Below are 57671 nucleotides of genomic sequence, written 5' to 3'. Positions count from 1 at the left end.
AGCTGCCAGCGATAGCTGCCGACCAGGTCAACGCCGCGCGTACGCGTGTCGACGGCATTGGTGAAATAGCGGCCGCCGTTGACACCGGGAAATCCACGCGCAGCAAGAAACTTGGCCACGGCGGTGCCGGTCATGTCCTCCGAGAGGGTGATGCGATCATCGACGTCGATCTGATAGGCATCGATCGTCAGACTCAGATCCTCGACCGGCCGCAGTACCGTGCCAACGCTGTAGTTGAGTGATTTTTCCGGCCGCAATGGCTCGGCCCCCAGCGCCTTGGCAACGGGGTCGGCAGTCGCGAACGTGCGCACTGAGAACGGCACGCCTCCGATGAAATTGGTTGCCGTGGATTGAAAGTGCTGCTGCTGCAGGGAAGGCGCGCGAAAGCCGCTGGACACCGTGGCGCGAAATGCCACCGCGTCGTTGACGGCATAGCGCGCGGACAGCTTGCCGGAGGTCGTCGAACCGAAGTCGCTGTAGTCCTCGTAGCGCGCTGCCACACCCGCGGAGAGCTTGTCGCTAAGGTCCGCCTCGAAATCCGCGTACAAGGAAGTGTTGTTGCGATTGTACGAACCGGAGTCTTCGGGGCGATAGCCGGCAGAGAGTTGTGTGCCCACGTAGTAGTTGCCGTCGGGCGCAATCACGCCGCCGTTGACGTAGGATGCGCGTTCACCCGGCGATTGGTTGAATTTTTCATCGCGGTATTCCGCGCCAATTGCCATTGTCAGGGGGTATGGCAGCCAGCTGACCTCCACGGCCCGGCTCAAATCGGCATTGAGCACGTTCTGCGTTTTCTCCAATGCGCCTCCGTAAAAGGAGGTGGGTGAGGCGGTGCCGAGGCTGCGGTTGAGATTGTTGCGGAAGTTCTCGGTCAGGTGGTTGTAGCCGTAGTTGTAGCTGAGATCCCATTTCCATCCGCTCGCCAGCGTGCCGTGCAGACCGGCGACGAGAGCGTGGTCCTGGGAGAGAAATTTTGCTTGCGGCAGATAACCGTTGGGGTAGATCTCGGGGACGTTGCGCGGGTCCGTCGCGCTGCGAAAGAACCCGTTGGTCAGGACGTCGCGATTGCTCGCCGTGCCGAAGGCATAGGCGTCGATCGCTTCGCTGAATCGGTAGTTGCCGTTGAGCGAAACCGCGCCGAGCTTGACCTGGGGCTCTCCCGAGCGCTGCACGACCTGGCCCGACGGCGGGCTGGTCAGCGTGCGTGTGCCGGTAAACGGCCGCGCCCGGTTCGTCGTGTCATTGTCGCTGAGCTGGCCGGCAACATGCACGGACCCTGCCTCGCCAAGTTTGAAGCCGGCGTCGCCATCGATCTGCTCTTGTTCACCATCGCCAGCGCTGTACTTGCCGTAGCGCGCCTCCACGGAACCGCCGTGATCGCTGCCTTTGAGCACGATGTTGATGACGCCGGCGATCGCATCGGAGCCGTATTGCGCGGATGCACCGTCGCGCAAGACCTCCACGCGCTCGATCGCAGCGATTGGAATCGCGTTGAGGTCCGCGGGCGCCGATCCACGTCCCTGTACCCCGCTGATGTTGATCTGTGCCGAGGTGTGGCGGCGCTTGCCGTTGACCAGAACCAGCGTCTGGTCCGGCGACAGTCCACGCAGTTGCATCGGCCGCACGGCATCGGTGCCTTCGGTGCCGAGCGCGGAACGCGGGTAGTTCAGCGACGGCAAGGCACGTGTCAACGCCGTAGCAAGGTCACTCGTGCCGGTGCTTTGCAGTATTTCCGGCGTGATGACGTCGATCGGCGATATCGATTCGGCGACGGTGCGATCGCTCACGCGCGTGCCGGTGACGATGACGCTGTCGAGTGCGGCGGTCGGCTTGTCCGCCGTCTGGGCTGGCGGATTGGCGGCGTCGGGTGGATTTTGTGCCTGCGCCAGTGCGGATGCAGCCAGCGCCGCGAACGAGGTGAACATGCGGGACTTACGAGCCATTGCCTCTCCCCGAAACGTGATTCGTCGATCAACGGTGCACCGGCGCCTGTGAGGCCGGATTGCAGGGCAGTCTGGCGAAACTCGGCTATTATTCCCAATGCTGAAATGAATCGAATCTATGCACTGCTGATATGAACATTCGCCAGATCGAAGCATTCCGCTACATCATGATGACCGGCACGACAGCGCGTGCCGCCGAGACGATGCACACCTCGCAACCCGCGGTTAGCCGGCTGCTTGCGCAGCTCGAATCGAACCTGCGCATGCGTTTGTTCGAGCGTGAAAAGTCGCGGCTGCGTCCCACACCGGAGGCGAAGCGGCTGTTGGTCGAAGTCGACCGCGCTTTCGCCGGCATGGCGCAGATCCGGGAACGCGCCGAATGGATACGCTCGGGTGCCGGCGGCAGCCTGTTTGTCGCCTGTCTTCCGGCACTCGGCTTCGGCGCGATGCCGCAAATCGTTGCGCGCTTCCGCAAGGAGTTCCCGGACATGGCGGTGCGCCTCGAAGTGCACAGTTCCTCGGAAGTGCGCGATCGCGTCGCCAGCGGGCGTTGCGATCTCGGCTTCGCCGCAGACGAGATCGACACAACGGGCGTGATCGTGCATCCAACCGCCGAGCGCCCGGCCCAGCTTGCGCTGCCCGCGAACCATCCGCTGTGCCGCTACAAAAGCGTGCGCATCGAATTGTTGTGCCGCTACCCCTTCATCGCGCTCTCGCAGACCGACAGCGTGCGCCGGCAATTGGATGCGCTGCTTCGCGCGAAGGAACTGGAATTGCAGATTGCGGTGGAAACCGCCTACTCGCTGACCGTAGCCAATCTGGTCAAGTGCGGTGCCGGCATCGGCCTGGTCAATCCACTCGCGTTGACCGAACAGGACGCCAAGGGACTCGAGCTGCGCCGGATCGATCACAGCATCGTGTTCAAAACCTTGGCGCTGAGCAGTGCGGCCTCGCCGTTGTCGACTCCGGCATTGCGTTTGCTCGAGTTCGTGCGCGAAGCAGTCGGCCGCATCTGAGTGGGTCCGCTACGGTATATCAAGAGTGAATAGGGTCGATTCATCCCGGCATTGGATCATCTACCATACATCGCCCAGACTCCGCTCGCCCCTTGCTTACGGAACAAGCCCTCGCTCATGCCCACACCTCATTTCGAATCACTGACCGTGCCGGTGCATCGCGCTTCGACCCTCGTGTTCGATGACACCGCCTCGTTTTTGGCGCGCAAGACGCAGCTGTTCGACGGCTATTCCTACGGCCTGTACGGCACGCCGACCACACGCGCGCTCGAAGAACGCGTGGCCGCAATTGAAGGTGGCAACCGCAGTGTCGCGGTGCCTTCGGGCCTGGCCGCGATCACACACCCTCTCTTGGCATTGCTCAAGTCCGGAGACCACGTGCTCGCGGCGGATTGCCTATACGGGCCGACGCGCGAGTTCCTGGTCGGAGCGCTCGCGCGGCTCGGTATCGAGACGAGCTTTCTTCCTGCCGCGGCCGAGAGCTTGCAAGGTCATTTGCGAACGAACACGCGCATGGTACTGCTCGAGTCGCCAGGCTATTACACGATGGAGATTCAGGATATTGCACCCATCTCGGCACAAGCCAAGAAGGCGGGTTGCCTGGTCTTGCTCGACAATGCTTGGGGATTCGGCGCGAGCGGCATGTTCGAACAGGGTGTCGACATCGTCGCCACGCCGTTGTCGAAATACGCAAGCGGCCATTCCGACGTGTGCATGGGCGCGATCACCCTGCGCGACGAGGCGTTGTTCCGCCAGATCAAGTCGTTCACAGCCGGCATCGGCGCGGGGGTTTCATCGGACGATGCCTATTTGATCCTGCGCGGTCTCGAGACGCTGCCGCTGCGCCTTGCGGAACACGCGCAGCGCGGGCTGACCGTGTCGCGATGGATGCTGGAGCAAGCGCAGGTTGAACGCGTGCACAACCCGGCCTTGCCGACGGATTCGCAGCATGCGCGCTTCCTGCGCTATTTCCGTTCGGGAAACGGCCTGTTCTCCGTGATCTTCAAGCGCGCGGATTTGGCCGCGTTGAGTGCAATGATCGACGGCTACCGGTACTTTCGCATCGGTGCGAGCTACGGCGGCACGCACAGCCTGGTCGCGATCGCCGACCTAAGCGCGACGCGCTCCCACATCGGGATTGCCGAGGGCAGCTACATCGTGCGCTATCACATCGGCCTCGAACCGCTCGATGCGCTTTTCGACGACTTGCGTGTGGGTTTCGAACGGCTCGATGCGGCCTTGGGTTGAGTCGCGCAGAGACATGATCTCTCACCGCGCGCCCGATTCGTTGTCCACTTGGCGCGCCGCCATTCTCATTGCCGTCATTGCGCTGCTGGTCAGCTGTGGCAAGCCACCGCCGAAGGAGATCAGTACGCTCGACAAGATCCGCACCACCGGCGTGATCACGCTCGGCATCCGCGAGACGTCGGTGCCTTTCAGCTATCTCGACGATGCGCAACAGCAAGCCGGCTATGCTTGGGAAATCGCCAATCGCGTTGCCACTGCTGTGAAGCGCGATCTCAAACTCGATACGCTCGCGATTCACACCTTCGTGGTCACGCCGCAGACGCGGATTCCGCTGGTCGCCAACCAGACCGTCGATCTCGAATGCTCGTCGACCACGCATGATCGCGAGCGCGAGCGCCAAGTCGGATTCTCGTCGTCGTTCTATCTGACCGGGCCGCGCATGCTCGTGCGCCGCGACTCGCCGGTGCGCGACTGGTCCGATCTGCGCGGCAAACGTGCGGTGGTCAGCAGCGGCACGACGGCGGAATTGGCACTGCGCAAGTTGGATCGTGAGCGTGGTCTCGATATCGAGATCATGCTGGCCAAGGATATCGGCGAAAATTTCATGACGGTGGAGACTGGACGTGCCGCAGCGTCGGTGCAGGACGATGTCATCCTGTACAGCAACATCGCACGAGCGCGCGACCCGTCGGCGTGGCAAGTCGTCGGCGCGCCGCTCATGCGCGAGGCCTATGCCTGCATGTTGCGCAAGGGCGATGTGCCGTTCAAACGGCTCGTCGATGCGACGATCGCGGAGATGGCACGCAGCGGCGAGTTGATGCAGTTGTACACGAAATATTTCGCTTCGTCGCTTGCGGTAAAAGGCGGTGTCCGTATTGACCAGCCCCTGTCGGACGACATGCGCGAACTGCTGCGTCAACCGAACGACCGCATCGATTGAATCCATGAACTACGATTGGAGCTGGCGATTCCTGTTCGGTCCCTCGCTGACCGGCGAAGGCTCGTACGTAGTCATGCTGATGCACGGCTTCGGCTGGACGATTCTGATCTCGCTGACGGCGTGGTTGATCGCGCTCGCGTTTGGCATCGCACTTGGTGTCGCGCGCACGCTGCCCCGCGGCGTGTTGCGCCGATTCGCGACGCTGTACGTGCACCTATTTCGCAACACGCCGCTGCTCGTGCAATTGTTTCTGTGGTACTTCGTGCTGCCCGAGTGGCTGCCGAAGGCGTGGGGCGATACGTTGAAGAGCATGAATCTCGTGCTCAATCAGGTGTTGACCGTGCTCCTGTGTCTGAGCCTCTACACCGCGGCGAAGGTCGCCGAGCATGTGCGCGCCGGTATCGCCTCGCTGCCGGCAGGTCAATATCGCGCGGCGCAGGCGCTCGGTTTCGGCGTGATCGCAAGCTATCGCCATGTCGTGCTGCCGCAGGCGTTTCGCATCGCCTTGCCGCCATTGACCTCGGAGTTGATGAACGTGTTCAAGAACTCCGCGGTCGCGATGACGATCGGGCTGATGGAGCTGACCGGAACCAGTCGGCAGGTCAGCGAGTTCAGCGGCCATCCGTTCGAGGCGTTCGCCTTTGCAACGCTCGGCTACATGCTGATCGCGCTCGTCGCCGCGCGCGTAATGCGCGTGATCGAAGCGCGCTCGCGCATTTCAGGCGCGACGCAAACATGAGCTACGCATTCGACTGGTCTTCGATTCCGCGCGCGTGGCCGTTCCTCGCCGATGGCATGGCGGTGACCGCCGTGCTGCTCGCCGTCGGCATGACACTCGGCATCGCGTTCGGTACCGTACTCGCCGTCGTGCGCATCTACGCGCCGCGACCGATCGCGTTGCTCGCGGCAGGCTATGTGAATTTCTTCCGCTCGGTGCCGCTGATCCTGACGATCTTCTGGGTGTTCTTCCTGGTGCCGCCGTTGCTGCGAACCGTCACCGCGAATCCGTATCTGAGCGCCAGCCCGATTTGGTCCGCGCTGGCTGCGTTCGTGCTTGCCGAGGCCGCGTACTACTGCGAGATCGTGCGGGCCGGCATAGGCAGCGTCGGCCCCGGGCAGATGCGTGCGACGCAGGCGCTGGGTTTGAGCCGCATCCAGGCGTTGCGCTACGTGATCGTGCCGCAGGCGCTGCGCAATATGGCGCCGTCGTTGGCGAACCAGACCGTCTCGCTGCTCAAAGACACGCCGCTGGTCTACGTCGTCAGTTTGACCGATTTTCTCGGCGCTGCTGCCGCGATCGGCAATCGCGACGGACGCATCGTGGAGCTGTATGTCTTCGCCGCAGTCGTCTATTTGGCGCTCTGTTCGCTCGGCACTTGGCTCGCCGATCTTCTCCAGGCCCGAAGTCGGCGGCGGATGGCGGCGCAATAATTTTTCGTTATCCAGGAAACGCGATGATCGTTCTCGACAATGTGCGCAAGTGGTACGGTACAACGCCTGTGCTCAACGGCTGCTCGGCACGTATCGCCGCGGGCGAGACGACAGTGATCTGCGGCCCCTCGGGATCGGGCAAATCGACCTTGCTCCGCTGCATCAATGCGCTCGAGTCGATTCAGCAGGGCAGCATCAGCGTCGACGGCGTGGAGGTGACCGCGCCGAAGACCGACCTTTGCGCGCTGCGCGCGCGCGTCGGCATGGTGTTCCAGAGCTTCGAGCTGTTTCCGCACTTGTCCGTGATCGAGAACCTGGCCCTCGCCCAGATCAAGGTGCTTCGCCGCGCGCGCACGGCTGCGCGCGACCGCGCATTGGCCTTGCTCGACCGTGTAGGCCTCGCCGCGCATGCCGAAAAGTATCCCCTGCAGTTGTCGGGCGGGCAGCAGCAGCGCGTCGCTATCGCACGCGCGCTGGCGATGGATCCGCGCTACATGCTGTTCGACGAACCGACCTCGGCACTCGATCCGGAAATGGTCGGTGAGGTGCTCGCGGTGATGCGCCAACTCGCGATGGACGGCATGACGATGGTCATTGTCACCCACGAAATGGAGTTCGCAAGACAGGTTGCGCATCGCATGATCTTCATGGATCAGGGCCAAATCACGGCCGACTGCGGCAAGCAGGCGTTCTTCGATCCCGCGCAACAGTCCGAACGCATCCGCGCGTTCCTGGGCGGTATGGCGCAGCGGCGAATCACTCCGTAGCAATTGCCTCGTTGAGTCTGCGCGGAGTCGGGCGTATGCTTGGATCATGACCGTCACGCTCAGCGCATTGCGTCATCGCCTGCAGAGACGCCGCTCGTTTGCGGTGCTGTGGCTGCTGATCAGCATGTGGGCGGTTGTGCCGCTGTCGCTGCCGGCGAAGCTCGTGACCGCGCAGGCTGCCGCGGGAGCCCAGGCACCAGCAGCGAAAGCGCCGGTGGCGAAGGCCATCGTCACGAAGAAGGCGATCAAGCACGGTCACGACGAAGCGGCCGCGGACTGTGGCGACGACGGCGAATCCTGTTGCAAGGCCGGTGGCGTCTGCAGTTGCGCTGCTGCATGCAGCGCGGTCTTCATGCTTTCTTCGATGCGCAGTTGGACGGTGCTTTCGCCGGCCGTTCACTACTTGGCTGCGGCAACGGTGACGGTGCCCGCGCGCAATCACGGTCCGCCTTTGCGACCGCCGACCGTCTAGTTCCTACTCCCCGCTGTTTCGCCTTCGGCACCGATCGTTGCATCGAGTGCGTGGTTGCGGTCGTTCGCCGCAGTCCAGCCTCGATCGCGGAATTCGTGGAATTTTTAGCGAGCGTGTGAACGCTCGGATGCGGCAGCCTTGCATTGGCTGTTCGACGTCGTCGCCTCACACGCCGCATGGGTAATACGCGCTCGACTCCGAGCGGGTGCGATCGAACCCGAACCGATCCAGCGGGAACTCGTCTGCCGATTGCGGCTGCGTGCTTGTCGTCGCAAAACATGATGCCACGACGAGCGTGTGGCGTATCAGCACAGACGAGCTATTCGATCCATTTCGGCTCGCGCTGACTCTGACGCGCGAGATGCCGGGGAAGCACGGGCGACACAGGAAGTTTGCATCGCACCGTGTTCGCATCTTCCATTTGCTGGGGTCTTTCATGAAAAAAGCATTTGCTCGAAATCACGTCGCCGCGGCGACGTGCGTCCTGTCCGCGTCGATGGAACGGCGCGTCGAATCACAGACCGCGTTCGAACCGGATCGGCTCGCCTCGCGATACGGCATGCAACGTCTTGCGATCTCGATCGCAATGGCCCTTGGCGGCGCGCTGCCCGTTGCCGCGTATGCGCAGTCATCTGAAACCGACGCGGCGAAGCAGAACGCCGCAACGATGGAGACGGTGACCGTCACCGGCAGCCATATCAAGAGCGCGCAGATCTCCGGCGTCGGGCCGATCACGGTCATCGATGCGCAGACGATTCAAAATTCCGGCGCGACATCGGTCGACGTGCTGCTGCAGCGTCTGCCCGCATCGGCCGGCGGTGCTGGCAACCAGACCAACTCGTACTGGACCAGCAACGGTTACGGCACGACCCAGGTCAACCTGCGCGGCCTCGGCATCGACCGCACGCTGGTGCTGCTCAACGGCCGCCGCGTCGTCAACGGCGGCACCGGCGCGAACAGTTCGGTCGATCTCAACATGATTCCGGTCGCGCTGATCGAGCGCATTGAAGTGCTCAAGGACGGCGCCTCGGCGATCTACGGCGCCGATGCGGTCGCCGGCGTGGTCAACATCATCACGAAAAAGAGTCTCGACGGCGGTCAGGCCAGCGTGCGCTACGGCGAAACGTCCAAGGGCGACGGTGCGGATTATGCGGCCGATCTGGTTTGGGGCACCCGCAGCGAGCGCGGCTCGTTGATCGCGGCGCTCGACTACGCCGAGAGCCGGGCGGTCAACATGGCAAGCCGCGCGCCGTGCGGTCTCGGTGAGGTCAACGGCAAGCTGGCGTGCGTCGGAAGTTCCTCCACGATAGGCGGGCGGGCGCGTCTCGCCGATGGCACGATGGTCAACTTCAACCAGGATCCGAACGGCGATCCGCGCGCCTATTTTCCGTACTCGTCCAAATTCAACTACAACTCCAACCCCTCGCTCAATGCGGTCAGCCCGATCAAACGCGTGAGCTTCAGCAGCTTCGGCCATCTCAACATCAACGACGGCGTGAGCCTGTTCACCGAGCTGATGTTCACAAACCGGCGCTCGAACCAACTCGCCACACCCGGCACGCTCGGCATCTATCGCCCGATTGTGATTCCCGCATCGAATCCGATCAACCCGACCGGGCAGAACCTCACCTTGTTGCGCCGTCGCCTTGCCGAAACCGGGCCGCGCCAGTTCTATCAGGAGACGAACACGTTCCGCATCGTCACGGGCCTCGAAGGCAAGCTCGGCACGGGCTGGGACTGGAACGTTGCGCTCAACTGGGGCCGCAATACCGGCGTCGAAGGCTCGACCAACGTCGCCAACCTCGATCGCGTCGACCAAACCTTGAACCCGAGCGTGTGCGGCAACGCTCCGGGCGCGGCGATTCCGTGCGGCAACTACTTGGGCTACGGGAACGTCAGCAAGCAGGTGCTCGACTACATCATGTTCAAGACGCGCGACACCGGCGGCAACGACCAGCGCAGCTTGACCGGCAACCTGACGGGCCAGTTGTTCGACCTGCCCGCCGGTGCGGTCGGCTTCGCGACCGGCGTCGAGATACGCAAGGAAAAAGGCTGGCGCGATCCGGACCAGCTCACCCAAATCGGTGCGGCCAACACCAATATCGCGCAGAGCATCGCGGGCGGATACACGGCGAAGGAAGGCTATGCTGAACTCGCCGTGCCGCTGCTTGCGGAGAAGCCGCTCGTCGACATGCTCACGCTCAGTCTTGCCGGCCGCTATTCAAACTTCGATCTGTTCGGCACCGACTCGACCTACAAGCTCGGCCTTGACTGGCAGCTCATGCCGAGCCTGAAGCTGCGCGCAACGCGCTCGACCGCGTTTCGCGTGCCGAGCGTGCCCGAGCTGTTCGGCGGCGTGGCCGAAGGCAACCTGACCACGACCGATCCCTGCAGCAACTGGAGCACGCTGCCGTCCACTTCGGTGATCTATCAGAACTGCAAGGCTTCGGGCGTGCCAATCGGCTACAAGCAGCTCGGCAACACGATCCTGACCACCGTCGGCGGCAACATCAACTTGCAGCCCGAGGATGCGAAGACGTTGACGGTCGGCGCGGTATGGACGCCGCAGTTCGTGCCCGGCCTCACGATGACGCTCGACTACTACGACATCAAGATCAACAACGCGATCCAGAGCATCGCCGGCTCGACCAAGCTTGCGCTGTGCTACAACACACCGGGCCTGAAGCACCCGTTCTGCAGCGCCGCCAATTTCACCCGCGATCCGCTCGGTGGCGAGATCAATTTTCTCTCTTCGCAGCCCATGAACACGGCCAACGAGAATCTACGCGGCGTCGATTGGGGTGCCCTGTACGAGTTCGAGTTCAACGACTTCAAAGGTTCGCTCGACTGGGACGTCACCTATCTCAATCGCTACGACGTGACGCCGTACCAGGGCGCGGCGAAGATCGAATACGCCGGCAAAATCACCGGCGGCCGCGGCAGCTACACGCATTGGCGTTCGTTCGGCGCGTTGAATCTGGCACGCGGAGCGTGGTCGGGCTCGTACAGCCTGCAATACATCGGCAGGGCCGACGACATCAACGCGGCGCCCGGCGACCTGGGCGATCACGCGCCGGCTGTCACCTACCACAACGTCCAGGCCAAGTACGCGTTCGCCCAATCGTTCGACGTCGCTTTCGGCATCGACAATCTGTTCGACAAAAAGGCGCCGTTCATCCAGAGCTACACGGATGCGAATACCGACACGATGACTTACGACCTGCTCGGGCGGCGTTGGTACGCGAAACTCAACTATCGCTGGTGACGACGCACTCCCATCGGCGCCGCGCTATTTCGCGGCGTTGATGGTGAGGGCGCATTGCAAACATTTTCCCAAGGCAGGTTCCCATGAAACCCGCATTCTGGGCACGGCGTGCCCACAAATGGATCGGTTTGATCATCGGCGTCCAGGCGCTGCTCTGGATGGTCAGCGGCGTCTACATGACTTCGGTGTCGCTGGACGTCATCCACGGCGATCATCTGGCAGATATTGACGTCGAGCCGTTGCAGTCGCCATCGCGCTGGCTGGATTCGGCAGCACTCGCCGCACGCTATCCCGATCTGATGGCTTACAAGATCAAGCAGTTCATGGGCAAGGACGCATTCGAGATCCATCACGGCGGCAAAGTGCTGCTGATCGACGCGGTCAGCGGCGCTCAAATCACCCCGCTGGACGAGAGCCGCGTGCGTGCGCTCGCCGCGTCGATGTACCAGGGCGATGCGGCCGTACGCGCTGTCGAGTGGATCACCCAGGCGCCGTCCGAAGTCGCGACACGGCCGGTGCCGATGTGGGCGGTGAGTTTCGCCGACCGCGGCGACACGACGCTGTACTTCTCGCCCGACACCGGCGAGCTGCTCGCGCGCCGCCACGACCTGTGGCGCTGGTTCGATTTCCTGTGGATGTTCCACATCATGGATTATGAGTCGCGTACCGACGTCAACAACAATCTGCTGCGCACGGCCGCGGCGAGCGGATTCGCGTTCGCGGCGAGCGGTCTGTGGCTGCTGTTCTATTCGTTTCGCCGGAGGGCCGCTGCATGACGCCGTGGCTGCGCAAGATTCACAAATGGGTGGGCCTCATTGTCGGCGTGCAACTGTTGCTGTGGACGACGAGCGGTTTCGTGATGAGTCTGCTCGACCACGACGCGGTGGAAGGCAAAGCGTATCGCGCGTCCGCACCCGCCGCGCGTGCCTGGCCGCCGGATGCGCTTGCGCCTGCGCAAGTCGTTGCGGCAGCGGCGACGAAGGTGCAGACCCTGACCACCGGGTGGCTGCTCGACCGGCCCGTTTATCACCTGTCCGACAGCGAAAGCGCGCGCACGGTCGACGCGATGAATGGCGCCGCGATTGAGATCGACGCCACGCTGGCCAGTGCATTGGCCGCGGCCTCGTACGCTGGGCCGGGAAAGCCGGCAACGTCGCAGAGGTTGGACAAGACGCTCGAAGTGCGCAATCACGACGGGCCATTGTGGCGCGTGGATTTTTCCGACGCGAACGACACGACGGTCTATCTCTCCGCGCAGACGGGGCGCGTGCTCGAACATCGCAATAAGACCTGGCGCCTGTTCGACGTGTTCTGGATGCTGCACATCATGGACTACGCCGGGCGCAAGAACTTCAACAATCCGCTGGTCGTCACGATGGCCGTCGGCGGGCTCTGGCTCGCGTTGACCGGGATATGGCTGCTGGTGGCTAGCTTTCATTGGCACGAGTTCGTTCCGCAGCGCTTCCGGCGTCGGCGCGAACTTGCGGTCTACGCACCCGACGGCACGCGGCTGAGCACGCTGGCATCGGCGGTGGGCGACAGCGTGTATGTAGCGATGGCCCGGCAGGGCCTGCATCTGCCTTCCAATTGCGGCGGCGGCCAGAGCTGCGGGCTGTGCGAAGTCCGCGTGCGCGGGGTTGCGCCGCCGCCCACCGCCGCCGATCGCGCGCACCTGACTGGCGCCAAGCTGAAACAGGGCTATCGACTTGCCTGCAATTTGCACCCGTCCGCGGATATGCGCATCGAAGTCGATGCGGGTGCCGGACTGTGGACGCGGCATACGGCGATCGTCGAGCATGTCGACGCGGTCACGCCGTTCCTGCGTGAGATCCGCTTGCGCATGGCGCAGGCCCCAGGGCCCGAGTTTCGCCCCGGCGCCTATGTGCAGATCCACGTGCCGGAATATGCGCTGCAGCGAGCGGACGTCCTTCATCCCGAGCATCATCGCGAGGACTGGGCCGCGCTCGATCTGCCTGCTGCGCTGACGAACAAGAAGCCGGTGCGGCGTTCCTATTCGCTTGCCATGCCGGTGGAGCGGGTGGGCGGATGCTTGATCTTGCTCGCCCGCTTCTCGCCGAATCGCGCGCACGGCAAGCAGTTGCCGGCGGGCAAGGGCTCGACCTGGCTGTACTCGCTCAAGCCGGGCGATCAAGTTCATTTCAGTGGCCCGTTCGGCGACTTCGCGCTCAAGCCTGGCGGTCGTGAAAAAGTGTTCATCGGCGCCGGCGCTGGCATGGCGCCGCTGCGCGCGATGCTGCATGCCTGTCTCGATACGGGCGCGAAGGAGCGCATCCACTTCTGGTATGGCGCGCGCAGCCTGCGCGACACGCCGTATATCGAGGAGATGGAGGCGCTTGCCGCGACGCATCGCAATTTCAGTTGGCATCTCGTCGTTTCGGGCGAAACAAATGCCGCGTTCGCGAGCGCGCAAGGACAAGTGCATGAGGTGGTGCAGGAAATGTTGTTGAGCCGCCATCCCTATTTGCAAGCTTGCGATTTCTATCTGTGCGGACCGCCGGCGATGCTGACTGCGACGCGCGCGCTACTGCGCGAGCTAGGTGTCGCCGAGGAGCAAGTTGCCTTCGACGATTTCAAGATTTGAACGGGTCGGAAGACTGCGCCCCGATTGTGAAGTCTCCACTCCGGATGTGGGAGGGTGCATCACAGTCATAGCCCCGCACAGCTGTCATGGCATTTCTGCCCCGCAAAACAAACGCGCCGGGAAACCGGCGCGTTCGGAACGGATCGAAGAATCACTCGGCGTCGGGTGGCGCCAGAGTGACATGATTGATCCACAGACCGCCCTTGCCGTCGGGTGCGACCCATGTCTCTTCGAATGCACCCTGATGCACCAAGTGGCCCAAGGGCACTTCACCGGCCATCGAATGCTCTTCGGCAGCGGTTACGGCGCTCGTGGTGCTGTAGCTGTTATAGCTGTCGAGGTGCTGGTAGATGATCGCCAGCTCATCATAGTCGTGCTGGTTTGGCGAGGTGCTCGTCGGGCTACTCGAATAGTCCATGCAGGTGTTCTGGGACGAGCCGTCCTCGCTCGTGTGACCCAAACCAAAGGTATGGCCAACCTCTTGACACATCACATGCTTGGCCTCGTTCGCGTCGCCTGCGTAAACGGAGGCATAGCTGTCATTCATCTTGGCCGTGCCTTGCGAGATGTGACCGTTCGCGTCGAGATTGATCGAAGCGAGACCCAGCCAGCCATTCTTCCCATAAGCCGCGTTGCAGACGCGGATTTTACCGGGAACGGCGGAGCACTTGCGGCGCGATTGACTCGTATTGGTGAAGGGCGAAAGCACCAGGTTAAGACTGTTCGACTGCGACCATTGTGATGCAGCAGTTCCGAGCAACGAAGGCCAGTTCGCATTGGTACCCCCCGGCACCGTGCTATCCAGCGTTTGCAAGTTGAAGGATGCTGTAGTGCGAGCCCAGTGATAATTGTTCCAACTGTGCGACGCGCTGGCCGAAAACGAACCCAAGGTAATCGCGGCAGCCACGGCAGCCGCAACAAGATTGCGCATTTTCATGAGGATCCCCAAGAGAAAGCTGAAAGTATGGCCCCCCCTCAGCCCGGTTTTTAGCGCACTCTCGCGCTTCGCTCCTCCCATCGAAAGGTGCGCAAATCATCACCTTCGCAAATCAGCCGTCAAGCCGCGGCGCAACATGGCATTGTGCTTGGTCTGTCAGGGTCGGCGCGCTGTTCGGAATATTTTCGTTAAGCAAGAAATTGGTTCACGTCGAATAAATTGTGCACAGCGTATTCTCATGCTTCCCACTTCGAGGAGAAGTTCCTATGAGCCGCTTCCGCAAAACAACGCAACTTCTTGGCTTCTCGATTCTCGCGCTTGGCATAGCGGCCGGAACGGCTTCCGCGCAAGATACGCGGCCCGCCGACCGCCAGGAACACGCCGCAACGGCAGAACAGATGCAAGGCATGCACGACATGAAGGGCATGGACAACATGCACATGATGTCGGCCAAAGTAGACGCCATCGATCCAAAGACCGGTCTTGTCGACGTGACGTCGAGCGGGATGAAGCTCAAGCTGCATTTTCCGCCTGCCTCGCTCGCGAACGTCAAGGTTGGCGATACCATTACCCTTCATCTCGGGTTTTCCAAGTAACGTCGAATCGATCTCGCGTGCTGGTTGCCGGGGGCTCTCGCTGAGCTTGCGATGAGCCTCCGACAACGCAGTATTCGTGATTAACAGAACGGGTAACTTTGCGTGGCTGGACCGCCTCGCAGACCCGGGGATTGGCTTGCCTTATGCAATTGTCCGTCGCGGAGGGGGCCGCAAGGGGCGAGCTGTCGGGTATGCACTGTCCGCTGGCCCGGTAGTGGGCGTGGATGTTCAAGGAGACACCATGAACGAAGCCGATCATGACAAGCGCAGCGAGCACCACGCGCACGATGACGTACATCCAGCGGCCGGCGGTGGCGCTTCGATTCGAGACGTCGTCTGCGGGATGATGGTTGATCCTGCTACGGCGAAACATCGCCGCCAACACGCGGGAGCGGATTACTACTTCTGCAGCGCGAAGTGCGAAGCGAAATTTGCAGCAGATCCCGAGCAGTACGTGGGCGTGTCACAGGCCGCTGTCGCAAAACCGCCGGTGCCCGCGGCAACGGAAACGATCTATACCTGCCCGATGCACCCGCAAATTCGTCAGCCGACGCCCGGCAATTGCCCGATCTGTGGCATGGCGCTCGAGCCCTTGGTGCCCTCACTCGAAGAGGAGGACACGGGCGAGTTCGACGACATGTCGCGGCGGTTCTGGTGGACACTGCCGCTGACGGCCGTTGTATTCGTGCTTGCGATGGCCGGCCATCGGCTGAATCTACTGTCGCCGGCGGTTCAATCATGGGTCGAGCTGGCGCTCGCCACACCGGTTGTGTTGTGGGGCGCGTGGCCTTTCTTTGTGCGCTTCGTGCAATCGATCACGAACCGCAGCCCCAACATGTGGACCCTGATCGGCTCGGGTGTGGCGATCGCCTATGCCTACAGCGTGGTCGCAACGCTCGCGCCCCAGGTATTTCCGGCGTCGTTCGTCGAGCACGGACGCGTCGGCGTGTATTTCGAAGCGGCCGCAGTGATTACCTCACTGACCCTGCTCGGACAAGTGCTGGAACTCAAGGCCCGCTCGCAAACGTCGGCCGCGATCAAAGCGCTGCTGCAGCTCGCGCCGAAGACCGCTCGACGAATCCGCGCAGATGGTGCCGAGGAAGACGTGCCGCTGGATGCAGTGCAGGCCGGTGACAGCCTGCGTGTGCGCCCCGGCGAGAAAGTACCGGTTGACGGCATCGTCACCGAGGGTTCGAGCTCGGTAGACGAATCGATGCTCACGGGTGAACCTGTGCCGGTTACGAAGCGTCCCGGCGATAAGATCGTCGGTGCCACGCTCAACACGACTGGCGCCCTCATCATGCGCGCCGAGCGCGTGGGTGCGGAGACGATGCTGTCGCAGATCGTGCTGATGGTCGCACAGGCGCAACGCTCGCGCGCGCCGATGCAACGCATGGCCGACGCGGTCGCCGGCTGGTTCGTGCTCGCGGTGCTCGCCATCGCCGTCGTCACGTTTCTCGTCTGGGGCTTCTTCGGACCGGAACCGAGCTGGGTGTATGCGCTGATCAACGCACTCGCGGTGTTGATCATTGCGTGTCCTTGCGCACTCGGGCTTGCCACGCCGATGTCGATCATGGTCGCCACGGGCAAAGCGGCGAACTCCGGCATCTTGTTCCGCGATGCGGCGGCGATCGAGGCGATGCGCACGATTGACACGCTCATCGTGGACAAGACCGGCACTCTGACCGAAGGTAGGCCGGCGTTCGACCGCTGCGTGCCGGCGCCCGGCTTTGCCGAAGACGATGTGCTGCGTGCCGCGGCGAGCCTCGACCAGGTATCCGAACATCCGCTCGCGCAAGCGATTGTCGCCGAAGCCAAGCGCCGGAAGTTGGTGCTGAGCAAACCGGTCGGATTCAATTCCGAAACCGGCATCGGCGTCAAAGGCGAGATCGACGGGCGACCCGTGTTGCTCGGTAACTCCACGCTGATGGAGCAAGCCCGGATCGACCTCGTGCCGCTGCGCGAAGACGCCGAGCGTCTGCGCCAAGACGGTGCGAGCGTCATGCATCTTGCCGTGGACGGCAAGCTCGCCGGGCTCCTTGCGGTATCCGATCCGATCAAAGCCAGCACGCCGGACGCGCTCAAGGGCCTGCGCGATGCCGGCATCCGCGTGACGATGGCGACAGGCGACGGCTGGACGACTGCGCGTGCCGTGGGTTCGCGACTTGGCATTGACGAGGTCGTCGGTGAAGTCAAACCAGCCGACAAGGTCGCACTCGTCGCCAAGCTCAAAATGGAGGGCCATAAAGTCGCCATGGCCGGCGATGGCATCAACGATGCGCCGGCGCTCGCACGTGCGGATGTTGGCATTGCGATGGGTACGGGCACTGATGTCGCGATGAACAGCGGTCACGTAACGCTCGTGAAAGGAGATTTGCGCGGCATCCTTCGTGCGCGCGTGCTGTCCGAGCAGACGGTGCGCAACATGCGCCAGAACCTGGGCTTCGCGCTCATCTACAACGCGCTCGGCATCCCGATTGCTGCCGGCGTGCTGTATCCGTTCACCGGACTGTTGTTGTCGCCCGTCATTGCGGCGCTCGCAATGAGTTTCAGTTCGGTCTCCGTGGTCGGCAACGCCTTGCGTCTGCGCCGAACGCACGACGGCTGACCGCTATGTTGAACCCACGCCAGCGGGCGCATTTGTCAAAGGAGGTGCGCGATGTCTTCCCACGAACATACTCAGTCCGGCACACCTGGGATCGGCCCGTATGGCCGATTCATCGCAATGGTCGCTCTCTCGTTCATTGCGATGTACATCCTGATGTACGCGATGGTCAATTCGGTCGCGAACGTCTACAACAACCTGAATGAGTTCTACATGGCGGGACTGATGGCCATGCCGATGGCGGTCATCGAACTGTTACTGATGGCGGCGATGTATCCGAACAAGCGGCTCAACGCGATATTGGTCGGCGCTGCTATCGTTGTGGGGTTGCTGTTCTGGTTCAGCATTCGGAATCAGGCCGCTATTTCAGAGCAACAGTTCCTGCGTTCGATGATCCCGCACCACGCCAGCGCTCTCCTCATGTGTCGTCAGAACGCCTTTGCAGATCCGGACCTTCGCCGACTCTGCGGCGAGATCATCGAGTCCCAGCAGCGTGAAATCGATGAGATGAAGGCAAAATTGCGATAGATCCGTCAGCAAGGCGCCATGCTGAAGTGCTCAAAAGCTGCTGCGCTCCGCCAGTGAATAATGACGGGCTGAACTGAGGCGTAGCGCGTGGACAGCTTTCCGTACCAGTCAGCATCTCAAAGAGCGCTCACTTACTGCTAAGGCGGGATAATTCACGCATGATCCTGCGTATGGTTGCAGCACTGGTTCTGCTCATCGGCTCGATGTCGATTGAAGCCGCGTCGCGAACGGTTACCTTGTCCATCCCGGGGATGGATTGCCCCACCTGTCCGATCACGATCAAGAAAGCGCTGACCGCCGTGCCTGGCGTCAGCAAAGCCGAGGTGCGTTTCGAGAGCCGACAGGCTGCCGTCACATTCGACGATTCGAGGACTGCTCCGGCGGAACTGATTCGGGTGACGACAGACGCCGGCTATCCGTCGAAAGTGCTCGAGCCCATGCCATGACCGACCTTGTACTGAAGTCGACATTGACCTGCCCGCAGTGCGGCCACGCCGCGATCGAAACGATGCCAACCGATGCCTGCCAGTGGTTCTACGATTGCCTGTACTGTGGAGCGCTGCTCAAACCCAAGCCGGGCGATTGCTGCGTATTCTGCTCGTATGGCTCTGTGCCGTGCCCTCCCATTCAAGAGAACGGTTCGACGAGCGCGTGTTGTGCAGGAAAAGCAGCTCCGAGACCTTCAGCAAACGAGCACAACTTGCAGTGTAAACCGAGTGGACCTCGTTGAACGGGCCACTCAGAAAATCTGGACAGATAGGACGTGGCATCACAGGGCAGCGAGTTGAAATTGTATAACCCTGCGTGTCGCGGTTAGAGTTTGTCCCATGGATCGCGCTCTGCCGCCGCTGATCACTCGCTTGCGCCGTCGCCTGTTGGCTGCGGCGTGGTTCGGTGTGTTTGCGATCCTGTTCAAAATCAGCATGGCAATGGCCTGTTTCGGTGACGGCGTCCAGCGCGACGCGGGCGCAGCATCGACTGTCACGACGACCACCGCCGCAGCTAGCGTGGCGATTGCGGACTCTTCCAGCGACGGCGTCGAGACGCCGTGCTGGCATGCCGGAGCCGGCGGTTGCCATTGCGGCTGTTTGCATGGGTCTGCGTTGCCGGTAGCCCTAGTTGTTTTGTCGCCGCCTTTCTCCGGCTTTGCGCTGCCTCCGGTAACGCCAACGCCGTTGCTCACGCCGCGCGAATCTACGCTGCGCCCTCCGATCGTCTGACGTCGTACCGCAGGTGCCTTCCGCCGTTGGCGGCAGGTTTTGGTCGACTCAGAGGGTTTTTGCATGTCCCCGTTTTTATTGGCGCGACGGTTTGTCGCGCAATCCGCCTTGGCAATGGCGGTGTGTATCTCCAGTCTGGAGCCGTCGTTCGCCACCGAACCCGGTGATTTGGCGCCGGTTCGCCAAGCGTTGCGAACCGCATGGCAGCAGCACCCCAGCTATCAAGCTACCGAAGCTCAAATCAACGCGGCCCGCACCCGGCTCGATGCGGCCGGCCAACCGCTCTACAACCCGGAACTTCAACTGACCCGAGACAACGGCGGTGAGGAGAAGACCGTCAGCGCCGGCATGAATCTGACGTTGGATTTGAGTGGCAAGCGCCGCGTGCGCCGCGATGCGGCCGACGCCAGGCTCGATCTGGCGACCGCAGAAGCCCATCTGCGGCGGCGTGATTTCGCGAGGTTATGGCTCATTGGCTGGGCGGATCTTCAGGCTACCCAATTGCAGGTCGCGACCGGCGAGCGTCGACTTGCACTGATCACGCGTTTTTCGGGATTGGCCGAGAAGCAGTTCACTACCGGCGATATTTCCGGGCTGGAGCGCGACCTCGCGCTGCTTGCACGCGATGAAGCCCAGGCCGAGCAAGCGCAATGGCTGGCCGACCAGGCGGAGGCCGAAGCGAAATTCCGCAGCGTCGGAGGCAACCCGGACACAATCGCCTCATTCGATCTGCCTGCCGGGGGACTACCGGCACCGGAGCCCGCAGGGGACCTGCAGGCACTGCCGGACTGGCAGGTAGCGCAAGCGACGGCGACGGCAACCGAACGTGAAGTTGCGGTCGCTCGCCGCAATCGCGTGGCCGACCCCACCGTGGGCGTGTACGGCGGACGCAAGGAGTATCGCGCGGGCGGCCCTACGGACAGGGTGTACGGCGTAACCGTGACGATTCCCTTGTTCGTGCGCAATTCCTATCGCGCCGAAGTGGTCGCCGCCCAAGCCGAGGCCGACGCGGCGCACGCCGAATTGCAGCGTGTGCGGCTGGAACTGGAGGCCGAGCGCCGTCGCGCTGTGGACAGCTATGCCGCGGCGCGTAGCGCATGGTCCGGCTGGAAGCGCAGCCGCGGCACCGACGTGACACGCCGTGCCGATCTGCTTGAACGCTCCTGGCGCCAAGGTGAGCTGTCCACCACCGAGTATCTGTTGCAACTCAAGCAGACGCTCGACACGCAATTGGCCGGCGCGAAGCTGCAAGCGCGCGTTTGGCGTACCTACACCGACTATCTCGCTTCCAGCGGCCGTCTCGAGGACTGGGCCGCATTGGAGCGCAATCCATGAGAACTTCGACGATGACCTACCGATGGAAATTGCTCGCGCTGTTAGCGACCTTGCTCGTATTGGCCGCCTGTTCCAAGGCCCCCGAAACCGCGTCCGCGAAATCCGCACCCACGGCCAATGCCAAAGCAACCGAACATTCGAGCAAGGACGAATCGAGCAAGGAATCCGAGAACTCCCGTGCGGTGAAGATGGATGAAGCCGCCCTCAAGGCGGCCGGAATTCAGTTGACGGTGGTGCAGCCCTCGGTCTCGGGCGAGCAACTGCGCGCGCCAGGCGAAGTGCTCGACAACGCCTACGGCACGACGCTGATCACCCCGCGCGTGGAAGCGCTGGTGGTTCGACGTCAAGCCAAGCTCGGCGACGAGGTGAAGGCCGGCACGCCCTTGGTGACCTTGGCCAGCGTCGCCGTCTCCGATGCGCAAGCGGAACTGCGCATCGCCGAACAGGAGTGGCAGCGTGTTTCCGCGCTTGGCCCGGAGGCCGTGTCCGGCCGCCGCATCAGCGAGGCAAAGGTGGCCCTCGATCGTGCCCGGGCCAAGGCGCAAGCCTACGGTCTGCCCGGTGCGGCAACCGGCACAGTGAATGGGCAATTCACGTTGAGTGCGCCGCATGACGGCCGCATCACCGAAGACAATTTCGTGGTCGGCGAACGTATCGAACCGGGGCGGACGCTCTACCGTCTGGTGGACGAGTCCATGGTGTGGGTGGACGCCAAACTGCCTTCCGGCGCCGCGCCTCGTGTCGTTGTTGGCAGCCAGGCCACAGTGGTGGTCGGCGGTCAGCGCATGGCCGGCAAGGTGTTGCGCACCGCGCACCGCACCTCAGAAACGACGCGCAACGCGGTGGTCCGTATCGAAGTACCGAACACCGACGACCGCCTGCACGGCGGCGATTTCGTCGATGTCTACCTGGATGCCGAAGCCGGAACCGGTTCGCGCGCGGCGCTGGCGGTTCCCACGGCGGCACTGGTGCAGTTCCAAGGCGACACCGTGGTCTTCCGCAAGAGTGCGGGCGACATGCTGGAGGCCGTTCCGGTTCGTGCCGGCGCCGTGATCGGCGATATCACCGTCATCGAGGAAGGGCTCAATCCGGGCGATTCGATTGTGGCCAGCGGCGCCTTTGCGCTGAAGGCGCAGCTTCTCAAATCGCAGTTGGGAGAAGAATGATGAACATCCTCCTGACTGATCGATGCAACGGGGGTGCACCATGCTGAATCGCTTGGTCGAACTTTCGTTGCGCTACAAATTTCTGGTGCTGATCATCTTCGCGGTCGTGGCGTTCCTCGGGTTCAGCGCCGTGCGTACGGTCCCGATCGATGCCTTTCCGGATGTCACGCCGGTACAGGTCAACGTCTATACGGAGTCGCCGGGCTTGGCCGCCGAGGATGTGGAGCGATTGCTGACCACACCGGTCGAGTCGGCGCTGGCCGGCTTGCCCAAAGTGCAGGAAATCCGCTCGGTCAGCTTGTTCGGCTTGTCATACGTGTCGGTCTATTTCGAGGACGACATGAACATCTACTTCGCCCGACAACTGGTCAACGAGCGCCTTCAAGAGATCGGTGATCGGCTGCCCGCGGGTTACGGCAAGCCAGGCATGGGTCCGAACACGTCCGGCCTAGGCCAAGTCTATTGGTACACGGTCGAGCGAGCGCCTGGTGTAAACAAGGATCAGGTCACCGACATGGATCTGCGTACGTGGCAGGAATGGACGGTCCGCCTGATCCTGCGCACCGCACCGGGCGTGGACGACGTGACGTCCTGGGGCGGCGGCGAGCGCCAGTTCCAGGTGCGCATCGATCCGCAGCGCTTGTACGCGCGCGGCCTCGGATTTGGCGACGTGATCAAGGCGATCCCGGAGAACAACGGCCAGGTCGGCGGCAATGTGATGGACGTGGGGCGCGAGCAATTTTTGGTTCGCGGTCTGGGCTTGTTGAAGTCGGCGCAGGACATCGGCGCGATCGTGCTCAAGTCCGAACACGGCGTCCCGGTGTATGTGCGCGACGTGGCTACGGTGACGGAGGCTCCGGCGCCGCGCTTCGGTGCCGTGACCCGAGATGGCGAGGAAGTCGTCATGGGCCAGGCGCTCGCCCGCATCGGCGAGAACGCAAAAAATGTAGTCGAGGCAGTCAAGGGCAAGCTTGATATCGTGCGCGCGGCGTTGCCCAAGACCATGGTGCTTAAACCGATCTACGAGCGCACCGATCTCGTCAACAAGGCGGTCAGCACGGCGGTACGGGCGCTAATCGAGGGTTCGATTCTTGTCGCCATTATTCTGTTCCTGTTCCTTGGCGAAATACGCTCGGCGATCGTCGTCATCGTGACCTTGCCGCTGGCCATGCTGATTGCCTTCATCGGCATGAACAAGTTTGGCCTGTCGGCCAATTTGATGTCGCTCGCGGGCCTGGCCATTGGTATCGGCATGATGGTGGACGGCGCCGTAGTCATGGTGGAGAACGCATTTCGCATCATGGCCGAACGTCTGGAGCACGGCGAGAAGGTCGATCGAACCGCCGCGGTGCTCACGGCGGCCAAGGAAGTCGCCAACCCGATCGCGTTCGCGATCATCATCATCATCGTGGTCTTCCTGCCGTTGTTCTCGCTGGAAGGCCTGGAAGGCAAGATGTTCAAGCCAATGGCGTTCAACATCGCCTTCGCGATGGCCGGCTCGCTGATCCTGAGCCTGACCCTGATACCGGTGCTGGCGTCCTTGATTCTCAAACCGAAGGAAGAGCGCGATACCTGGCTGGTCGCGCGAGTAAAGCGAATCTATCGCCCCCTTCTGGACAAGGCGCTGACGCACAAAAGGACCGTCGTGGTCAGTGCGCTCGCCGCGCTGGTGGGGGGCTTGGCCCTCTTCCCCTTCCTGGGCAAGGAATTCATGCCGCAACTGCAGGAAGGCTCGATCATGTGGCGCGTGACCGGTATTCCCTCGACCTCGCTCAACGAGTCGATCCGCACGAGCAACGTTATCGCGCAGGCATTCAAGCAATTTCCCGAGGTGGAAACCACGCTGGCGATGATCGGCCGTGCCGAAAAAGGCGAGACCGCAGACGTCAACTACATGGAAATCTACACGGCCCTCAAGCCGGAGCGCGAATGGACCCGCGGCCGCAACATCAAGCAACTGGAAAGCGCGATGCAAGAAACGCTGGAAAAAGTCGTGCCCAACGTAGTGCCGAGTTACACCCAGCCAATCCAGATGCGCGTCGAGGAGCTGATCTCCGGCGTGCGCGCCACCCTGGCGCTGAAACTGTACGGCGAAGACCTTGCGCAGCTGGACAAGCTCAGTGCGCAGATCAAGACGGCTTTGAGCAAAGTTCCGGGCGTGGCCGATCTGGCCTTGGAAGCGAATGTGGGCAAACCCCAAATCCGCATCGCGGTAAACCGAGAGGAATTGGCGCGACACGGCATGAACGCCGAGGACGTGTTGACCCTCGTGCGCAATGGCCTTGGTGGCGAGCCTGTCAGTGTGCTGCTCGACGGCGTGAAGCGCTTCGATATTGCGGTGCGTTTGGACGATGCCACGCGCGATTCGGTTGAGGCGTTGCGCCGCATCCCGTTGCGCACCTCGACCGGCGCGGTGGTGCCGTTGTCCGAAGTGGCGGACGTCAGCGTCGCCGAAGGGTTCTCGTTCGTGCGCCGCGAACAGTTGCAACGCTACGCGGTGATCCAGATGGACGTGCGCGGCCGCGACGTGGACGGATTCGTGAAGGACGCCAATGTTGCGATTGGCCAGCAGGTCAAACTGCCGCCCGGCTACTGGGTGGAATGGGGCGGCGCGTTCGAGAACCAGCAGCGCGCTTTGGCCAAGCTGGCGCTGATCGTACCGATCACGATCTTCTTCATTTTCGTGTTGCTCTATACCGCGTTCAACTCGATCAAGTACGCCACGCTTATCATCGCCAACGTGCCGTTCGCCACGATCGGCGGCCTCGTCGCGTTGTTCGTCACCGGGCAGTATCTGTCCGTGCCTTCGGCGATCGGCTTCATTGCAGTGTTCGGCGTGGCCATGCTCAACGGTATCGTGCTGGTGAGCTTCCTCAACGAATTGCGTGACAAGGGGTTGTCGCCGCGCGATGCCGTGGTGCAAGGCACGGCACTGCGCCTGCGTCCGGTGCTGATGACCGCGAGCGTCGCCATCCTGGGACTCGTGCCGATGCTCCTGTCCACCGGGGTGGGTGCCGAGACTCAGCGCCCGTTGGCGACCGTGGTGGTCGGCGGCTTGATCAGCTCGACGTTGCTGACGCTGATATTGCTGCCCGTGGTTTACGAATGGCTCGAGTCGAGAGCCGAGCGCAATGCTCAGGAGAGTTCGTGATGAAACAAATCAAAGCATTTATCCATCGCAACCGGGTTTCTGATCTGATCCATAGTTTGGAAGCCGCAGGGTTCCACCAACTCAGCCTGATCGACGTCAAGGGCCTGCTCCGCGCACTTCGTGCGCGCGAGCAGGAATACTCGGTCGAGCTCGGCGACAAGGTGATCAGCGAAGTCCAGATCGAGGTGTTCTGTGAGGACGCCGATGTGGGTCGCGCCGTGGACATGATTCGGAGCCTCGGGCGAACCGGTCACTCCGACGCCGGCTGGATTTACGTCAGTCCGATAGAGCAATCGATACCTATCAGCAAGGCCTCGTAGCCACGCCTACGATAGCCAAAAGGAAGCCTACCGTATCGCGGCGAGCCGATTCGTCGCGATTCTCGACGCGGCAGCCGTTACTCCTCACTGGAATCAGGAAAAACCCATGAGCACGGGACACGATCACGGTACAAGCGAGGTCAAGCACGAACAACCCCTATGGTGGGCACTGGGCTTGACGGCGGTATTTCTGATCGCCGAAGTCGTCGGCGGTCTCATGACCAACAGCCTGGCGCTGCTGTCGGATGCGGCACACATGATGACCGACGTGATTGCGCTCGCGATTTCGTTGATTGCCGTGCGCCTGAGTCGGCGCCCCGTGGACGCCCGCCGTACCTATGGCTACGCCCGCATGGAGGCGATCGGGGCGATGGTCAACGGTAGCCTTCTGTTCCTCGTCGCCGGCTACATTCTGTGGGAAGCCATCGGTCGCTTCCGCCAGCCACCCGAGGTTGCGTCAACCGGCATGCTCGTGATCGCCGTGCTGGGACTCGTCGTCAACCTGGTTTCGATGCGTCTGCTCAGCGCCGGCAGCGGAACCAGCCTCAATGTGCGCGGTGCCTATCTGGAGGTGTGGAGCGATATGCTCGGCTCGGTCGGTGTGCTGATTGCCGCCGCCTTGATCAAGCTTTTCGATTGGACGCTTGCCGACCCGATCATCGCCGTGCTGATTGGGCTGTGGGTCCTTCCGCGGACCTGGACGCTGTTGCGCGAGGCGGGTCATGTCCTGATGGAAGGGGTGCCCGCAGGGATCGACATCGAAGCGCTTCGTACGGAGATGCTCGCGCAGGCCGGTGTCGATCAGATACATGACCTGCATGTCTGGTCGTTGGGTTCAAATCAGCCTGTGCTGACCGCGCATGCGGTTCTGCGGGCCGGTGCGGATGCCGATCAGGTACGCGGGACGCTGGCCGAAATGTTGGAGAAGCGTTTCAATGTGCATCACGCGACCTTGCAAATCGAGTCCGCGCCTTGCGGAGAAGATCACGGCCACGCGTGAAGTACGGTCGCACTGCCGGAAACCCGGAAATGACTCCGCCACCAGCAATCCATCGGCTACCCAGCATGGCCAGCGCTGCCACGCCGAGGGCGCCCAGCATGTCACCCGGATAATGCACCCCTAAATAGACGCGCGCCCAAGCCATCGGCAATCCCAGCAGCGCGATTCCGATGCCCCATGGTCGGGCACGTCGATCGAGCAACAGCACGCCCGCCACAACCCATTGCAGAGTCAGATGATTGCTGGGGAAGCTGGCCGTTGCCGCATGAGCCAACCACGCCTGACCCACACCGGCGACAAACGGTCGTGGGCGGTCCCAGGCGAGGCCGATAAGGCCGTTGATCAACACGGCGATAGCAGCGAAGACCACTGCACGCACGACGACACGGCGATAACGACCGGCCGAGAGCCACCACGCACAGATCAACAAACCCGCCGTCAGCACCGGCGTGCCCTCAGCTAATCCCAAGGCTATCCACATCACAGTCGGCGATGGTGCGGCCGTGGGGTGAATCCATTGGAAGACGCAGACATCGAACGACTGCAAAGATCTCCAGACCTCTGACAAACTCATCGCGGAGCGTCACGCTCGGCGTGTGCAGCTGCTGCACGCGCCTCTCCGGCCTCGCGCAAGATACTCACGGCTTCCTTGAGCACGTAGAGCGCAATGGCCGCTCCGATGACCAGATCCGGCACCGGGCTGCGGAGCGCCCACACGAGGCATCCTGAGGCAATTACCGCGAGATTGGCGATAACATCGACCCGCGTGAACAGCCAAGTCGCCCGCAAATGCACTTCGCCTTGGCGGAAACGTCCAAGGAGGCGCAGTACCGTCGCATTGACGATCAGCGAGACGAAGGCGATCGCTATCATCCATCCGCCGTCCGGGTGACTCCCCATCACACCACGCCATGCGACGCCGGCGACCACGCTCAGCCCAAGCAGGAGTAAGAGGGTGCCGCTCAGAGTGGCTGCGTTGGCCTTGAAGCCCGCACTGCGCTGCCACGCCGCCAGTGCGATGCCGTAGGCGCTCGCATCGGCCAGCATGTCCAGCGCGTCGGCGATCAAGCCCATCGACTGCGCGACCAGACCCACGACGGAACCGATCGCGAACATCGTGGCATTCAAGCCGAGCGCGAGACGTAGAACGCGCCGTTCCGCTTCATTGGTCGCTTCGGCGTGGCAACTGCAATCGCTCATGTGCGATCGCCTTCCATGCGGACAGGAATCTGCGCCGACGCCTCAGGCGATAGAGCGTCCCTGCCGCGAAGCACGTTGAATACAAACCCGGCAACCAGCACCACAATGACGGCGACCTGAGCCAGTAGCGATTGCCAGGTCGGATAGATACCGAGTAGTTCGATGTGCGGTACCGGCGAGGTGGTCACGGAGATCCAGCCCGCTTCCTGCAGTGCGGCGACGCCTTTGCCGGTGAGGACGATGGCGAGCACGGCAATCAAGCCGGAGCTCACCGAGAAAAATTTTCCGATAGGCAATCGACGACTGGTACGGAGCAAGATCCCGGCGATCAGACCCAGCACGACGGCGCCGGCCGCGATACCACTCAACAGCCAGACTTCTTGTCCCTCGCTCCATAGTGCGGCGTAGAACAGGATCGTCTCGAACACCTCCCGGTAGACCGAAAGGAAGGCGAGACCGAACAGGAACCATGCTGACCGCTGACTGAGTGCGAAGGCCATCTTCTCTTTCAGGTAGGCCTGCCATCGGCCGCCAATGCTCTTTTGATGCATCCAGAGACCGACGCTGAGCAAGACCGCTGCCGCGAACAGCGACGAGAAGCCTTCGGTCAGCTCACGCCCGGCGCCACTGATCGAGACGGCATAGCGGGCCAGCGCCCAGGTAATCCCGCCGATCAGGAGAGCGAGAATCCAGCCCGCGTGCACGTAACGCACCGCGTGGTGCCGATCCGCTTTGCGCAGAAAAGCCAACAGCGCGACCACGACCAGCAACGCCTCCAGGCCTTCGCGAACCAAGATCGTGAACGCGCCCAGGAAGGTGGCGGCGGGGTCGCCCGCGGCGTCAGCCGTGACGTCTTGTGCCCGTGCAAGCAGAGCATCTGCTTCTTGAGCTTGCCGTGTCGCGGCGTCCGCCGATCCCACGCGCGCGACCGTGGTGCGATAGGCCCCCATCGCCGTTTCCAGCTGAGCGCGCAGCGCACTATCGCGCGCATTGAGTTGGGGTTCGACCGGCTCGACACCATCGAGGTAGGCCGACAGTGCAAGTTGCGTGGCACCCATTGCATCGCCAGCGCGATACGCGGCCAAGCTCGCCGCCAGCCGCCCGCGGGCCAGCGCTAGCCCCGTCAACGATTGCTGGACGGCATCAGGATGTGCGCGCAGGTAACCGACAATGGCGCGTGCACGCTCAACGCCGAGTGTCGGCATCAGTTGTGCCACACGGGTTTGCGACAACTCCTTCAGGCTGGCAATCTGCCCGCGCGACGTCATGTCATGCGACCAGGGCGCAGCACCGACCGGACCTTCGTGGGTGTATGCCAACGTACCCACGTAGTAAGCCAGTGCCCAGCGATCATCCGACGACAAATGCGCCGCGTAGCTCGCCATCGGCGTACCTTCTACGCCTTGGCTGATCGCCTCGTATAGCGATAGCGTGCTGCGCTGATCCGCGCGCGTCTGGTCGGTAAAGTTCACCGGCCGCGGATTAAGTTGCAAGCCTGCGGGGCCATCACCTTGACCCGTCGCGCCGTGGCACATGGCGCACTGACTTTGATACAGCGCCGCGCCCCGCGCCAGATCAGGTGCTTGATTGGGCGCAGTGGGAACCGGGTATGCCTTGAGCAGCGCATCGGCTAGAGCATGGGCCTCTTGCGCCACCTCCGTGGGCGAGGCCTTCGCCTCAACGGAAGCGATAAGCGCGTCGGCTTGGGCCGCAAGGGCGGCGGAGGCCGGCGTCGGCGGAAGTGACCGAATGCGATTGCGCGCACTGGTGGAGAACTCGCGCATCTCGGCGTATTCGGGAGCACTCAGCACTGCGCCATTCTTGACCGCACCCGCGTAATCGGTCGCGAGGTAATCGAGCATCTGCCAGGTTTGTGGCACGGTCGAACTGACCTCCTGGGCCCGAACCGGCAAGGTCGTTACCGCAGCCAACAGAAGGATGGCCATCGGCAGTTCACACCCAATATTGCGAATGCGAGTCGTTATCATTGATGCAGTATAGCCGGGGGAACGGCTACTGCGAATCCTTCAACGGCAAGCTCGGAGACGCCGCACCGGAGACTATTTTATCCAGAGCACTTCCATACAGGTCACTCGGGCGAAGCATCGAACGACCGTCACAGAAGGTGGCAAGCAAAGGATGCTATTTCGTTTTCCTCTGAAATATACTTCCGGGAGAGATGCCGATCAGCGAGATTGCGCGCAAGACAAGCCTGTCTCGCAACCCGATGAAAAAGTGGTTGAAGGCGCAAATACGCGCCGAGTTGAAGTACGAACGCCGAACGGGATCTCCAGCTGAACCGGCTCAGTTCTGCGCGCAAACCAACATCGAGTCCTTATGGGCGTCTAAACCCACATGTGGAATGATACGCTTGTGCATGGCCTGCCTCCGCGAATTTGCGTTGTTTCCTGTGGGGCCAACGGTGTGGCGCTGCGCGCTCGCGCGCACAATCCACGGTACCGCGGCGGCGGGCCGCTTGGAACCAAGCCATTCTGTCTAGGTCAACACGATAAACGCTCGGCCGGTTCGGCAATAGCCATTGGCAGTATCCTCGCTGGCTTCATGGTCCAGTACCCGCCAGCGCCCACGTATCGACGGATGCGGGATTCGGTTATGCCGCTTGGCGTTTAATCGATACTATCTTCGCGCCGGTGCGGAGCGTGTCCAAGTAGTCGGCCCATGTTTGCATCAATTTGATGCGTTCAGGCATGTGCTGTGCCTTGTTATAAATCCCTGCAATGCCGCGCTCGCGATGTGACAGTTGTCGCTCTATCGCTTCAGGAAGAAATCCCATTTCGTTCAGCGCGGTGCTTGCGGTATGTCGGAAACCGTGTGGTTGAATCGTGTTCGTATCGAAGCCCATGCGCTTGAGCGCGGCGTTCATTGTCGCGTCTGACATGGGTAAGCCGCGATTGCGAACGCCAGGAAACATCAGCCGGCAGTCCCCCGTAAGCGCATGAAGCTCCCGTAGTATCTCGACGGTCTGCGTGGCTAAGGGGACAAGGTGCGGCGGTGAATCGCGGTCAAGCTTTGCCGCCTTGGCCAACTTCATGCGACGCGCCGGGATCGTCCATAGCGCGCTGTCTAAATCTACCTCAGCCCATTCGCCTTGGCGCAGTTCTCCCGGGCGCAAGAACAGCAGCGGGGCCAATTTGAGCGCACAAGTAGTGACATAATGACCGGTAAACCCGTGAATGGCGCGTAGTAATTCGCCGAGCAGCTTTGGGTCGGTGATGTGTGCGAAGTGCTTCTTGCGATGCGCAGGCAGGAAGTCGGCCAAAGCATGTGCTGGATCTCGCTCGGCACGTTCGTGAGCGACCGCATAGCGGAATACGCAACTCATCGTCTGGCGCACCCGGTGAGCGGTATCCAGATTGCGATGCTTCACGATACGATCGAGGATTCCGCGTATCTCAACGGTACCGACCTCGGTAATGGGTAGTTTGCCAATCCACGGAAAGCAGTGATTGACTAGCCGCCCGCGTTCCTTGATTTCGTTTTTCTCTGTCCAGTCGTGTCGCTTCAGTTCCAGCCATTCCAGCGCCACAGCCTCGAACGTGTTCGCCCCCAAGATACGTGCTCTCAGAGCCTCAGCTTTGCGCTCAGCGCTCGGATCCATGCCCTGAGCGATCAGTTTTCTCGCTTCGTCCCGCTTTTCGCGAGCAATCTTCAATTGGGTTTCGGGATAGGTGCCGAGGCTCAGCCTTTTTTCCTTTCCGATATGACGGTATTTCAGGCGCCACCACTTGCCGCCGCTTGGGGCAATTTCCAAATACAGGCCGCCACCATCGAACATGCGGCGAGTCTTTGTGGTTGGCTTTGCTTGGCGGATCGCGGTGTCAGTCAGGGGCATAGCGTCCAGTCTCCGGAAGTTGCCCCCAGTGCAGGGAGCTGTGGCCCCCAAAATTGCCCCCAGTTGCCCTAGGCTGTCAATAGATGCTGTCGGATCATCATGGATGCAATAGACGTAAAAAGACCCGCTACTAGGCGGGTCTTTGGTGCCCCTGGGACATCTCTGGATCACGACATCGATACGAAGTGGTGGGCAGTACAGGGATCGAACCTGTGACCCCTACCATGTCAAGGTAGTGCTCTACCGCTGAGCTAACTGCCCAATGTTGCGGAAGGCGGCGGTGGCGCCTTCGAGGGGGCGCAAGAATAGCGGAACGGCTGCACTTCGGCAACCTTTTCCGCCGCTCCGGGCGCAAACGCCGCAGTACTTCAGTCGGCTTTCCTGATCGCGACGACCGAATTGAGTCCGCCGAACGCAAACGAGTTGCTCAGCACGGCCTTGACCGCTTTCTCGCGGGCGACGTTCGGCACGTAGTCGAGATCGCAGGCGGGGTCGGGGTCGATGAAGTTCGCCGTCGGCGGAATGATGCCGTGCTGCAAGGCGCCGATCGCGGCGACGAGTTCGACCGCGCCCGCGGCGCCGAGCGCGTGGCCGTGCATCGATTTTGTCGACGAAACCGCAAGGCGGTCGGCATGCGCGCCGAAGACGCGGCGGATCGCCTTCGTCTCGGTCGGATCGTTCGCCGGCGTCGCCGTGCCATGGGCGTTGATGTAGCCGATCTCGGACGCATCGAGGCCGGCGTCCGTGAGCGCGTTCTGGATCGCGCGCGCGACCATCGGCTCGGACGGGAACACCATGTCGGCCGCGTCGGCCGAGGTGCCACTGCCGGCGAATTCGGCGAGGATCGTCGCGCCGCGCTTGCGCGCGTGCTCGTATTCCTCGAAGACGAAGATGCCGGCGCCTTCGCCGAGCACCATGCCGCGGCGCTGTTTGCAGAACGGCCGGCAGGTGTCGTCGGCGGTGATGCGCATCGCTTCCCAGGCCTTCATCGTGGTCACGGTGACGCAGGCTTCGGTGCCGCCGGTCACGGCGAAATCGACTTTGCCGCTGCGGATCAGGTCTGCCGCCTGGCTCATCGCGTGATTGGCCGAGGCGCAGGCGCTGACGACGGCGAACGTCGGGCCGTTGAGGCCGTATTCGATGCCGATGTGGCAGGCCGGCGCATTGGCCATAATGCGGATGATCGTGAGCGGATGCAGGCGCGGGTTCTTGTCGCCCCAGAAGCGCTTCGACTGTTCGGTATGCGTGGTTTCGCCGCCGACGCCGCTGCCGACGATGCAGGCGGTGCGTTCGCCGCGGCCATCCGCACGGAAATCGAGTCCGGACTGGGTGACCGCTTCGCGCGCCGCGATCACGGCGAACTGTGAGACGCGATCGAGTAGCGGCAGACGCTTGCTGTCGATATGCACCGTCGGATCGAAGCCGTGCACTTCGGCGGCGATCTTGACGTTGAGCTGCTCGGTCGGGATCGTTTCGATCGGGCCGATGCCCGAACGGCCCTCGGCCAGAGCGGCCCAGGTCGCGGGCGCGGTATGGCCGAGCGCGGTGATCGCGCCCATGCCGGTGATGGCGACACGTCGTTGATTGCTCACTGGGAAATTCTTGCTGATTCGGTCGGCTTTACGCAGCCGGTGTGCCGTCCGCGGGTTTTTCCGCGACGAGCTTTTCGACGGCTTCGACCAGACCCCTGACCGATTCGGTGTCGAAGTTCGGATCGCGGTCGGGCAGGGAGATTTTGAACTGGTCTTCGATTTCGAAAATGATCTGCACCGCGTCGAGCGAGGCGATCTCGAGGTCCTTAAGAGTCGAATCGAGCGTGATCTTGCTCACGTCGATGTTGGCTTCCTTGGCGATGATGCCGAAGACGGTATCCTGGACTTGGCTCATGAGGCTCTCCGTTGATGCGGGAATGATAACTTAAGGGCGCAGCCCGGACTGAACGGACGCCGATCAGGCGCCCGCTTTGGCCTCCGCGATGCGCTTGAAGAATGCGGACGTGCGTTCGATCACCGTCTCGCGTTCCTGATCGACCGTGATCATGTGATAGCTCTTGTCGAGAATCACGGTTTCGACCGGACCGCTCACGCCTTGTTCGATCTTGCGCACGTTGGCCAGGCTGGCGACGTCGTCTTCCTTGGCGTGCATGACCAGAGACGGCGCGACGACCTGCGGTAGCAGCTTGCGCACGCGCCACGACAGCCGGTAGAACTCGGCGAGCGAGGGCCAGGGATTGCCGGGCAGGCCGGCTTCGTCGCTGTGCCCGCTGAGCATCGCGTTGGCGATGCGCTGGCGGATGCGTTCGTCCTTGATGCCGTACGGAAACTGTTCGTGGAACTTGGCGTGCTTGCCGATGCCGAGGCTGACCGCCATCGGCAGCAGGAAGGACAGCTTGCCGTACCACGGAATGGTCCAGCCGTCGTAGCGGAACGTGGTGCCGTAGAGGCCGAGACCGGCCACCTGGTCGGGGCGCTCGGCGGCGAGGCGCAGCGCGAGCAGGGAGCCCATCGACAGGCCGGCGACGAACAGGTGGTCGACCTGCGCGGCGAGCTTGTCCGCAGCCTCGCGCACGCTCTGGAACCAATCGCTGCGCCCGGTCGCGAGCAGGTCGGCCTCGTTGCCGCAATGGCCGGCCAACTGCATGCCATAGGCGGTGAAGCCGTTGCGCTGCAGACCCTTGGCGACGAAGCGCATTTCGGTCGGCGTTCCGGTCAGGCCATGAATCAGCAGCACGCCCGAACGACCGCCGGGCAGGATGTATTCGACGTTTTTGATCATGATTAGGAGAATAGCGCCAGGAGAGTTAGGCGGCGCTTTACAAATTTTACTACGAAACTTAACGCAGGTCGCCGTAAACCATCGGTGGAGCAGGTGCGGCGGCGCGGCCGGACGCTGCGGGAGGCCCACCGCGCCGCTTGTGCCAAGGCCGCCACACTTTTTTAGCGGCGCGAGCGCGAAATGCGCGTCGTTGCGGCGACGACGGCCAACAGGCAGGCCAGCAGCCAGAGCATCGCGCGCCCGATCGCGGGAGCCGGAACCGGCGGCGCCGGTGCCGGCCCCGTCGTCCCGGACACGCTCGCCGAGCACGGCGCGCAACTGCCGTTCGACGTGCCGACCGTGGCCGTATTGACGATGTTCGCCGGCGGTGTCGCCGCGAGCGTGGCATTGATGGCATAGACCAACTGCGCGCCGACCGGCAGGCTCGGAATCGTCTGCGCGAGCGCGCCGCTGCCGCTTGCGTTCGGGCAGCTCGCCCCGCCGCTCGGCGCGCAAGTCCAGGCGAACGCATCAATGCCGGCCGGGAACGGATCGCCGACCGCGACGTTCTCCGCCGCTATCGTGCCGGTGTTGCTCACCGTCACGATGTAGACGACGTGGCCGCCCGCAATCAGATTGGCGCTGCTCGCCGTCTTGGCGATCGACACGCTCGAAGTCGGCGGCAGCACGGGAATGTCGGTGCAGTTCGGCGGCCGCGGCGTGGCGGCGCAATTCGGCAGCGGATCGGTGCTGGCGTAAGCGACGTTGCCGATGTGAGTGACGCCCACGGCGATCGGTGAGTTCACTGTGACGATGACATTGAGAGTGAGATTGCCGCCCGCGGCGATGCTGAGCCCGCTCCAGGTGACGACTCCGCCCGAGTAGCTGCCGCCGGCGGTCGCGGAAACGAAGGTCGTATTCGCATCGAGCGGATCGACGACGCTGTAGCCGTTGACCGCACTGCCGCCCACATTGCTGAGCACGATCGTGTAAATCAGTTGTTCGCCGGGTTCGGCGACGCCGTTGCCGTTGGCGTCGGCCACGCTCTTGGCGATGATCACGCGTCCCGGCGTTGGAATCGAAGTGCAGGCGGCCGGCCGCGGCCGGACCGTGCAATCGGGCGGCATATCGCCGGCGTGATAGGCGAGATTGCCGATCTGCATCACGCCGGCGGGCAGCGGCGAATGCACGCTGACGACGAGAGTCAGATTGAGCGTACCGCCGGCCGCAATGCTCAGCCCCGACCAGGACACCGTGCTGCCGCTCAGGTTGCCGCCGTTGTCGGCCGAAACGAAACTCGAATTCGGATCGAGCGGATCGAGCACGCTGTAGCCGGTGACGGCGCTGCCGCCGTGATTAGTCAGCGTGATCGTGTAGGTCAGCGTTTCGCCCGGCTCGGCGATGCCGTTGCCATTGGCATCGACCACCGACTTGGCGATGACGACCGCGCCGGCGGTCGGGATTTCCGTGCAGTTGTCCGGGCGCGGCGTGGTCTTGCAATTCGGTGGTACGTCGCCGGTGTGGTAGGCGGAATTCGCGATCTGCATGACGCCGGGCGGAATCGGCGAATTCACCGTGACGACCACAGTGAGCGCCAGGGTGCCGCCGGCCGGCACGTTGAGGCCGGACCAGGTGACCGTGTTGCCCGACAGCGTGCCGCCGTTGCTCGCGGAGACGAAGCTCGTGTTGGCATCGAGCGGATCGGTGACGCCGTAGCCGGTGGCAGCGCTGCCGCCGCTGTTGCTCAGCGTGATCGTGTAGGTCAGTCGCTCTCCGGGATCGGCGACGCCGTTGTTGTTGGCATCGGTGACGGTCTTGACGATGCTGACGTTCGCCGCGGTCGGCGTGGCCGTGTCCGCTTCGCAGGGCGGCAGTGTATTCGCCGGTGCGCAGCGTCCGGCTCCGGGCGGCGTTGCCGTGGCGGTATTCGCGATTGTCATCGGCGGCTGCGCCGAGACATTCGCCGTGATCGTGTATACGAGGCGGCCGCCCGAAGGAAACACGGCGATGGTTTCGTTGAGCGCGCCAGTGCCGTTCGCATGCGCGCATGCGGCGCCGCTGCTCGCCAAGCAGGTCCAGGCGACGCTGGCGGGATCGACGCCGGCCGGAATCGGATCGTCGACCAGCGTATTCGACGCGTCGGCGCTGCCGCTATTGGTCACCGTTACCGTCCAGGTCAGCGTGCCGCCCGGAGTGGCGATCGCCGGTGCAGCGCTCTTGCCGATCTGGATCTGCGGCGCGACCGGCAGCACGACCGTCGCCACGCACGCATTCGAGCCGCTGCCGTTGCACACACCACCCACTGGCGGCGCGATCGTTGCGGTGTTGGTGACGGTCGGTGCAGGTGGATTCGCGCTGACGTTGGCGACGATCGTATAGACGAGCTGTCCGCCCGGCGGGAACGTCGCGACGGTCGCTGCGATTGCGCCGCTGCCGGATGCCGCGGGGCAGAGCGCGCCACCGCTGCCCGCGCAACTCCAATTCTCGCTCGCGATGCCGGCCGGCAGTGGGTCGCTCAGCGTGGCGCCGTCGGCCGGCACCGATCCGCTGTTGTGGACAGTGACGGTGTAAGTCACCGTGCCGCCCGGTATCAGCATCGACGCGTTCGCGCTCTTGGCGATGTCGACGATCGGCCCGGGCGGATTCATCACGCTGGCCTGGCATGGCGCCGGCGTGTTGCCGGGCAGACAGAGGCCGCCGTCCGGCGACGTCGCGCGCACGGTGTTGACGATCTGCGCGGGCGGCACGTCGTTGACCGTGGCGACGACCGTCCAGGTCAGCGAACTGTGCGCGGGGAAGGTGGCGATGGTCTGGTCGAGCAGGGCGGCAGGCGGCGCGACCGTGCCGCCGCTGTCTGCGGCCGGACAGACTGCGCCGCCCGTGGCACCGCCACAGGTCCACGTCGCGCTGGCGATGCCGCCCGGGAATTCATCGTGGATCAGCGTGCCCGGTGCGGCGACGTTGCCGCCGTTGCTCGCGGTGATCGTGTAGGTGACGCTGCCGCCGGGCGTCAGTGCGCCGGGCGGGTTGGCGCTCTTGACGATGCCGATCTGCGGCGCCGCGGGAATCGTCACGGAAGCCGGGCACGGCGGTGCGCTGCCGCTGGCGCAGACCCCGTCCGGCGGCGGTGTGGCGGTGGCGAGATTGGTGACGGACGCGGGCGGATTCGCCGCCACGCCGGCGGTGATCGTGTAGACGACTTCGGCACCGGGCGGGAACGTCGCCAGAGTCTGGTGAATCGCGCCGTTGCCGCTCGCGTTCGGGCACACGCCGCCGTTGCCGGCGCTGCACGTCCAGGAGAACGGCGCGATCAGGCCGGCCGGTATCGCATCGTCGACGACCGTGCCGTCGGCGCCGACACTGCCGGGATTGCGCACGGTCAATGCATAGGTCACGGTCCCTGCGGGCACGGCCTGCGTGGACGAAGTGGTCTTGACGATCGCCACGATCGGTCCCGGCGGATTGGCGACCGAGGCGGCGCACGACGGCGCCGACTTGTCCGGGAAACAGGCGCCGTGCGGCGGATTCGCCGTGCTCGTGTTGACGATGCTGGCCGGCGGGATCGCCGCCACGGTCGCGGTGATGCGATAGACGACCTGGCCTCCCACCGGGAAGGTCGCGAGCGTTTCGTGGATCGCGCCGCTGCCGCTGAGGTTCGGGCAGACCGCGCCGCCACTCGCCGTACAGGTCCAGGCGAATGCGCTGATGCCTGCCGGTACCGCGTCGTCGATCACGGTGCCGGTCGCGGGCACGTCGCCGTTGTTGGCGACGGTCACGGTGTAGGTGATGTTGCCGCCGGGCGGCAAGGTCGTGGTGTCGGCGCTCTTGGCGATCGAGACCAGCGGCTGCGGAATCGTATTGGTGATCGTGCAGCGGATCAGATCGAAATTGCCCGGATCGAGCGTGGTCAACGCGACGCTCGACCCGGGCACGTTGGTCGGCAGACCGATGGTTTCGCCGCTGACCGAGAGGCAGCTCGTCGTCGGGTTGTAGACCGCGAGCGTCGATCCGCTGCCCGCCGCCATCGTCTCGCCGACGTTGATCTGGCCGGAAAAATAAATCAGCGACTGCGCCTGTGCGGCTTGCACGCCCGATGTGTTGCCCGAGGTCGTTGCGCGGCCGCGCAGATCGAAGGTCGAGCCGCCCGCGTTGGTGATCGCGAGGCCGAACTGGTCCCCGGCGGCGGCGCGGCCGAGGCCGGTCTGATACGGGTCTGCGACGTTCTTGGCGATGGTCAGACTGGTTGCGGCGAGCGCGAACGCCATGCCCTGCAGACCGCCGCCGACGAGGGTTGCGACGATCGTGGTCGGCGAACGCGAGCGCAGGATCGGCGCGGAGGCGTTGCCGCCCGGCGAGCGCCAGCTCAAATTTTGCGTGCCGAATCCGGTGTAGAGGATGTTGCTGCCGGAGCGGTCGATCTCGGCCCAGGCCGTGCCGTCGGTGGACAGCGAGAAACTCTCGTTGGGCGCCGATGTCGTCTCGCCGTCCACGGCGACGAAATCGAAGTTCGCCACCGACGTGCCGTCGGGATTGATCACGGCGAAATTCGAAAATGTCAGCACGCTCGTCGTGGCGTGGGTCGTCTGATAGAGAACTGGCTTGCCCGGAATGCCGGCGTACCAGTTGTTGTTGCCGAGCGCGGCGCCGCTATAGGTCGGTATTGCCGCCGCCATGAGCGGGGCGTTCGGGATGCCGCCATTGACGGAAGTCCCATTGGTGCGCTTGAGATTGAACGAAAACGTGCCGCCGGTCGGCAAGGTCAGGGTGAAGTTCTGTCCGGCGGCCGAGGACGCCGCCGTTTCGCTGTAGTCGCTCAGATCGAAGAAGCACAGCGCCGGCGCGTATTTGCCGAGTGCCGTCGGCGCCGCGTAGCCGCAGCCTGCCGCATAGCTATTGGCGCAGAAGCCGAACAGTAGCAACAAGGCGCAGAGGGAGCGTGCAAATTCTCGACAGCGCAGGAGCATGCGAACTTTCGTTCGCAGCGCAAAGGGTTCGCATTCGTCCAAATGCTTGTTGCGCATAGTCTTGCTCCGCAAGCGCGTCGGCGGACTCTTAGCAGATGCAATCGCTCAAGCCAACACTATCACGATTGAACCGTGATGGTGTTGGCTATTTAAATTGAGACGAACGCCCTGGAACGCCAAGCGGCCGCGCGGGCTATCGGCGCGGCAGCTTCGCCATCGCGCGCACCGGAAACGTGCCGGCGCCCTTGAATTTCGGCGGCGTCGCGCTGAAGGCGAAGCCCTCGTCGGGCAGTGCGCCAAGGTTGCACATATGCTCGACGATAAGGATCTCGGCGCCGAGGAGGATCGTGTGCACGGGGCGCTCGCGTCCGCGCGTGTCGTCGATGTTGTGCGCATCGATGCCGACCAGTTTGACGCCGCAATCGCGCAGGTAGAGTGCGGCCTCGGCGGTCAGGAACGGGCCGCCTTCGTAGTAACGCGGCGTATTCCAGTGCGCGTCCCAGCCGGTGTGCACGAGCACGGCGCGGCCGCGGATTTCTTTGCCGCGGAACGCATCGGCATCGATCGCCTGCGCAGGCGTGTGCGGCGCGCGCACGACGAGCGAGTCGAGATCGGCCGTCGCATCGATGCCGACCTCGGAAAGATCCTTGCCGTCCGCATAGCGATGGAAAGGGCAGTCGATGTAGGTGCCGGTGTTCGTCACCATTTCGATCTTGCCGATCTGGAATTCGGTGCCGGGCGCGTAGATCGCGCGCGACACCTCGCGGCTCAGATAGTCGCAGACGATGGGCGCTGGCAGGCCTTTGTAAGTCACAAGGCCGGGTTCGATCGTATGCGAGAGATCGACGAATTCGACCGCGCCGCGCGGCGCCTCGATCGGTTTGCGCTTATGCGGTTCTTCGACGATGCGCTTGTTGAGGATGCGTACCGCACCGACCATGAGCAGACGCATGTCGGCGACGAGATAATCGGCGAGCTCACGGTCGCTGATGTCGTCGCCGGCGATGTCGAGGCGGAAATCGCGGCCCTGGATGCCGCCGCCGTTGGTGAAGTCGATCTCGAAGTCGAACTGGACGCGGTGTGCCATGAACCGTCGTAGCTTGATGGTGTCGGTGCAGCATAACGCGCCGTTGCGGCGGCAAGCGTTCGATTCGGGCCAAGCCGGGGACAAATACGGACAAACTGCGGGCGCGGTAGGTTTCGCCGCGCTGCGCCGAATCAGGCGAAACTGAGCTTCGCGTCCGCGAGCGGCAGTGTGCGCACGCGCTGACCGGTCAGCGCGAACACCGCATTGGCGATCGCCGGTGCGACCAGCGGCACGCCGACTTCGCCCATGCCGCCGGGATTGTCGCCGCTCGGCATCAGCACGACGTCGATCTTCGGCATCTGGTTCATGCGCGGCAGTTGGAAGTCGTGGAAATTGCTCTGCACGACGCGGCCGTCCTTGAGCGTGATCTTCGCGCTCAGCGTATTGATCAGACCGGAGACCGCACCGCCCTGGATCTGCGCGATCACCTGATCCGGATGTACGGCGATACCGGGATCGACCGCATAGGTGAGCTTGTCGATGCGGATCGCGCCATTCGCCGTTTTCGAGATATCGGCAACGACGGCCTGATGCGTGCCATAACTTTCCATCGAAGCGATGCCCTGCGCGCTGCCCGCGGGCAGCTTCCTGCCCCAGCCGGCTTCTTTGGCTACGCGTTCGAGTACCGCGCGCTGGCGCGGCTGCTTGCCGAGCAGTGCGACGCGGAACGCAACCGGATCTTTGCCCGCAGCGTGCGCGAGTTCGTCGATGAAGCCTTCGATCGCGAACGCGTTGAGCGCGTGGCTGACCGAGCGCCAGTAACCGACGCGCAGGCCGAATTCCTGGATCACCACGCGTTGGCGTTCGTTGGCGATGTCGTAGGTCAGATCGATCGCGCCTTCGGTCATCAGCGGATCGAGGCCGGCCTTGGTCACGCCCGGAAACATGCGATTGGTCACCGAGGCCGAGGCGAACTTGTAGTCGAACGCAACGAGGTCGCCTTTCGCATCGAGGCCGCCGCTGAGCGCGTGATAGCTCGCCGGGCGATAGAAGTCGTTGCGCGTATCGTCTTCGCGCGTCCAGATCAATTTCACCGGCGTGCCCGGCATGGCCTTGGCGATCGCCGCGGCCTGACCGATGAAGTCCACGTCGAGACGGCGGCCGAAACCGCCGCCGATGAATTGCGGGAAGATGCGCACCTTCGCCGCAGGCACGCCGCTGCGCGCGGCGGCCGCGCCCTGCGCGCCTTGCGGAAACTGCGTGCTCGTCCAGATATCGCAGCCCGCGTCGGAGACGAGGGCGAGGCAGTTCATCGGCTCCAGTGTCGCGTGTGCGAGCAACTGCAGACGATATTCGGCGTCGATTTTTTTCGCCGCGGTCTTGAGTGCGGCTTCGACGTCGCCCTGCTTGCGGATCACCGAGCCGTCCTGCTTCGCGCCTTCTTTCAGCGTCGCTTCGATCTTGGCGTTGTCGAGGCCCGCGCCGGGGCCGTAGTCCCAGGTGATCGCGAGCGCTTCGCGCGCTTTCTTCGCATTCCAGTAGTGATCGGCGACGACGGCGACGCCTTCGCCGATATTGACCACGGCGCGCACGCCAGGCATCGCTTTCGCTTTGGCATCGTCGACGCTCGCAACTTTGCCGCCGATCACCGGGCATTGTTCGAGCGAGGCATAGACCATGCCGGGCTGGCTCGCGTCGATGCCGAAGATCGCCTTGCCGCGTGCCTTCGCTGGCGCATCGAGGCGATGCTGATGCTTGCCGATCTGGGTGAATTGCGCAGGCGTCTTCAATTCGACTTTAGCCGGCGCCGGTAGCTTCGCCGCGGCGGCGGCAAGTTCGCCGTAGCGCTTGCGTTTGTCGCCGTGGCTGACCGCGCCGTCTTTCGCCACGCAATCGGTCGCGGCGACTTTCCACTCGTTCGCCGCCGCGGCCACGATCTGGATGCGCGCAGTCGCGCCGGCTTCGCGCAGCTTGGTCCAGGCATCGCGCACGCTCGTGCTGCCGCCGGTGATCTGTGCGCCGAGCAGGGCGTTGACGTAAACCGGATCGACCGGCGCCTGCTCGATCTTCACCTTGTCGACGTCGACCTCGAGTTCCTCGGCGATAAGCAGGGCGAGCGAGGTGTGCACGTCCTGGCCCATCTCGTTGCGGTGGCAGATCAGGGTGATCGTGTCGTCGGGCGCGATGCGCACCCAAGCATTGGCCTGCACGGGCTTGGCGTCGCCGGCGGCCGCTTTTGCGAGCAGGCCGTGCGAGGGCAAGATCAAACCGACGATGAGACCGCCGCCGACAAGCGCGGAGGTTTCGAGAAATTTCCGGCGCGAGATGCTGGCTGCGTTCATGGCTCAGGCTCCCAGGCTCTTGGCCGCGTCGTGGATCGCTGCGCGTATGCGCTGATACGTGCCGCAGCGGCAGACGTTGCCGCTCATCGCCGTGTCGATGTCGGCGTCGGAGGGGTGCGGATTTTTCGTCAGCAGCGCGGCAGCCGCGAGCACCTGGCCCGATTGGCAGTAGCCGCACTGCGGCACGTCGATGCGGTCCCATGCCGCCTGCACGGCTTTGGCGACTTTGCCGTCGAGGCCTTCGATCGTGGTGATTTTCTTGCCGGCGAGCGCGGCGAGTGGCGTGATGCAGGAGCGTGTCGGCGTGCCGTCGAGATAGACCGTGCACGCGCCGCACAGGGCCATGCCGCAGCCGAACTTGGTGCCGGTCATGCCGAGATGGTCGCGTAGCACCCAAAGCAGGGGTGTATCCGGCGAGGCCTCCACATCGACGCCTTTGCCGTTGATATCGAGCGTGGCCATGCTGCCTCCCGGGTTGCGCTGCCTGTCTTCGATACTAGCGCCGACCGATATTTCCACGCGACCACATCGGTTGCGGTCGCATTTCGCGGGGAGCTACTGCCAGCAAAACTGCGCCGGCACGTTGTTCTGCGCGCGCTTGGCGTTGAAATCCTGCACGGTCTTGGGATCGGAAAAATACGCCTTCTCTTTTTGCGCGTTCGAACGCAGTAGTGCAATCGCCGCTTTCAGATTCGCTGCGCGATCGCCCGACTTGGCCGGAAGCTGCGGCAGGAACGTCGCTTCGTAAGGATTCTTTTCGACCCAGTCGACGGCGTCCTGGGCGATCTTCTGCTGCTTGCCGATATCGCAGAAGGCGTAGCTGTTGAAATAGGGGCCGGCCAGCGAGACGAAGGCGTGCATCGCGTCGTCGACCTGGGCGAGTGCCGGGGATTTCACGTCGAGTACCTCGCTCAGCGCGATGTAGCGGTCCTTCGCCGCGTAGAACCAGAACACGGCGTCGTCGCGCAGGCCGACGTCGTAGAGGCGGATCGCCAGCGCCATCATCGTCATCGGCGTGACCGAAGCCGGCGTGCCGCGAATCGTGTCGCGCACGCGCGCGATGTCGTCCTTGTTGCCCGATGCGAGCAGGGCGTCGAGTTGCGGATGCACGGCGACGTGCGGCGCGGCGTCGGCCGTTCTGGCCGCTTCGTAGTAGGGCGTAACGTAGACGTCGATGCGCTTGACCGGCGCGTCGGATTTTCTCTCGGCCAGGTTCGGCCTGGGTGCCGGCAGCGCTTGCGCGCACGCCGGAGGTTGCGCGGACGTCAGCAGGATCAGCAGCGAACACAACAGCAGATTGCGCATATTCACTACCTCACTGATGGCACGCTTAGATTACGCTGCGGATTCCTGTTTGCGGCGCCAGGGCAAACTGCGGCCAGCGCTTGAGCACCGCTGCGCGGATTCCGGCCGCATCGATGCCGGCTTCGGCAAGCAACTGCTCGCGGCTCGCATGTTCGAGATAACTGTCGGGCAGGCCGAGATGCAGTACCGACACTTGCTGGCCATGCGCGGCGAGCAATTCGGCCACGCCGCTGCCGGCGCCGCCGGCGACGGCGTTGTCTTCCAGCGTGACGATCGCGGCGTGCGTGCGCGCGAGGTCGAGAATCAACGCTTCGTCGAGCGGCTTGACCCAGCGCATGTCGACCACGGTGGCGCCGAGTTCGGTGCCGATTTGAAGCGCGGCGGTCAGCGGGCTGCCGAAAGCGAGAATGGCGAGATTCGCGCCGCGCAGACGGACCTCGGCCTTGCCGAGCGGCAGCGTTTTCAGTTCCGCGTCGAGCTTGGCGCCCGTACCGGTGCCGCGTGGATAGCGCACGGCGGCCGGGCCCGGATGCAGGAAACTCGTCGTCAGCAACTGCCGGCACTCGTTCTCGTCGCTCGGCGCGGCCACGACGATGTTCGGAATGCAGCGCAGGAAAGACAGATCGAAGCTGCCCGCATGCGTTGCGCCGTCGGGGCCGACGACGCCCGCGCGGTCGATGGCGAAGGTGACGTCGAGGTTCTGGATCGCGACGTCGTGGATCGCCTGATCGTAGGCGCGCTGCAGGAAGGTCGAGTAGATCGCGACGACCGGCTTGGCGCCTTCGCAGGCCATGCCGGCGGCGAGCGTCACCGCATGCTGTTCGGCGATGCCGACGTCGAAATAGCGCTGCGGGAATTCTTTCGAGAAACGCACGAGGCCCGAACCTTCGCGCATCGCCGGCGTGATCGCGAGCAGACGCTCGTCCGCGCGCGCCTGGTCGCAGAGCCAGTCGCTGAACACGTCGGTATAGGTCTGCTTGCCGGGCGCCTTCTTGACCAGGCCCTTGACCGGATCGAACGGGCCGACCGCGTGATACTCGATCTGCTGCGCCTCGGCCGGTGCGTAGCCTTTGCCCTTGGTCGTGATCACATGCAGAAGCTGCGGGCCTTTCAGTTCCTTCAGCGTCTTCAGCGAGTGCAGCAGCATCGGCAGATCGTGACCGTCGATCGGGCCGAAGTAGTGGAAGCCGAACTCCTCGAACAAGGTCGACGGCACGAACATGCCCTTGAGATGTTCTTCCCAGCGCTTGAGGAAGCGCCAGAGCACGCCGTGCGGGCGCATGCTGTTCTTCGCCCGCTCGCGCATCGCATTGAGCGTGCGGCTGGTCATCAGGCGCGCGAGCATCTTCGGCAGCGCGCCGACGTTCTCGCTGATCGACATCTGGTTGTCGTTGAGGATCACGAGCATGTCGGCATCGACGTCGCCGCCGTGATGCAGGGCCTCGTAGGCCATGCCGCCGGTCAGGCCGCCGTCGCCGATCACGGCGACGATCTTGCGCGCATCGCCCTTGCGCTGCGCGGCGACCGCCATGCCGAGTGCGGCCGAGATCGACGTCGACGAGTGGCCGACACCGAACGTGTCGTAGGCGCTCTCGTCGCGGCGTGGGAACGGCGCGAGGCCGTCCTTCTGCTTGATCGTGTGGATGCGGTCGCGCCGCCCGGTCAGAATTTTGTGCGGATAGCACTGATGGCCGACGTCCCACACGAGGCGGTCTTCCGGCGTGTTGTACAGATAATGCAGGGCGACGGTCAGTTCGACCACGCCGAGTCCCGCGCCGAAATGGCCGCCCGCGGTGGCGACCTGTTCGATCAGATAGTCGCGCAACTCGCGTGCAACCTCGGGCAGCTCGGCTTCATCGAGCTTGCGCAGGTCGGTCGGCGAGTCGATGCGCGACAAGCGCGGGTAGCGGGCTGGGTCGATCATTTCTGGCGGCTGCTGGTATTCAACCCGCTATTTTCCGCCAGCTTTGGGGCGCGGGCAAGCCGTGTCGGCGGCTTGCCGCTGGAAAATCAAGGTCTTATTCGTGACGCGTGGGTTCTCGGTCGTTCACTTCTTCGCTTTGGGACCGAGGAACTCAGCGGGCAGTCTGTCGGCCCTGACCGCACGGCTGTATTCGGGAACCCAACTGCGGCCGCGGTCCGTGCTCTTCAGCAAGGATCCGTCAAAGCAGTAGAGATACAGCAATTCGTCGGTTGAAATCTGCCCCTCGATGCGATTGCAGCCGAAAGCGACCTGGCCGATCGCACGCTGGGTCTTGCCTTTGTCGGAACTGATCAGGACCGACGGATGTGCTTCTTTCTCCCAGCCTTTCCAACCGAAGCCTATGTCGGAATCGATGGCCATCGGCGTGCCGTCAGCGAACACATACAGCGCTCCGCCCCATTTGCCCAGGCGATGATACGGTTCCCATGTCATCCCGCCGTCGCGGCTGATTTGCGGAGCGCCTACGCCGCCGAACCAGAAGCTGTCGGCGTTGGATACGACGATGCCGTTGGGCTGCTGCTGAACCAGGAACGAGCCTTGGTCGTCGATTTTGGAGAGCTTGGCCGTGCCGGCGTCGAATCGATATCGCGAGTGATCGTCATACACCAGCAATTCCTTGCCGCGAATCACGACCCGCGGAGCCAGATCGTAGTCGTACGCCAACTCCCGCGTTCCTTCTTTGACCTTCGTGCCGTACTCGCCGACCGGCGCCCAGGTCCAGTCTGCGCTGCGCTGATACAGGCGCGCCTTACCATTATCCATGCCGATCGCGAAGAGTTTTCCGTCCGCCTCGCCGAGCCATGCCGTCGATTGCCCGGCATAAGGCAGCGCCGCTGGCTGCCAGGGTGCATCGAAGCTGTCGGCATGCCAGACCGTGCCGCGTTCGCCGCCGGCCACATAGCTGCCGTCGCTGAGCTTCGTCGCGGATATCAAAGCGAGATTGGTCGGCAGATGGCCGATCGTCCACTGGCCCGATGCGGAACGCCGGTACAGAGAACCGAGACGCGCGGTGTAGAGAATTTCCTCCTTCGATACATAGCGCGGCTTTTCCATGAAGGCAAAGCCGTGGATCGCCTTGGCGAGATGCGAACGCGCATCGGTTTCCTTGTCGGCAAGCCAGCCGAGCGCTTCCACAGCCTTGGTGCGCTCGAACTGCTTGGGATATTTGGCGGCGACGAACTCCGCCAAAGATTGGCTGTCGTCGATGCGCGACATGGCGTACGGCGTTTCGGTCGGGGCCAGCACTGCGGTATTGGCCAGGGGGTCGGGATGAAACGGCTGGAAGAGGACCGTGCCGAGATTGGTTAGACGATCGGTTTGCACATCGAAGGTACCCACAGTCCGCGGCGCGCCGGCGGACAGCATGTAGGTCCTGTCGTCGCTGCGCGCATAACTGAAAAGGCCGCCGAACCGATAGCGTCCCGGTGCGAGCACGCCGACGAAGACGCGTGTCGAGGTCAGTCCATCGTCAAGCGCGGGCAACGAGAAGAGTTCGGGCTCTCCGTTTTTGCCGACGCTGCCTTCCTTGACGACGATGACCTCGGTCCAGTTCACCAGGACGTCGGTCAGATGCGCGGAATTGGTGACCACCTGCACGGCAACCAGGCCGCCGTTGGCCGGGAGCTTGTCTTTATCCGGCCCGTCGATTCCGGCCGAGGGGATGCTCGCGCAGCCATGGAGCAAAAGCAGACAAGTAAGAATCAGCGCACATCTTGCGCTTTGCATCGACAGCACGTTGTACCCCCGGTTTGTAGGACCCGTATTGAATTTACAAGGTTCGGGACGCGCCGCAAAATCTTGCGGCGCAGAGATCGGCAGTCCGGGGCGCGCATGCAATCCGATTCTTGCTGATAGCTTTGATGTTCTTCTGAATCACGGTGCTATTCGCGGCGCGCGCTGATCTCGGCCGTTCTGATGCAAGGTCAAGGCGACGACTTTGCCGCTCGCGTCGCGCTCGAAATCGAGCTGCGCGTCGACGACGGTATAGAAAAACTTGTCCTTGGCGCTGGCGAAGACCGGAAAGGACGCCTGCCCGCTGAGCTGGGCGTGGAGGCCGTCATCCTTGGCGACGATGTCGAAGACGGCGTTCGGCGCAAGCTGGTATTGGCCGGCATACTGGCGCAATACCTCGGCGGAAAGGGCGATGGGTTTCGTACCCGCAGCTTCCACGCCGGGCTTCAGTTTCGGTGCGGTACGGTCGCCGTTCTGATGCAGGACGAGGCTGTCGATCTTGCCGTCGGCCCCGCGCTTGAAACTGATGCTGATGCCGGCGACCTGGGCGAAGAATTCGTCCTTGGCGCTCGCGTACAGCGGAAACGCGCCTTGTCCGGTCGCCTGGGCGAACAGTTGGTCGTCCTTGCGTGAGATATTGATGAAGAAACGCTCGGCGAGTTTGTACTCGCCGAGGTAGTCGTCGATCAGCGTCGCGTCGACCGCGACTTTCTTCTGCGCCGGGCGCAGCGGGGCGTCGTCGATCAGCGCGGCAAAGCCGAGATCGTCGGCGTCGCTGGCGATATTGGTGAGAACGACGACGCCGCGTTTGCCGTCGGCGCTGAAGCCGAGAAAGCTGCGATAGCCGCCGGTTCCGCCGTTGTGCCAGACCACGCCGTTGCCTTTGGCGTCCGTGCGCGTCATCCAGGCGAGGCCGATGCGTTCGTCCTTGCGTATGTCGCGGCGCGGCTGTTGGGCAAATTTCATTGCCTGCGCCAGCGCGGTCTTGTCGGCGCGCATATTGGCCTTGAGATAGCGCAACATGTCGGCGCCGGTGCTGCGGATCGCGCCTGCGCCGGCGAGGGCGTCGAGATCCCAGTTGGCGGCCGGTTTGCCGTCTTCGCCGTGCCCCGGCGCGAGTTGTGCGCGCATGGCGGGCGTTAAGGCGACGCCGCTCGTCATCATGCCGAGCGGATGCAGGATTTTGCTTTCGACGAGCTTGGGATAATTCGTGTGCGCCTGTTCTGCAAGCGCATAACCGAGCAGGCCGAAACCGAGGTTGGAGTATTCGTAGCTCGCGCCCGGATCGCGCGGCAAGGTGTAGCCGGCTAGAAATTCCTTGAGCTTGGCCGCGTCGTAGTCGGCATACGGATTGGCCGGGTCGGCCGGCTTGAAATTGCCCGGCATGCGCGGCAGGCCCGAGTGCTGAATGCCTAGTTCGAGCAGGGTGATCTCCTTGCCGTTGCGCGAAGGAATCTTGAAACCGGGCAGCAGCTTCGCCACCGGCTCGTCGAGTTTGAGCCGGTCGGACTGCACAGCCTCGGCGAGCAGAGTCGCGGTGAACGTCTTGGTGATCGAGCCGATTTCGAACACGGTGTCGGCATCGGGCGCCTTGCCGCCCTCGAGCTTGCCGAAGGCGTCGACTTCGCTTTTGTCGCCGTCGACGTAGGCGATCACGAGCGCGGGATACCAGCCCGCGTCGACGCGCTCCTGCGCGGCTTTGCGCACGCGTTCGGGCAGCGTGCCGGCATGCGCACTGCAGAACGACGCGGCGAGCGAGATCATGGTGAGAGTTTGGGCGATCTTCATTTCGAGTTCTCCATAAGGCTGCGATCGAGTTGGTCGATTCGCCGTTGAATGCGGCTCGCGGCGTACGAATTGAGCCACAGAATCAGGGCCATGATGACGGCGAAAATCAAAAATCCGATCAGGTCGTTCAGGCCGCCGCCCGCAGATCGGCCGCTCATATACGGGCCGAGCAGCATGATCGCCGGGCCCGGCAGCAGCGGTGCGATGTACCAGAGCCAGACGCTGCGCAGCGCATCGCGCTGGCGGCAAAGTTCGGCGCGGTAGTGCAAGGCTACGGGCGTGCCGAACTCGGCCGGATCGGGTTCAGCGGCTGCCGCGCGGCGATGCAACTGGTACAGGGCGATGACGAGTCCGGCGATCGCGGTAATGCAGCCGATCCGCGTCCACGCATCGTGCGCGCTGACGGCGAACCAGAGGAAGGCGAGGGCGGCGATCGCGCCGGCCACGTATTCGCGCCGATTGCGTTTCGATACGACGCGGTGCCAGTCGTCCGCTTTGCGGCGCAGCTCCTGCGGATCGAACGATTCGGCCGCGGCCGGCTGGTCGCGCCAGAGGCGATGCAGTTCTTGTTCGCTCATGGAGTGTTTCCTCTTGCGTCGAGGCGGCGCGCGAGCAGGACTTTGAGGCGATGGATCTTGGTGGCGACGTTGCGCGCGGAGAGGCCGGTGATCTCGCCGATCGCGGCGGCGTCGAGATCTTCGAGATAGAGCAGCATCACTTCGCGGTCGAGTGGGGCCAGCGCGTGCACAAGGGCAAGCACCTTGTCGAGGTCGAGGCGCCGGTCGATCAGGGCGATGTCGGCTTGGTCGTCGGCCTGCGCGGCGGCTTCGTCGAGCGAGACGTTCGCGTATTCACGCGCACTCACGCTGCGCTGCACATGGCTGACGCCGACGTTGTGCGCGACCCGGTAGACCCAGGTGCGCAGCGAACATTGCCGGTTGAACGCGGCCATGCTGCGCCACAGGGCGAGATGCACCTCCTGCAGCAATTCGGGGCGCCGGGCCGGGTCGCGCTCGTAGCCGGCGACGAAGCGCGCGATGTCGCGCGCGTGCGCATCGGCGGCTTGGCGGTAGCGCTGGTCTTGAGTTGAGGAAGTCGGAGCGGCGGACATCGATGGACCGGACTGGACGCGTCTGTCCAGATAGTCGCCGGCCGCCGGATTTTCTTACAGTGCCCGTGCCGGCAACACGCGGCAAGGTTGCGGCGTTATGCGCGCCGGCGATGCTTCGGCAGATGGTTGACGAGGAATTCCATCTGATCGGCGAGGATGTTGCGGTTCGACAGGATCAGATGCTCGACCCAGCTTGGCCGGTACGGCACAGCGAGCAACGGCATGCCGGCCTGCTGCGGCGTATGGCTGCCCTTGCGGATATTGCAGGCGAGGCAGGCGCTGACCACGTTCTCCCACGAATCGCGGCCGCCTTTGGACAGCGGAACCACGTGGTCGCGGGTCAGCTCGCCACGCGAAAAGTGCTCGCCGCAATACAGGCAGAGCATGCGGTCGCGTGCGAACAGCGCGGCATTGGTCAGCGCGGGTGCGGGATCGACCGCGTGCAGGCGCGCGTGGCCGCGGCTTGCGACGATCGGATGCAGGTCGAGGGTCGATTGTTCGCCGGTCAGCCGGCTGGTGCCGCCGTGAATGGTCAGGCAGGGATTGCCGAGCGTCCACGACACTGCGTCGCGCACGTAGAGACAGACCGCGTCCTGCCAGGAAATCCAATCGAGGATGCGCCCGTTGGAGTCGAGCGAGAGCACGCGCGTTGCGTGGATGTCGCTGACCTTACGCGGCTCGAACAGCACCATGCGGTCGAGTTCGAGGTTCGTGGACTTCGGCGCGACGACTTGAGATCTATGACTCGGCATCCGGTGTCACCAGTAGCACCCCTAAGGGCGGACATGGGCGATTCGCTGCCAAACGATCGTATCCGAGTTCGCAGCATAGCCGAACTTACGCGCCGATTGCGAATTCCGCATGACGTTATGCGCCCCGCTCAGGCCGGCACCAGATCGAACGCAATGGTCAGGCGCGTGCCGTCGCCGCCGAACGGCACGGTGCCGTGCCAGAAGTACGACGGGAACAAGGCCAGCAGTCCCGGCTCGGGGCGGATGAAATGCTCGGGGTCGAGCGGCGGCATGGTCGCGTGACCCGGTTCTCCGAATTTGAGCCAGCCGGCCCGGTCGGTGTCCTCGCTGCCTAGGCTTGCGGGCAATTCGATGTAGCAGGCCGAGGACAGCCAGCCTTTCGGGTGCACATGGTTGGTGTGATAGCCCTGCGCGCCGAGGCGCACCGACCAGATGCCGGCGATGCGGTATTCGCCGGTATTGCGCCGCTGTAGCGGATCGTCGTCGCGGCCGATCGTTTCGATATGCCGGCGGATTGGTTCGTCGATCGTGCCGAAGAACGCGCGGATCGCGGGATCGTCGACGTCGGCGAGATTCTGCGCGGTCTGCGAGCCGTGGCGCAGCGACTGATTGAGCGGATGCGTGTGCATCGTGTGCAGGCGTTTCAGGCTCGCGGCGAGATCGGCAAGATAGGACGGCAGATCGCGCCAGGCCGGCGGCGTCGCTATCGTCCAGGCGTGTGCCATGGCCGCATAGTCGCAGTAGCGCGCATGGCGCGGATCGCCGAGCAGGCGCCAGGCGATCGTCTGCGTCGCGATCAGATGCTGATTGTCGGGGTCTGCGCGTAGCCGCGATTCGATACGTTGCAGGGCTGTCTCGGCGTCGCCGATGCCGAGCAGGGTGGCGATCAGTACGTGATTCGCGTCGTCGTCGCCGGGCGCGAGTTCCGCCGCGCGCCGGGCATAACCGTAGGCGCGTGCCGGGTCGAACTTGAGCGCGGCCTGGCTCGCCGTCGTTAGCACGGCGAGGTTGGCGTCGGCGCGGCCTGCATGTGCTTCGAGCGCAGCGACGGCTGCGCGCGCATCGCCCGTGCCGTCGAGCAGGTTGGCCTTTGCGCAGGCCAGCGCCGCGTCGCGCGGCTGCGCGCGCAGGGCGAGATCGAGATGCTCGCCGGCGGCTGCGGCGTCGCCAGTGCGCATCCAGATCAATTGCGCGAGATTGCTCTGCGCATCGACGAAGTTCGGCCGTGCATGCACGACGTCGCGCAGCAGGTTCTCCGCTTCGTCGGCGCGGTCGGTCGCGATCAAGGTGCGCGCATGCAGATAGCGCGCTTCGGGTGTCGTCGCGCCCTTGGTGATGGCCCGGCGCGCGCTCTGCTCGGCTTCGCGGTGGCGGCCGGCAGCGTCGAGCGCGCCGGCGAGAAACAGCTCGGCGCCTGCGTTGTCCGGCGACGCGGCGACGATGCGCCGGTAGATCGCGATCGCCGCGTCGAAGCGGCCGAGCGCCGACAACGCGATCGCGCGCTGGTGCAGCAGGTCGAAGCCGGTGGCCGCGTCGTTTGCGCTGGCGTCGGTGAGTTCGACGACCTCGACGTGGCGCTTCGAGTCGTTGAGCAGGCAGGCGAGCAGATACGTCGCGCGCGGATAGCGGCCTGTCGCTGCGGCGCGGCGCAGCGCCTGTTCGCCCTCGTCGGCGCGGCCCGACTCGACGAGCAGTTCGCCGAGTGCGGATTGTGTCGGCGCCCAGGCGGGATCGATCGCCACGGCGTTGCGCAGCACGCGTTCCGCTGCGGTGCGGTCGCCGAGTGCGAGCAGCGCGCCGGCGAGCAGGCGCTGCGCTTCGACGAAGGTCGGAGCGGCGCGCGCGATCTGTTCGAGCAGCGTGCGTGCGGCAACGAAGTTACCCGCCTGCAGCAGGGCCGAGGCGCGTTGCATGTCCCGCACGATGGCCGGAACTGTTGCGCTCACAAGACCCCTCTTGAGTGCACGGCGAAGCGGATTGGCAGCGCGGACCGTCCCGCCGCGCCGGTGCGGTTATTTGACCGGTTTGACCATGCTCAGAATTTCGACGCCGAAGCCGTGTTGTTCGTACAGCTTGCGCGCGCGTTCGTTGTTCGGAAACACGCCGAGGGTGAGGAAGCGGCAGCGGTGCTCCTTCGCCCATTCGTCGGCGTAGCGCAGCATCGCGCCGGCAACGCCGCGGCCTTCGTGTGCGGCGGCGACGACGAGATCGGAGACGTGGCAGTTCAGCGCGCCGGTGAAGAAATCCTTGCGCGTCTGCAGATGCAGGAAGCCGAGCGGGGTCGCGTCTTCGTCCTCGGCGACGAACAGGTGCGAGGCCGGCGGCAGCGTGCGCAGATGATGTTCGATATCGCGGTGGATGCCGGCGAGCGTTTCGCTGCGCTTGCGCCAGGGCGGCAGCTCGAAATCGGCAAATCGGTCGGCGAGGGAGAGAATGAATTCGTCGTCGTCCGCCTGCGCCAGGCGGACGTAGACATCGGTTTCCGGTCGTTGTGCGTTCATAGCGAAACGAGTGAAGCGTTTGCTCCGGTGGACTATCCGAACAGGGTCTCCGGCATCGCGAGCAGGCTTTCGGTGCCGGCTTCGATTACGGCTTTGTGCTGCAGGGTACGCGGCAGGATACGCGCAAAATAGAAGCGTGCGGTGTGGCGCTTGGCCGCTTTGAAGTCGGCGGACTGCGCCGATGCTTCGGCGGCGGCGACGCTGCGCGCCCAGAAATAGGCGAGGGCGACGTAGCCGGAATAGAACAGATAATCGACCGCGGCCGCGCCGATCTCGTCGGCATTGCCCATCGCGCGTTTGCCGAGGGCGAGAGTGAGGTCGCCCCACTCCTGCGCCGCCTTGCCGAGCGGACCGACGAATTCGGCCAGCGCCGCGTTGCCGGCCTGGGCCGCGCAGAACGCACCGACTTCTTCGAGGAAATGACGCAAGCCGACACCTTGGGTCGCGAGAATCTTGCGTCCGAGCAGATCGAGCGCCTGGATGCCGGTCGTGCCTTCGTAAATCGTGGTGATGCGCGCGTCGCGCGCGAACTGCTCGATGCCGGTTTCGCGGATGTAGCCGTGGCCGCCGTGGATCTGCACGGCGTGGTAGGTGCACTCGTTCGCCGCTTCGGTCAGCAGCGCCTTGACGATCGGAATCAGGAACGACAAGAGTTCGTCGGCGCGCTTGCGTTCGGCTTCGTCGGGCGAGCGCTCGACGATGTCGACGAGGGTCGCGGCGTAATAGCTCAGTGCGCGCGTGCCTTCGGCGAACGCTTTCTGCGTCAGCAGCATGCGGCGGATGTCGGCGTGCACGATGAGCGGATCGGCCGGCTTGTCGGGGAACTTCGGTCCGCTCAGCGAACGGCCCTGCAGGCGATCGCGCGCGTAGGCGAGCGAGATTTGGTAGGCGCGCTCGATCAGGCCGAGGCCCTGGATGCCGACGGCGAGGCGCGCGGTGTTCATCATGGTGAACATCGCGTTGAGGCCCTTGTTCGGCGTGCCGATCAGATAGCCTTCGGCCGCGTCGAAATTCATCACGCAGGTGACCGAGGCCTTGATGCCCATCTTGTGCTCGATCGCGCCGCAGGTGACGGCGTTGCGCGCGCCCATCTTGCCTTCGCGGTCGACTTTCATCTTCGGCACGATGAACAGCGAGATACCCTTCACTCCGGCCGGCGCATCGGGCAGACGCGCAAGCACGAGGTGGACGATGTTCTCGGTCAGGTCGTGCTCGCCTGCGGTGATGAAGATCTTCGTGCCCGTGATGCGATAGGTGCCGTCGGCACCGTCACCATTCAAGGCAGGTTCCGCGCGCGTACGCAGCAGGCCGAGGTCGGAGCCGCAGTGCGGTTCGGTCAGGCACATCGTGCCGGTCCAGCGGCCCTCGATGATCGGCTTCAAGAACACTTGGCGCTGCCATTCTTCGCCGTGCTGCTTGAGCGCTTCGGAAGCACCGTGCGAGAGCAGCGGGAAGTTGCCCCAGGACAGGTTGGCCGAGTCGAGCATTTCCTTGATCGGCGCGCCGACCGATTCGGGCAGATGCGCGCCGCCGTAGGCTTCCGGTGCGTTGAGGCTGCTCCAGCCGCCTTCGACGTATTGTTTGTAGGCTTCCTTGAAACCCTTCGGCGTGGTCACGTTGCCGGTGGCCTTGTCGAGGCTGCAGCCTTCCTCGTCGCCGCTCGCATTGAGCGGGGCGAGCACCTGCTCGCAGAACTTCGCCGCCTCGTCGAAGATCGCGTCGAGCGTGTCGCGCGTCGCCGTTTCGCCGCCGGGCAGGCGCGCGTACTGGGCCTCGACCTTGAGCAGATCGAACAGAACGAAGCGCATATCGGCGAGTGGGGCGGCGTAGCGGGTCATGGGATCGGTCCTTGGCGTGGGGATGCGGCTTTACGGAACGGCGGATCGCTTCAGTGATACTGGTTCGGGATGCCCGGCACGGGCGAGAGGCGGCTCTTGTGCTCGAACTTGAAGTCCTTGCTCGCGGCCGGAATGCCGATCGTGCCCTTGATCTCGTACGGTGCGCCGCCGGGCGCTTTCACGTCGAGAGCGAAGGCTTTGAGCAGGTCGCTGCTCGGCGTCAGCGTCGTCTCGACCACGTCGGCGTTGAGGCCGGGGATGTCCATCTCCGGCTGCAGCGAAATCTCGGCGGTATCGACGCCGCTGATGCGCAGATTCGCCTTGAGGGTCGAGTAGTGCACGGTCTTGTCGGAAAAATTCTCCAGCCGGATCGAAATCTTCCAGCGGCCGTCGGGCTGCACTTCGAGCAGTTGGATCGACGCGTTGGGCGGATTGATCGGATGAGTCGGGATGCCGCCGCAACTGGCAAGCACGGCGGCCGCCGCGACAAGGGCGATACGGGCAGCGAGGGCAGCAAAGTGCAGCAGGCGGGCCATGTGGCGGACTCATGTGAAACGGATCGCTACATTAGCCAAAACCGGAGTGCAGCGAAAGCACTCGGCCGAATGTGCGGGTTGACATTGCTGGTGCAGGGAGGGCGGCTAGGTTTCAAGTGAGGGTGAGACAAAAAGGGCAGTTGGCGCTCCTGGAGTGATGCAGGAAGGAGGCTGCGGGGTGAAAGGCAGCCGATTGGACCGCGGCGAATTTCATCGCCGTACTCTCAAAGAAGGCAGCGCACGATGAGCATTCAGCCGACTTCCGATCAAATCGACCGACTGGCACCCAGCGCGCGTTCGTCCTATCGCGCCGCTTTTCTCGCCGGGCAGGAGGCCTTCGACCGTTTCCGCATCTCGGACAATGCGTTGCGGATCGCACATTTCATGGCCCAAGTGCTTCACGAATGCGAAGCGCTGACCGTCCAGTTCGAGAATCTCAACTACAGCGCTCAGCGCCTGCCTGTTGTCTGGCCGAGCCGCTTTCAGCCCCAGGGTCCACTGGACCCCATGGACTACGCAAATGCGCCGGAAAAGCTGGCTAATGAAGTGTATGGGGGCCGCATGGGCAATCTGCAGGAAGGCGACGGCTATTTGTTCCGCGGGCGCGGTTTGCTGCAGATGACGGGAAGGGATGAATACGCGAAGGTCACCGGCATTTTGCGCGACATTTATCCCGAATCGCCCGATTTCACCGAATCGCCTGACGTGGCGATCGATGCGGTGTGGTGTCTCAGAGCAGCGGGTGCGGTTTGGCAGTGGAAGGGATGCAACGAACTCGCGGATCAGGACTCGATCCGCGCGGTTACGCGCGCGATAAACGGCGGCCTCATCGGGTTGGCCGATCGGATGGAATGGCTGCGGCGCACCAAATCTACTTGGCAGTGACGTACGGAGCGACAACGCCAGAGGAGTGTGTATGTATCCAAGATATGAAAGGCGCGGCGACAGCCGCAGCGACGAGCGCGATGTTTCTGAATCCGCTATCGAATCGGGTTCTCGCGTCGTCATGAAGCGTGTGACTTTATTGCTCGCTGCGGTACTCGGGATGGTTTTCTGCATGCACGCCGGGGCCGAAGCTGCAGGCTCCAGCGCCATTCCGGGCTCCGTATTCAACGATATTCCCGAGTGGGCTAGATCGATGCTCGACTACAGCGCGCTGGGGTTGGCCGGGATTTTCATGGTGCTCGGCTTCTTTTTGATCATGGCCGGCAAGGACGCGGCGACCTTCATGCGTATCTCTGCTGCTTGCTTTGTTCTGGCGCTTGCCGTCGATGCTGCGAAGTTCTTCTGGCCGCACCAGATGCTGATTTCGGTGGATCCGGTCGAGGAGGATTTTCCACCCTCGCTGAAATATCCCGTTCTGACTGACAACGTCACCCGTATAAAGCTTTCGAGCGGCGCCAGCGAGTATGCCTGCAGACCCAATCATAACGTCCACTTTTC

Annotated in this window: 47 protein-coding genes and 1 tRNA gene (2 of these 48 only partly in view); 23 read left to right on the top strand and 25 right to left on the bottom strand. The window is 63.5% G+C overall.

Annotated features, from left to right (window positions below):
* A protein-coding gene (locus FFS30_RS22080) for a TonB-dependent receptor (protein WP_249352590.1) crosses the window boundary here: on the bottom strand, positions 1-1943 show its 5' portion. It extends 496 nt beyond the left edge of the window; the window shows 1943 of its 2439 coding nt (coding positions 1-1943); the start codon lies at positions 1941-1943; its stop codon lies off the left edge, out of view.
* Between the two features lie 131 nt (positions 1944-2074).
* On the opposite strand from FFS30_RS22080, the gene FFS30_RS22075 reads away from it, so the two are divergent.
* The 10 genes from FFS30_RS22075 to FFS30_RS22030 all read left to right on the top strand — a co-directional run bounded on the left by FFS30_RS22075 (position 2075) and on the right by FFS30_RS22030 (position 13684).
* The gene (locus FFS30_RS22075) at positions 2075-2959 is read left to right on the top strand and encodes a LysR family transcriptional regulator (RefSeq protein ID WP_137915362.1); all 885 of its coding nucleotides are present in this window, start codon (positions 2075-2077) and stop codon (positions 2957-2959) included.
* Between the two features lie 117 nt (positions 2960-3076).
* Entirely contained in the window at positions 3077-4207 is a 1131-nt protein-coding gene (locus tag FFS30_RS22070) for a PLP-dependent transferase (protein WP_137915361.1), read from the top strand.
* Positions 4208-4220: 13 nt separating this feature from the next.
* On the top strand, positions 4221-5147 hold the full coding sequence (locus tag FFS30_RS22065) for a transporter substrate-binding domain-containing protein (protein ID WP_137915360.1): 927 nt from the start codon (positions 4221-4223) through the stop codon (positions 5145-5147).
* Positions 5148-5151: 4 nt separating this feature from the next.
* On the top strand, positions 5152-5886 hold the full coding sequence (locus FFS30_RS22060; protein WP_137915359.1) for an amino acid ABC transporter permease: 735 nt from the start codon (positions 5152-5154) through the stop codon (positions 5884-5886).
* Complete coding sequence (locus FFS30_RS22055; RefSeq protein ID WP_137915358.1) at positions 5883-6578, top strand: amino acid ABC transporter permease; 696 nt, start codon at positions 5883-5885, stop codon at positions 6576-6578. The genes FFS30_RS22060 and FFS30_RS22055 overlap by 4 nt, the downstream gene beginning before the upstream one ends.
* A 23-nt stretch (positions 6579-6601) precedes the next feature.
* The gene (locus tag FFS30_RS22050) at positions 6602-7345 is read left to right on the top strand and encodes an amino acid ABC transporter ATP-binding protein (RefSeq protein WP_137915357.1); all 744 of its coding nucleotides are present in this window, start codon (positions 6602-6604) and stop codon (positions 7343-7345) included.
* A gap of 46 nt (positions 7346-7391) precedes the next feature.
* Complete coding sequence (locus tag FFS30_RS22045) at positions 7392-7817, top strand: hypothetical protein (protein ID WP_137915356.1); 426 nt, start codon at positions 7392-7394, stop codon at positions 7815-7817.
* Positions 7818-8253: 436 nt separating this feature from the next.
* Positions 8254-11082 (top strand): TonB-dependent receptor, encoded by a 2829-nt coding sequence (locus tag FFS30_RS22040; RefSeq protein WP_212742547.1) that lies wholly within the window; start codon positions 8254-8256, stop codon positions 11080-11082.
* Positions 11083-11165: 83 nt separating this feature from the next.
* On the top strand, positions 11166-11858 hold the full coding sequence (locus tag FFS30_RS22035) for a hypothetical protein (protein ID WP_137915355.1): 693 nt from the start codon (positions 11166-11168) through the stop codon (positions 11856-11858).
* Positions 11855-13684, top strand: a complete 1830-nt coding sequence (locus tag FFS30_RS22030; protein ID WP_137915354.1) for a 2Fe-2S iron-sulfur cluster-binding protein — start codon at positions 11855-11857, stop codon at positions 13682-13684. The genes FFS30_RS22035 and FFS30_RS22030 overlap by 4 nt, the downstream gene beginning before the upstream one ends.
* 151 nt (positions 13685-13835) lie before the next feature.
* On the opposite strand, the gene FFS30_RS22025 is transcribed toward FFS30_RS22030, so the two are convergent.
* Positions 13836-14621 (bottom strand): hypothetical protein, encoded by a 786-nt coding sequence (locus tag FFS30_RS22025; RefSeq protein WP_137915353.1) that lies wholly within the window; start codon positions 14619-14621, stop codon positions 13836-13838.
* 266 nt (positions 14622-14887) lie between these two features.
* On the opposite strand from FFS30_RS22025, the gene FFS30_RS22020 reads away from it, so the two are divergent.
* The 11 genes from FFS30_RS22020 to FFS30_RS21970 all read left to right on the top strand — a co-directional run bounded on the left by FFS30_RS22020 (position 14888) and on the right by FFS30_RS21970 (position 26542).
* Positions 14888-15217, top strand: a complete 330-nt coding sequence (locus tag FFS30_RS22020; protein WP_137915352.1) for a hypothetical protein — start codon at positions 14888-14890, stop codon at positions 15215-15217.
* A gap of 241 nt (positions 15218-15458) precedes the next feature.
* On the top strand, positions 15459-17825 hold the full coding sequence (locus tag FFS30_RS22015) for a heavy metal translocating P-type ATPase (RefSeq protein ID WP_137915351.1): 2367 nt from the start codon (positions 15459-15461) through the stop codon (positions 17823-17825).
* A 51-nt stretch (positions 17826-17876) separates the two neighbouring features.
* Positions 17877-18350, top strand: a complete 474-nt coding sequence (locus tag FFS30_RS22010; protein ID WP_212742546.1) for a DUF305 domain-containing protein — start codon at positions 17877-17879, stop codon at positions 18348-18350.
* Positions 18351-18508: 158 nt separating this feature from the next.
* Positions 18509-18796 (top strand): mercury resistance system periplasmic binding protein MerP, encoded by a 288-nt coding sequence (gene merP / locus FFS30_RS22005; protein WP_137915350.1) that lies wholly within the window; start codon positions 18509-18511, stop codon positions 18794-18796.
* Complete coding sequence (locus FFS30_RS24370; RefSeq protein ID WP_249352589.1) at positions 18793-19080, top strand: GDCCVxC domain-containing (seleno)protein; 288 nt, start codon at positions 18793-18795, stop codon at positions 19078-19080. Before merP ends, FFS30_RS24370 begins: the two co-directional genes overlap by 4 nt.
* Before the next feature lie 97 nt (positions 19081-19177).
* Complete coding sequence (locus FFS30_RS21995; protein ID WP_137915349.1) at positions 19178-19570, top strand: hypothetical protein; 393 nt, start codon at positions 19178-19180, stop codon at positions 19568-19570.
* A 63-nt stretch (positions 19571-19633) separates the two neighbouring features.
* Positions 19634-20905: a TolC family protein gene (locus FFS30_RS21990; RefSeq protein WP_137915348.1), complete on the top strand. Its 1272-nt coding sequence runs from the start codon at positions 19634-19636 to the stop codon at positions 20903-20905.
* Positions 20906-20916: 11 nt separating this feature from the next.
* Complete coding sequence (locus FFS30_RS21985; protein ID WP_171014791.1) at positions 20917-22071, top strand: efflux RND transporter periplasmic adaptor subunit; 1155 nt, start codon at positions 20917-20919, stop codon at positions 22069-22071.
* A gap of 40 nt (positions 22072-22111) precedes the next feature.
* Positions 22112-25222 carry a CusA/CzcA family heavy metal efflux RND transporter gene (locus FFS30_RS21980; protein WP_137915346.1) on the top strand — a complete coding sequence of 1037 codons (3111 nt, stop codon included), beginning with the start codon at positions 22112-22114 and terminating at the stop codon, positions 25220-25222.
* Positions 25222-25542, top strand: a complete 321-nt coding sequence (locus FFS30_RS21975) for a P-II family nitrogen regulator (protein ID WP_137915345.1) — start codon at positions 25222-25224, stop codon at positions 25540-25542. Before FFS30_RS21980 ends, FFS30_RS21975 begins: the two co-directional genes overlap by 1 nt.
* A gap of 106 nt (positions 25543-25648) precedes the next feature.
* Entirely contained in the window at positions 25649-26542 is an 894-nt protein-coding gene (locus tag FFS30_RS21970) for a cation diffusion facilitator family transporter (RefSeq protein ID WP_137915344.1), read from the top strand.
* On the opposite strand, the gene FFS30_RS21965 is transcribed toward FFS30_RS21970, so the two are convergent.
* The 23 genes from FFS30_RS21965 to FFS30_RS21855 form a co-directional block, all read right to left on the bottom strand.
* Positions 26475-27089: a phosphatase PAP2 family protein gene (locus FFS30_RS21965; protein WP_249352588.1), complete on the bottom strand. Its 615-nt coding sequence runs from the start codon at positions 27087-27089 to the stop codon at positions 26475-26477. The genes FFS30_RS21970 and FFS30_RS21965 overlap by 68 nt on opposite strands.
* Before the next feature lie 23 nt (positions 27090-27112).
* Entirely contained in the window at positions 27113-27742 is a 630-nt protein-coding gene (locus FFS30_RS21960) for a cation transporter (protein ID WP_137915343.1), read from the bottom strand.
* A complete protein-coding gene (locus tag FFS30_RS21955; RefSeq protein ID WP_343182336.1) occupies positions 27739-29730 on the bottom strand; it encodes a cytochrome c/FTR1 family iron permease in 1992 nt (663 codons plus the stop codon). Before FFS30_RS21955 ends, FFS30_RS21960 begins: the two co-directional genes overlap by 4 nt.
* A 623-nt stretch (positions 29731-30353) precedes the next feature.
* A complete protein-coding gene (locus FFS30_RS21950; RefSeq protein ID WP_137915342.1) occupies positions 30354-31595 on the bottom strand; it encodes an integrase arm-type DNA-binding domain-containing protein in 1242 nt (413 codons plus the stop codon).
* Positions 31596-31781: 186 nt separating this feature from the next.
* Positions 31782-31856, bottom strand: a tRNA-Val gene (locus FFS30_RS21945).
* Positions 31857-31963: 107 nt separating this feature from the next.
* A complete protein-coding gene (locus tag FFS30_RS21940; protein ID WP_283235238.1) occupies positions 31964-33187 on the bottom strand; it encodes a beta-ketoacyl-[acyl-carrier-protein] synthase family protein in 1224 nt (407 codons plus the stop codon).
* Between the two features lie 28 nt (positions 33188-33215).
* A complete protein-coding gene (locus FFS30_RS21935; RefSeq protein ID WP_137915341.1) occupies positions 33216-33482 on the bottom strand; it encodes a phosphopantetheine-binding protein in 267 nt (88 codons plus the stop codon).
* A gap of 63 nt (positions 33483-33545) precedes the next feature.
* Positions 33546-34370 (bottom strand): alpha/beta fold hydrolase, encoded by an 825-nt coding sequence (locus FFS30_RS21930; protein WP_137915340.1) that lies wholly within the window; start codon positions 34368-34370, stop codon positions 33546-33548.
* Between the two features lie 161 nt (positions 34371-34531).
* Positions 34532-39271 (bottom strand): CshA/CshB family fibrillar adhesin-related protein, encoded by a 4740-nt coding sequence (locus tag FFS30_RS21925; protein WP_171014790.1) that lies wholly within the window; start codon positions 39269-39271, stop codon positions 34532-34534.
* A gap of 235 nt (positions 39272-39506) precedes the next feature.
* A complete protein-coding gene (locus FFS30_RS21920) occupies positions 39507-40400 on the bottom strand; it encodes a cyclase family protein (protein WP_137915338.1) in 894 nt (297 codons plus the stop codon).
* 131 nt (positions 40401-40531) lie between these two features.
* Entirely contained in the window at positions 40532-42682 is a 2151-nt protein-coding gene (locus FFS30_RS21915; protein WP_137915337.1) for a molybdopterin cofactor-binding domain-containing protein, read from the bottom strand.
* Positions 42683-42685: 3 nt separating this feature from the next.
* Entirely contained in the window at positions 42686-43144 is a 459-nt protein-coding gene (locus FFS30_RS21910; RefSeq protein ID WP_137915336.1) for a (2Fe-2S)-binding protein, read from the bottom strand.
* A 93-nt stretch (positions 43145-43237) separates the two neighbouring features.
* The gene (locus FFS30_RS21905; protein WP_137915335.1) at positions 43238-43987 is read right to left on the bottom strand and encodes a cytochrome-c oxidase; all 750 of its coding nucleotides are present in this window, start codon (positions 43985-43987) and stop codon (positions 43238-43240) included.
* A 25-nt stretch (positions 43988-44012) separates the two neighbouring features.
* Complete coding sequence (gene dxs, locus FFS30_RS21900) at positions 44013-45911, bottom strand: 1-deoxy-D-xylulose-5-phosphate synthase (RefSeq protein WP_137915334.1); 1899 nt, start codon at positions 45909-45911, stop codon at positions 44013-44015.
* A gap of 123 nt (positions 45912-46034) precedes the next feature.
* Complete coding sequence (locus FFS30_RS21895) at positions 46035-47654, bottom strand: hypothetical protein (RefSeq protein WP_171014789.1); 1620 nt, start codon at positions 47652-47654, stop codon at positions 46035-46037.
* A 189-nt stretch (positions 47655-47843) separates the two neighbouring features.
* A complete protein-coding gene (locus FFS30_RS21890; RefSeq protein ID WP_137915332.1) occupies positions 47844-49490 on the bottom strand; it encodes a serine hydrolase in 1647 nt (548 codons plus the stop codon).
* Positions 49487-50068 carry a hypothetical protein gene (locus FFS30_RS21885; protein ID WP_137915331.1) on the bottom strand — a complete coding sequence of 194 codons (582 nt, stop codon included), beginning with the start codon at positions 50066-50068 and terminating at the stop codon, positions 49487-49489. The genes FFS30_RS21890 and FFS30_RS21885 overlap by 4 nt, the downstream gene beginning before the upstream one ends.
* The gene (locus FFS30_RS21880) at positions 50065-50601 is read right to left on the bottom strand and encodes a sigma-70 family RNA polymerase sigma factor (protein WP_137915330.1); all 537 of its coding nucleotides are present in this window, start codon (positions 50599-50601) and stop codon (positions 50065-50067) included. Before FFS30_RS21880 ends, FFS30_RS21885 begins: the two co-directional genes overlap by 4 nt.
* A gap of 95 nt (positions 50602-50696) precedes the next feature.
* Positions 50697-51293 (bottom strand): HNH endonuclease, encoded by a 597-nt coding sequence (locus tag FFS30_RS21875; RefSeq protein ID WP_137915424.1) that lies wholly within the window; start codon positions 51291-51293, stop codon positions 50697-50699.
* Positions 51294-51481: 188 nt separating this feature from the next.
* Complete coding sequence (locus FFS30_RS21870; protein WP_137915329.1) at positions 51482-53299, bottom strand: tetratricopeptide repeat protein; 1818 nt, start codon at positions 53297-53299, stop codon at positions 51482-51484.
* Positions 53300-53365: 66 nt separating this feature from the next.
* Complete coding sequence (locus FFS30_RS21865; protein ID WP_137915328.1) at positions 53366-53854, bottom strand: GNAT family N-acetyltransferase; 489 nt, start codon at positions 53852-53854, stop codon at positions 53366-53368.
* A gap of 32 nt (positions 53855-53886) precedes the next feature.
* Positions 53887-55692 carry an acyl-CoA dehydrogenase C-terminal domain-containing protein gene (locus tag FFS30_RS21860; protein ID WP_137915327.1) on the bottom strand — a complete coding sequence of 602 codons (1806 nt, stop codon included), beginning with the start codon at positions 55690-55692 and terminating at the stop codon, positions 53887-53889.
* A gap of 50 nt (positions 55693-55742) precedes the next feature.
* A complete protein-coding gene (locus FFS30_RS21855) occupies positions 55743-56228 on the bottom strand; it encodes a hypothetical protein (RefSeq protein ID WP_137915326.1) in 486 nt (161 codons plus the stop codon).
* 243 nt (positions 56229-56471) lie between these two features.
* Between FFS30_RS21855 and FFS30_RS21850 the strand changes: the two genes are divergently transcribed.
* Both FFS30_RS21850 and FFS30_RS21845 read left to right on the top strand, forming a co-directional pair.
* Complete coding sequence (locus FFS30_RS21850) at positions 56472-57113, top strand: glycoside hydrolase family 19 protein (protein ID WP_137915325.1); 642 nt, start codon at positions 56472-56474, stop codon at positions 57111-57113.
* 31 nt (positions 57114-57144) lie between these two features.
* A protein-coding gene (locus FFS30_RS21845; protein ID WP_137915324.1) for a hypothetical protein crosses the window boundary here: on the top strand, positions 57145-57671 show its 5' portion. Its footprint extends 148 nt past the window's final position; 527 of the gene's 675 nt are visible here — the first part of the coding sequence; its start codon is at positions 57145-57147; its stop codon lies off the right edge, out of view.

It is taken from the genome of Rudaea sp. 3F27F6, from assembly GCF_005503555.1.
GTDB lineage: Bacteria > Pseudomonadota > Gammaproteobacteria > Xanthomonadales > Rhodanobacteraceae > Rudaea.
The sequence above is the reverse complement of the archived record's forward strand: the minus strand, read 5'-3'. Positions and strand labels throughout refer to the sequence as shown.

Excerpts from the sequence above, each read along its gene's own strand:
- FFS30_RS22040 (WP_212742547.1), top strand. The coding sequence starts at position 8,254 with ATGAAAAAAGCATTTGCTCGAAATCACGTCGCCGCGGCGACGTGCGTC.
- FFS30_RS22075 (WP_137915362.1), top strand. The coding sequence starts at position 2,075 with ATGAACATTCGCCAGATCGAAGCATTCCGCTACATCATGATGACCGGC.
- FFS30_RS21955 (WP_343182336.1), bottom strand. The coding sequence starts at position 29,730 with ATGATAACGACTCGCATTCGCAATATTGGGTGTGAACTGCCGATGGCC.
- FFS30_RS22050 (WP_137915357.1), top strand. The coding sequence starts at position 6,602 with ATGATCGTTCTCGACAATGTGCGCAAGTGGTACGGTACAACGCCTGTG.
- FFS30_RS21935 (WP_137915341.1), bottom strand. The coding sequence starts at position 33,482 with ATGAGCCAAGTCCAGGATACCGTCTTCGGCATCATCGCCAAGGAAGCC.
- FFS30_RS21860 (WP_137915327.1), bottom strand. The coding sequence starts at position 55,692 with ATGACCCGCTACGCCGCCCCACTCGCCGATATGCGCTTCGTTCTGTTC.
- FFS30_RS22045 (WP_137915356.1), top strand. The coding sequence starts at position 7,392 with ATGACCGTCACGCTCAGCGCATTGCGTCATCGCCTGCAGAGACGCCGC.
- FFS30_RS22025 (WP_137915353.1), bottom strand. The coding sequence starts at position 14,621 with ATGAAAATGCGCAATCTTGTTGCGGCTGCCGTGGCTGCCGCGATTACC.
- merP (WP_137915350.1), top strand. The coding sequence starts at position 18,509 with ATGATCCTGCGTATGGTTGCAGCACTGGTTCTGCTCATCGGCTCGATG.
- FFS30_RS21910 (WP_137915336.1), bottom strand. The coding sequence starts at position 43,144 with ATGGCCACGCTCGATATCAACGGCAAAGGCGTCGATGTGGAGGCCTCG.
- FFS30_RS21995 (WP_137915349.1), top strand. The coding sequence starts at position 19,178 with ATGGATCGCGCTCTGCCGCCGCTGATCACTCGCTTGCGCCGTCGCCTG.
- FFS30_RS21880 (WP_137915330.1), bottom strand. The coding sequence starts at position 50,601 with ATGTCCGCCGCTCCGACTTCCTCAACTCAAGACCAGCGCTACCGCCAA.
- FFS30_RS21875 (WP_137915424.1), bottom strand. The coding sequence starts at position 51,293 with ATGGTGCTGTTCGAGCCGCGTAAGGTCAGCGACATCCACGCAACGCGC.
- FFS30_RS21890 (WP_137915332.1), bottom strand. The coding sequence starts at position 49,490 with ATGAAGATCGCCCAAACTCTCACCATGATCTCGCTCGCCGCGTCGTTC.
- FFS30_RS21960 (WP_137915343.1), bottom strand. The coding sequence starts at position 27,742 with ATGAGCGATTGCAGTTGCCACGCCGAAGCGACCAATGAAGCGGAACGG.
- FFS30_RS22055 (WP_137915358.1), top strand. The coding sequence starts at position 5,883 with ATGAGCTACGCATTCGACTGGTCTTCGATTCCGCGCGCGTGGCCGTTC.
- dxs (WP_137915334.1), bottom strand. The coding sequence starts at position 45,911 with ATGATCGACCCAGCCCGCTACCCGCGCTTGTCGCGCATCGACTCGCCG.
- FFS30_RS22010 (WP_212742546.1), top strand. The coding sequence starts at position 17,877 with ATGTCTTCCCACGAACATACTCAGTCCGGCACACCTGGGATCGGCCCG.
- FFS30_RS22020 (WP_137915352.1), top strand. The coding sequence starts at position 14,888 with ATGAGCCGCTTCCGCAAAACAACGCAACTTCTTGGCTTCTCGATTCTC.
- FFS30_RS24370 (WP_249352589.1), top strand. The coding sequence starts at position 18,793 with ATGACCGACCTTGTACTGAAGTCGACATTGACCTGCCCGCAGTGCGGC.
- FFS30_RS21950 (WP_137915342.1), bottom strand. The coding sequence starts at position 31,595 with ATGCCCCTGACTGACACCGCGATCCGCCAAGCAAAGCCAACCACAAAG.
- FFS30_RS21970 (WP_137915344.1), top strand. The coding sequence starts at position 25,649 with ATGAGCACGGGACACGATCACGGTACAAGCGAGGTCAAGCACGAACAA.
- FFS30_RS22065 (WP_137915360.1), top strand. The coding sequence starts at position 4,221 with ATGATCTCTCACCGCGCGCCCGATTCGTTGTCCACTTGGCGCGCCGCC.
- FFS30_RS21930 (WP_137915340.1), bottom strand. The coding sequence starts at position 34,370 with ATGATCAAAAACGTCGAATACATCCTGCCCGGCGGTCGTTCGGGCGTG.
- FFS30_RS21975 (WP_137915345.1), top strand. The coding sequence starts at position 25,222 with ATGAAACAAATCAAAGCATTTATCCATCGCAACCGGGTTTCTGATCTG.
- FFS30_RS21985 (WP_171014791.1), top strand. The coding sequence starts at position 20,917 with ATGACCTACCGATGGAAATTGCTCGCGCTGTTAGCGACCTTGCTCGTA.
- FFS30_RS21850 (WP_137915325.1), top strand. The coding sequence starts at position 56,472 with ATGAGCATTCAGCCGACTTCCGATCAAATCGACCGACTGGCACCCAGC.
- FFS30_RS21915 (WP_137915337.1), bottom strand. The coding sequence starts at position 42,682 with ATGAACGCAGCCAGCATCTCGCGCCGGAAATTTCTCGAAACCTCCGCG.
- FFS30_RS21920 (WP_137915338.1), bottom strand. The coding sequence starts at position 40,400 with ATGGCACACCGCGTCCAGTTCGACTTCGAGATCGACTTCACCAACGGC.
- FFS30_RS22070 (WP_137915361.1), top strand. The coding sequence starts at position 3,077 with ATGCCCACACCTCATTTCGAATCACTGACCGTGCCGGTGCATCGCGCT.
- FFS30_RS21905 (WP_137915335.1), bottom strand. The coding sequence starts at position 43,987 with ATGCGCAATCTGCTGTTGTGTTCGCTGCTGATCCTGCTGACGTCCGCG.
- FFS30_RS22030 (WP_137915354.1), top strand. The coding sequence starts at position 11,855 with ATGACGCCGTGGCTGCGCAAGATTCACAAATGGGTGGGCCTCATTGTC.
- FFS30_RS22060 (WP_137915359.1), top strand. The coding sequence starts at position 5,152 with ATGAACTACGATTGGAGCTGGCGATTCCTGTTCGGTCCCTCGCTGACC.
- FFS30_RS21980 (WP_137915346.1), top strand. The coding sequence starts at position 22,112 with ATGCTGAATCGCTTGGTCGAACTTTCGTTGCGCTACAAATTTCTGGTG.
- FFS30_RS22015 (WP_137915351.1), top strand. The coding sequence starts at position 15,459 with ATGAACGAAGCCGATCATGACAAGCGCAGCGAGCACCACGCGCACGAT.
- FFS30_RS22035 (WP_137915355.1), top strand. The coding sequence starts at position 11,166 with ATGAAACCCGCATTCTGGGCACGGCGTGCCCACAAATGGATCGGTTTG.
- FFS30_RS21865 (WP_137915328.1), bottom strand. The coding sequence starts at position 53,854 with ATGAACGCACAACGACCGGAAACCGATGTCTACGTCCGCCTGGCGCAG.
- FFS30_RS21855 (WP_137915326.1), bottom strand. The coding sequence starts at position 56,228 with ATGGCCCGCCTGCTGCACTTTGCTGCCCTCGCTGCCCGTATCGCCCTT.
- FFS30_RS21885 (WP_137915331.1), bottom strand. The coding sequence starts at position 50,068 with ATGAGCGAACAAGAACTGCATCGCCTCTGGCGCGACCAGCCGGCCGCG.
- FFS30_RS21990 (WP_137915348.1), top strand. The coding sequence starts at position 19,634 with ATGTCCCCGTTTTTATTGGCGCGACGGTTTGTCGCGCAATCCGCCTTG.